Genomic DNA, 51,130 nt, shown 5'->3' on the forward strand with positions numbered 1-51,130 from the left:
CCCTCGGGCTGGCGGTCGCGGCGCTGGCGGCGGCGGCCGGGTGCGCCGGGGGGCTCACCACCGACCATCCCGTCGCCGGAGCTGCCGCGCCGGGCTCGACCGCCCAGTCGGCCGGCTCCGCCCCGGTCTCCGTCCCGACGGCGGCCGTCCCGATGGCCGCCTCGGCACCGGAGCGCCTGGCCATCCCGGCGATCGGCGTGGACACCTCGCTGCTGCGCCTGGGTCTCGCCGCGGACGGCACCGTCCAGGTCCCGCCGATCGCGGCCGATGCGCCGGCCGGCTGGTACGACGGCTCGGTCACTCCGGGCGAGCGCGGTTCCTCGGTGGTCCTCGGGCACGTCACCGTCGGCCGGTACGGCGACGGCGTCTTCCTGCGGCTGGGCCACCTGGCCGCCGGGGACCGCATCGAGGTCACCCGCGCGGACGGCACCACCGCCGACTTCACCGTCACCTCCACGCACCGCTACGCCAAGTCGTCCTTCCCCGACCAGCAGGTCTACGGCCCGAGCCCGCAGCCGGTGCTGAACCTGGTCACCTGCGCGGGGGCCCCGAACACGGCCACCCACACCTATCCGGACAACCTCGTCGTCAGCGCCGTCCTGACCGGCTCCACCGGTCACGGCGGCTGACGCCCGGGAGACCCTGCCATGCGCCACCACCGTCCGCTGCGCCCGTGCGGCGCGTTCGCGTCGCACCGCCTCGCCTTCCAGGCGCGGCCCTGCCGGGGCCTGCCGCGCCGCCCCGCCTGCTGCCCGGTCCTGCACCTGGCGGGGGAGCTCGACTTCGCGGCCGTGCCGGCGCTCCTCCTCGCCGTCGCCCGCGCCCTGGAGCTGCCGCGCGGCGGTCACGCGGGGCGGGGCCTGGTGCTGGACCTGGGTGCGCTCACGTTCTGCGACGCCGCCGGGCTGACCGGCCTGCTGCAGGCCCGGGGCATGGCCGACGCCGTCGGCGTGCCCGTCCTGCTGGCGGCGCCGCCGCGCAAGGTGGCCCGCATCCTCGGGGTCTGCGATCTGCGGCGGTCCCTCCCGCTCCACCCCTCGACGCCGGGACGGCGCCGCCCCTGCTTCGCGCGGTGAGCGTCACCTCCCGGGCGAAGCAGGGGCGGCGGCGCGGGGCCGTCAGGTCTCCAGCACCTCGTCGAGCCCGACGGGGTCGGCCTGCCCGGTGCCCTCGCTGACCACCAGCGGCGGGAGCGCGCTCTCCTCCGTGATGCCGGGGGTGCCCTTCGCGAACCCCAGGTATCCGGCCGAGCGCATCACGGGCTGGCGCAGGACCGCCTCGTAGCGGCCGAGCACCTGGTCCTCCTCGTTGACGAGCAGGAGCGTGGCAGGCATCGCGTGGCCTCCGCTGACCCTGAGCACGGGGATGCCGGCCCGGTAGCTGAGGGAGAGGATGCCGATCTGGTCGAGGGTCACACCGGTGGCCGGGGCCAGGATGGCGCCGCTGTCCGGGACCGCGTGTTCGCTGCTCATGACGCACCTTCCGCTTCGTGCCGGTCCTGTGGGCTCCGGCGCGCTTGCCCCTTCTGCGCGTGCTGACACGCGGCAGGTCCGGCTCCGCCGGTCCGGTGCGTAGCGCGCGGCGCCCGGGGCAGACGCCGTCCATGCCCAGCAACGCACACACCGAGCACGAGATCACCTTCGACGGGGTCCCGGCCGGGGACCTGACGGCCACCCGACCCGCGGCCGTCGCGCGAGCCGAAGCGGGCGACACCGAGATCCTCGACGCGGTCTACTTCGACACCCCCGACCACCGCCTGCTCAGGCGAGGAGTCACCCTGCGCCGCCGCGCCGGCGGCCACGACGCGGGCTGGCACCTCAAGCTCCCCGGCGAGCACGGAGGACGCCGCGAGATCGGGCGTCCGCTGCGCGACGGAGGGACCGAGGAGGAGATCCCCCAGGAGCTGTCGGCCCTGGCCTGCGCCTACGCGCGCGGCGGGCCTCTGGAACCCGTGGCCCATCTGCTGACCCATCGGCGCAGGGTGCTCTGGCTCGACGCGAAGGAACGCCCGTTGGCCGAGCTGGCCGCCGACCACGTGGCCGCCCGCGTCCTGGACGGCGCCGGGACCGGAACCGGGACGCCCGCGCAGCCCGAGCTGAGCACCTGGGACGAGACCGAGGTGGAGCTCGTCGACGGCGACGCGAAGCTCCTGGACGCCGCGGCGCGGAAGCTGACCGAGCGGGGCCTCCATCCCGCCGACCGAGGCGTCAAGCTGGCCCGGGCCCTGCGCGCCGCCGGACTGGACGTCGAGCCGCCGCGGCGCACCGATGTCACGGGGGCGGGCAGGACGGCCGAGGCAGTCGTCGCGGCCCTGAGGCAGCACGCGAGGCGCCTGATCGCCCTGGATCCGGACGTCCGGCTCGACGAGCCCGACGCCGTGCACCAGATGCGCGTCACGGCCCGCACGTTGCGCAGCCTGCTGCGCGCCTGCGCCCCACTCTTCGACACCCGGCGCAGCGATGAACTGGCCGCGGACCTCCGCTGGCTCGGGCACGAGCTCGGCGGCTACCGCGACCCGGAGGCGCTGCGGGAGCGGCTCGTCGGCCAGGCCCGTGAACTGCCCGCCGACTGCGGCCCCCGGGCGGCCGAACGTAAGCTGCGCAAGCTGCTCGACCGCCGCTGCCGCCGCGCCCACCGCCACCTGATGACCGTGATGTCGTCGCCTCGCTACTTCGCACTGCTGGACCGGCTGGAGGAGTTCACCGCCGACCCGCCTCTGCGCCCGGGCAAGCGCGCCGGGCGCGGCCGCGCCAAGAGCTTCCTGCGCCACGAGGCGCGGCGGACCGAGCGGCGGCTGCGCAAGGCGCTGCGACAGCCCGTGGGCGAGGAACAGGACGAGGCGCTGCACCGCGCCCGCAAGGCGGCCAAGCGGACGCGCTACCTCGCCGGAGCCCTGGAGCCGGTCGTCGGCGCGAAGGCGGAGCGTCTGGAGGCCCGGCACAAGAAGATCCACAAGCGGCTCGGAGCCCACCAGGACGCGCGCGGCGCCGAGCAGGCCCTGGGCGAGCTGGCGCGCCTCGACGGAACCCGGCCGGGCGAGGCCTTCGCCTTCGGCGTCCTGCGGGCCCGTCAGCGCGACGCCTCCCCGGCCCACATCGCCGCCGCCCGCCGCGCCGCGGGCCTTTGAGCCACGCTGACGGACGGAGCTACGGCGCCTTGGACTCCACGCGGCCGAACGCGTCCGGGGCGGCTGACAGCGCGTCGCACGCCTTCTGCCAGGCGGGGTCGGCGGGGTCGAGCGCGGTGCGAAGGTAGGCCCAGGTCAGATGCCGGACGGCGGTGACGCGGGCGGGGTTCTCGTCGGTGGTCTCGGCGACGTCGTAGCCGGAGACGCCGCCGAGGCCGTGTTCGGCGCCGAACAGGGTGAGCAGGGTCTTGGGGGCGGGGGAGAGGTGGTAGGGGTCCGTGTGCCAGGAGGGGCCGCGGACCGTCAGGTGGGGCGAGGCGTCGGCGTCTCCGGCGACCACGAGGGCGGGCGTGGTCATCGTCGAGAAGTCGATGGTGGAGAAGAACCCGTAGTGCTCGATCACGAACTCGGTCAGCGCGTCGCCGCCCCGGCCGGGCGCGGCGAGCAGCACGCCCGCCTTGACGCGCGGCTCCTTCAGGTCCACTTCCTCGCCGGTTCGGGGGTCGGTCAGCCGGGCTCCGAGCAGCATGCTCGCGGTGTGGCCGCCCATCGAGTGGCCGGCCACGGCCACCCTGTCACGGTCCAGGCGGCCGCGGAGCTGCGGAACGGTCGCCTCGATCGTGTCGAGCCCGTCGAGCACGCGGGTCATGTCCTCGGCGCGGGAGCGCCAGTACAGCGGCGCCTCCGGGTCGTCGGGGTCCAGCCGCAGCGTGCGCGAGCTGAGGTGGGTGGGCTGGATCACGGCGAAGCCGTGCGCCGCCCAGAAGTCGGCGAGCGGCGCGTAGCCGTCCAGCGAGGAGAGGTGGTTCGACGGGCCGTGTCCGTGTGAGAGGAGCACGATCGGCAGATCGCCGCCGCTCGTCGGCGCGGAGACGCGGACCTGCAGGTCGACGGCCCGGCCGGGGGCGGGCAGGGTCACCGGGGCGACCGAGAGGACGGGGGCGGGCGCGCCGAGGGCGGCGGCCGCGTAGGTCGGTGCGTTGGTCGGTGTCGTGGTCATGGGGAGTGTTTCCCTTCCGGAGGCCCTGCCACGGACCTCGACGGGCGGTGGCGGACGCGAGGGACAGGAACGCCGCGCTCGGCTAGTCTCTAAGCGGAGCGTCGTTCCGAAACTATACGGATCAGCGTTCCGTTTCGTCAACGGCTACGCAGTCAACGGCTACGCAACGGAGAAGGGGAGTGCGGTGTCGGCAGCAGAGCAGCCCGCGTCGGTGGCGGCACGAGGCAAGCGCGCCGACGCGCTGCGCAACCAGCAGACGCTGCTGGCCGCCGCCGCGGAGGTGTTCGTCGCCTCGGGCGTCGACGCGCCCATCCGCCAGATCGCGGCCAAGGCGGGCGTCGGCATCGGCACCATCTACCGGCACTTCCCGACCCGGGCGGACCTCGTGGTCGCCGTCTACCGCCACCAGGTCGAGGCCTGCGCCGAGGCCGGACCGGCGCTGCTGGCCCAGGCCGGCTCGCCGCTGGCGGCGCTTCGCCAGTGGGTGGACCTCTTCGTGGACTTCCTGGTCACCAAGCACGGGCTGGCGAACGCGCTCCAGTCCGACAGCGGCGGCTTCGAGGCCCTGCACGCCTACTTCCTCGACCGCCTCGTCCCTGTCTGCGGCCGGCTCCTCGACGCGGCCGAGCAGGCGGGCGAGATCACGCCGGGCGTCCGGCCCTACGAGCTCATGCGCGGCATCGGCAACCTCTGCGTCGGGCGTGACGGCGACCCCGCCTACGATCCGCGCCGCCTGGTCGGGCTGCTCCTGCGGGGGCTTCAGCAGGAGCAGCCCGACGGGCTCAGCTGAGCGGTCGGCAGAGCAGCGCGTCCGGAACGCCTCCGTCGTTCCAGTTCCAGGTGTACGCGACGCCCGCGACGTACTCGTTGTCGGCGCACTGGCCCTTGTAGTAGCCGGGGGCCCAGTCGCTGGCGGTGGAGCCGCCGCTCGACGGGCGGTTGTCGCCGTGGTCGAACCAGACGTCGTGCCCCGTGGTCGGCAGCGGCGTGGCCGAGGGCGCGCACAGCAGCGCGGCCATGGCGTTGTTGTTGACGCTGTAGCCCGCCGCGAAGGTGTTGTCGGGGCACTGAAGCTTGCTGTAACCCGAGGCCCAGTCCCCCTCGGTGACATAGCGTTCGTCGGTGACCACCGTCCAGGCGCCGGACGCCTTGGCGGGCTCGTTCGCGTCGGTGCACAGGCCGCGGCTGTCGCTGCGGCCGAGCGCGACCAGGCGTTCGGTGTCGGGGCAGTCGCCCTTGCGGTTGCCGTAGGACCAGTCGGGCTGCGCCAGCATGGTCGCGGAGACGTCGTAGTCGGCGTGGTCGAGGTCCAGCATGTTCCAGTGGTTCGCCTGGGGGACCTGGCCGGTGTGGCTCGGCGCGTCGACCAGCGCGTTCCAGTCCGCGGCGCGCCAGTCGCCGCCGTCCTCGATGCCCTGGCGGACGCCGCTCGCGGAGTAGGACAGCAGCGACCAGTTGTCCTGCTGGTCGCCGTTCGCGTCGGTGTAGCCGATCAGCGGCCAGACGGCGAAGTCGGTGTCGTTCTGCTCCAGGATGTTCGTGAAGTTGTCGAACCAGGCCTGTTCCTTGCTGTCGGTCGAGCCGCGCCCGGCGGCGCCGAACTCGCTGACCCACACCGGCGCGGTGAAGTGCTGGCCGGACTGGGTGACGAACAGGGCTTCGGAGTTGACCGCCTGGGCCAGCTGCGCGGGGGTCAGGTCCTCGTAGCGCGGGTCGCTGGTGGCGCCGAGGCCGCTTGCGGCACCGGAGTTGGCGGGACCGGTGTAGGCGTAGAAGTGGGCCGAGTAGACGAGCTTGCCCGAATCGATCAGGGTGTTGGAGAGGTTCGCGACCGGCGTCAGCATCGGACGTCCGTGCGGCAGCCCGTTGAGCGGGATGCCGTACCAGTTGATGCCCTCCATGATGACGAGCATGTCCGGGTCGGCCTGGAGGATCTTGTTGCCGGCGTCCTCGAAGGCGGCGTACTCGTCGTGGTCGTCGTACCAGCCCCAGTTGGGGTCGTCGGTGATGTCACGCCGGACCTCGTTGCGCAGGTCCGCGCCGACCACGCGCTTGTTCGCCTGGTAGCGGTTCACCATGAACAGCCAGTCGGCCTCCCACTGGGCGGTGGTCTGACCGCTGTTCCAGCGCTCGTTGCCGTCCACGCCGCAGCACCAGCGGTAGGTGGTGGTGTGGTTGTTCAGGATCACCGCGAAGCCGTCGGCGGTGAGCGCTGCGACGACCGCGTCGTAGACCTGCAGTGGGGTGTCGCCGCGCAGTTGGGGGTTGGCCGCCACGGCCGCGTCGGGCACGGTGGAGGTGTCGTGGACCAGCGCGTCGGCGAACGGCAGCCGGATCGCGTCCAGGCCGAGGGAGTGGTAGTCCGCGAGGATCTGCGAGAGCGGCGCCCGGTCCAGCCCCAGCGGGACGTCGTAGGACACCTCGCCGTGCTCGTTGTTCGCCGGGTCGGTCGCGTCGCCGCTGCCCAGGTAGTGGCCCTGGGCGCCGTCCCAGTTCCCGGCCTTGAGCTTGAACCGGTTCCCTTTCGCGTCGACGATGTACCGCCCCCTGGTGCTGAGCGGCCCCGTCCAGGAGGCCGCCAACTGCGGCCCGGTCAGCGCGACCGGCGGGGCGGCCGCAGCCGTCGAGGCGAAGGCGGCGGCCTCCGCGTCTGCCGCGGGCGCGGGGACCGCCGCGGCCAACAGGCCTGCTGCGGCCAGCGCGACGGGCGTCACCAGGGCGACGGCCCGGGCGACGACCGACGGGCGACGGGTCGATGTCATGAAGTTGCCCTCCCAGGCTGAGGATTGGGGAGAGGAGGGTGCCGGTGACGGTGGTGTGTGCCGGGCTTGGCGCCCGCTGTCACGGAGGCTCCCCGAGAGGGCATGCGCCCGTCAAGAAGGGCGGCGAACGGTGCGGGTCCTCACCCGCTGAACGCGGAGCGCGATGGTCGACGCAGGGGTCAGTACTCACCCTTGATCACGAAGAAGGAGCCGCGGATCTCGCCCGCGAGCTTCGACTTCTGACGGGCGAACTTGAAGCGCGTCGCGAGCTCCTCGGGGACGTCCATGCCCTGCGAGAGCTTGAACCCCACGGCGCGCTTCTTCCCCTCCTCGACGCCGTACATCACGTTCACCGCCAGGCCGGACTCGTAGAACACGTAGGCCATCCGCAGGCCGTCGACCTCGAAGGAGGACACCTCCAGCGGGCGGGAGGAGAGGACGATGTCGCGCTCCTCGGACAGCACCCGGTTCACGTAGGCGAGCACCTCCGGCGCCTCGTCCGCGGGGCTGACGGTGAACACGTGGTCGTACTTGTTCCTGTAGTAGCGCGCCTCGTTCGCGCGCAGCCCTGCCAGCGCCTCCGCGACCGGGGACGACTCCAGGCCGACGGTGGACACGTTCACGAAGTCGACGGCGTAGGGCATGCGCTCTCCTGACGGCGGTGGCCGGATCGGACGTCATCCCAGCTTGCAGGCACTGCGGCACCCGCGCCAGCGCCGGGGCCACGTAGACGCCGGCGTGGTGCGCGGACGACCTGCCGGCGCCGAAGAAGACCAGGTCACCGGGGACCGGAGATGCGGGTCGAGCGCGGAGAACGGCCGCCCGATCGCCCCGGCTGGTCGGGCGGCCGGAGCGAGAGGCGGTGCCAGGGACACCCCACGCGCCGCAGCGCGCATCTGTCAGCACGACAGCCGGGTTCTGGGAAGGCCGCCGCCGCCCCAGAAGTCTGACCAGCGGGTGGGGACGTCTCCGGTCCCGGGCGTCCGCCGGCTACTCCGAGGCGCGGCCGTGGTCGCCCGCGCCGGTGGAGGATTCGGCGAAGAGCGGCAGGCCGGGAATGCTCTCCAGGTCGGACAGGACGAGTTCGCGGTCCTCGGCCTCGGCGATGTCGTCCGCGGCGGCCAGGGCCTGCTCGGCCCAGGCGCGGGCCTGGGCCTTGTCGCCGCCGACCGCGGCGGCGCGGGCGAGCGCCTCGTAGGCGAAGGCCAGGTCCCAGTCCCCGATCCCGTTCTCCCGGCAGATGTCCAGGCAGCGCCGGGCGTGGTGCAGCGCCGGTTCGGCCCGTCCGAGCACGGCGTAGACGCGGGAGCACTGCCACTCGCCCCGGCCGCGGTGGACGGCCTCACCGACCTGTCCCCAGTGGTGGCGCGAGGCGTGGGCCATGTGGAGCATCCGGTCGTCGTCCTCCACCGATCGGTCCTCCTGCTCCAGCAGCCGCCAGACGCCGTTGAACAGGTCGACGGCGAGCTTCCGCTGGTCCGGGGAGATGGTGCCGCTGTCGGGCTGGTCGCCGCTCATGGTGACGGTGATCCCTTCGTCGATGAGGTGGTCGGTGCGGTGGAGGGCACCGCGGGTCCGGTCCAGTCGGGCCTGGAGCCGTCGGCGGTGCTGCGTCAGGACGCGCTCGGTGACCGTCGCCTGGTCGCCGCCCGCGGCCAGGCAGGCGCGGACCTGTTCCAGCGGGAGGTCTACCGCGCGCAGCGTCTGGATCAGCCGGGCGGCGGCGACCTGTTCGGGCCGGTAGTAGCGGTAGCCGGTCCCGGGGTCGACGGCCGCGGGCTCCAGCAGGCCCACCCGGTCGTAGTGCCGCAGGGCCTTCGTCGTCAGGCCGGTCTGACGGGCCAACCGGCCGATCGTGACCAGCCGGTCCGTTCTCTCGTTCACGGCCCCGAATCTAGAACCTTGCCCCACGGCAAGCTCAAGCCCCGCCGACCGGGCCCCTCTCGCGGGCCGGGCCCCTCTCGCGGGCTGGGCCGTGCCGGGCCGAGCCGGGCCGTGCCGACGCCGCCGTCCGGCCGCCGCGACCCTCGCCCGCGGCGCGCCGGACACCCGTCGCCTCCGGGTCGCTGCGCTCCCCTGCGCCGCAGCACCCGTGCGACGGCGTGCTTGAGCGGCTCCCGCGCCGTCCGGGGGGTTGTGCGCGGGAGCGCTCCCAAGAGGATCCCCTGCCTCCGCCCACCCTGTCCAGACGGCGTCCGCGCCTCCTCGGCGACGGTCACCCCGGCGGGCAGGGTCTCGGACAGGGGTGGACCTGTCCCCGGGTGAGGGCCGATGGTGGGCGGTATGAGTGATCACCGCGTGCCTCCGAGCGATCCCGCCGGCTCCGTCGACGACACCCCGACCTGGCGTGCGGAGGCCGCCGAGGTGCGGCGCTTCTGGGGCCGGCTCGGTCTTCCTGGGCTGGTCGACGTCCACACGCACTTCATGCCCGAGCGCGTCCTGCACAAGGTGTGGGAGTACTTCGACACGCAGGGCCCGCTGATCGGCGGGGTCGCGTGGCCGATCGCCTACCGGGCCGCGGAGGCGGAACGCGCGGCCGTGCTGCGGCAGTTCGGCGTGCGGGCCTTCACCTCGATGTTGTACCCGCACAAGCCCGGCATGGCCCGGTGGCTGAACGCGTGGGCGGCCGACTTCGCCGCCCGGACGCCCGACTGCCTGCACACCGCCACCCTGTACCCCGAGCCGGGCGTGGAGACCTACGTCCGCGAGGCCGTCGAGGCCGGCGCGCGCGTCTTCAAGGCGCACGTCCAGGTGGGGGCCTACGACCCGGCCGACGAACTCCTGCGGCCCGCGTGGGGTCTGCTGGCCCAGGCCGGGATTCCCGTGGTGATCCACTGCGGCTCCGGGCCCGCGCCCGGCAAGCACACCGGCCCCGAGCCGATCGCACGGATGCTGGAGCGCAGTCCGACGCTGCGGCTGGTCATCGCGCACCTCGGCATGCCCGAGTACGAGGACTTCCTCGACCTGGCCGAGCGGTTCGAGGAGGTGCGGCTGGACACGACGATGGCCTTCACCGACTTCGCCGAGCGGCTGATGCCCTTCCCGCGCCGGGCCCTGCCGCGCCTCGCGGCGCTCGGTGACCGCGTGCTGCTCGGCTCCGACTTCCCCAACATCCCCTACCCGTACCTGGACCAGCTGCACGCCCTGGAACGCCTCGGCCTCGGGGACGACTGGCTGCGGGCCGTGTGCCACGACAACGCAGCCCGACTGTTCGGACTGTGACCCGGGCGGCGGGGGCGGGGATCCCGGGCGGCCGGCGGGCTCAGGCGGCGCGTCGCCGCAGCAGACGCCGCAGGAGACCGCGCCGGCGGGCGCTCTCCGCCACCGGCGGGGCCGGCGGTTCCTCCGTCGGGGACGGACGGCGGCTGCGCCAGTCGTCGACGACGTCCTCGACGTCGTAGGGGACCAGGTTGAGCGGGGGACCCTCGGTCGGCCCGCGCAGCGACCTGCGGATCTTCTCGTTGATGTCCAGCACGATCCGCCGCACGTCCGCCTCGGTCGGGGCGGTGGCGGCGGCGGTGAGCTCGTCCTCCGCCTCCTTGCGCAGGGCGAGGGTGGGCGGCAGGAAGGAGAGCCCCTCCCGCGCGAGCTTCTGTCTGACCCACCACAGCTCGTCGTAGGGCTCGTCGAGGTCGGGCAGGGGCTCACCGGACCCCGGCAGGTTCTCGAACTCGCCGCGTTCCTGCGCCTCCCGGATCTGCTGGTCGACCCAGGACTCGAAACTGACGCCCGCCGGCTTGCGTTCGGTCATGCTACGAGCCTCGCATGATCCGCGCGACGGACAGAGGGTCTTCGCCGAGTTCGACCAGGCGTTCCGCGAGCCTGCGGTTCTCGGCGTCCTTGGTGTTGTCCAGCTCCGCGATGTTGGCGAGCGCGGCGTTCGCGCCCTCGTCCGCACCGTGCTGGAACACCCGGCGCAGCAGGTCGTCCGCGGTGGCCCGGGTCAGGCCCGGGGCCAGCCGCAGCAGCTCGTCCGTGTACAGGTCGACGGGATGCGGTTCCATGCCTCCATGGTCCGCTCAGGCGGACGGATCGTGCCAGGCGTCGCCCTCGGGAAGCAGCGCGTCCGCCTGCTTCGGGCCCCAGGTGCCGCGCGCGTACGGGTGGACGGGGGCCACGTTGCCGAGGATCGGGTCCACGACGCGCCAGGCGGCCTCGACGGTGTCCTCGCGGGCGAACAGCCAGCGGTCGCCGTCCAGGGCGGCCCCGATGAGGCGGTCGTAGGGGCGCATGTCGGAGCCGGGGATCTCGCTGAAGGAGAGCTCCTCGTGCTTCGCCTCCCAGGCCCCGCCGGGAGCCTTGCCCGCCAGGGTCAGGCCGACCTGCGTCTCGGGCCAGACCCGGAAGCGGAGGCTGTTGGCGGCGGGGGTGGGCCGCAGCCCGAAGACGTCGTGCGGGGCGGCGCGGAAGTGCAGGGTCACCTCGGTGGCCGTGACGGGCATGCACTTGCCGGCGCGGATGAGGATCGGCACGTCCGCCCAGCGCCAGGAGTCGGCCGCGAGCCGTACGGCGGCGAAGGTCTCGGTGGTCGAGCCCGGCGCGACGCCCTCGACGTCGAGGTAGCCCTCGTACTGGCCGCGCACGATGTGCTCGGGGTCGAGCGGACGCAGCGAGTTGACGACGTTGGACTTCGCGTCCCGCCACGACTCCAGCCCGCGTCCGGCGGGCGGTTCGGCCAGCACGGTGGCGAGGACCTGGAGCATGTGGTTCTGCACGACGTCCCGGACGGCTCCGGTGCGGTCGTAGAACCGGCCGCGGTCGGAGACGTCGAACGCCTCCGCCATGGTGATCTGGACGCTGCGGACGTGGGTGCGGTTCAGCAGCGGCTCGATCACCGAGTTGGCGAACCGGGCGAAGAGCACGTTCTCCACCGGGTCGAGGCCGAGCCAGTGGTCGACCCGGTAGATGGCGTCCTCGGGGAAGTACTGGTGCAGGGTGTCGTTGAGCGCCCGGGCGCTGGCCAGGTCGGTGCCGAACGGCTTCTCGACCATGACGCGGGCGCCCTCCGCGCGGCCCGCGCCGGCGATGCCCTGGGCGATCCGGCCGAACAGCGGCGGAGGCACCTCCAGGTAGTACAGGGCCTGCCGGCCGTCGCCCATCTCCTGCGCCATGGCCGCGTAGGTCGCGTCGTCGTCGAGGTCGCCGTCGACGTAGCGCAGCAGCCCCAGCATCCTGGTCGCCGCCGGAGTGGTCGGGTCCATGCCGTTGAGCTTCAGCGAGGCCTCGGCGTAGTCGCGGAACTGCGGCAGGCCCCAACCGCTCTTGGCCACGCCGATGACGGGCCGGTCGAGCACGCCGCGCTCCACGAGACCGACCAGCGCCGGGAAGGTCTCCAGCTTGGCCAGGTCGCCGGTGGCGCCGAAGATGACCAGCGCGTCCATCTGGTTGCTTGCCATGTCATGACCCTCCTGTTCAGCCGAGGCGCTGGGCGATGTGGTCGCCGACGCGCAGGGCGTTGGCGATGGCCGTCAGCGACGGGTTCACCGCGCCGATGCTGGGGAAGAAACTGGTGTCCACGACGTAGAGGTTGTCCAGGTCGTGGGCCTTGCAGGTGACGTCCAGGGCGGAGGACGCGGGGTCCGTGCCGAACCGCACGGTCCCGGCCTGGTGGGCGGTGGCCCCGATGGGCATCCCCTTGTGCAGGTAGATGCTGTGCGGCAGCAGGTGGTGCTCGTGCATGCCGAGGCGTCCGAGCATGCCCTGGAGCTGGTGGCGCAGTCGGTTCAGCCCGGCGATGTTGTTCTTCTCGTCCAGGGCGAGGTGGATGTTGTCGTCCTTGTCGAGCGTCACGCGGCTGGAGGCGAGCGGCAGGTCCTCCCCGCAGAGCCAGAAGTCGACCGCGTGGTGGGCGAGCACCTCGAACGGCATGTCGGGGGAGACCGCGCCGGCCCAGCGCGGGGCCTCGCCGTGGATCTGGTCGGCGTCGGACTTGCCCAGCATCTGGATGCCGCCCATGGGGAACTCCCAGTCGTCCCCGGCCAGGTACCAGTCGTGCAGGGCGAGCGTCTTCTGGAAGGCGGTCGGGTTGGGCTCCTTCGAGACCGCCATCAGTGCCAGGTTGTTGTGCCGCATGTAGTGGCGGCCCACCGTGTCGGAGCTGTTCGCCAGCCCGGCGGGGTGCGTGTCGCTGGCGGAGCGCAGCAGCAGCACGGCGGAGTTCACCGCGCCGCAGGAGACCACGACGATGTCGCCGGCGAAGGTGCGGCTGTCGCCGCCGTCCATGCGGGCGACCACGCCGGTGACCGTGCGGCCAGACGGGTCCGTCTCCAGCCGGCGCACGTCGGCGCCGGTGACCAGCTCGACGTTGGCGTGCCGCAGGGCCGGGTCGACGCAGCGGACCTGGGCGTCGGACTTCGCGCCCAGCAGGCACGGGAACCCGTCCACGCGGTCGCAGCGGATGCAGGCGCTGTCGTGCGTGGCGGCTCCCCGCTCGTCCTGGGTGAGGTTCACGCCGATAGGCAGGTGGAACGGGTGCAGGCCCTGCTTCTCCAGGTCGTCGCTGAGCTGCTGGATCCGCGGCTCGTGGGCCACCGGGGGATAGGCGTACTGGGCGCCGGCGAAGCCCTCCGTCGGGTCCTCGCCGTGCCGGCCGTGGACGAGGTAGAGGTGCTCGGCCTGGGTGTAGTAGGGCTCCAGGTCCTCGTACCGGATCGGCCAGGCGGGGGAGATCCCGTCGTGGTGGCGCAGTTCGCCGAAGTCCTCGGGGCGCAGCCGGAACAGGGCCGCGCCGTAGAACTTGGTGTTCCCGCCGACGTAGTAGTTGACCTCCGGCGGGAAGGCGTTGCCGTCCTTGTCGTACCAGTACTCCGGGGCCCGGTACTTTCCCTTGACGAAGACCGCGGTCGAGTCCCAGTTGTCCCGTTCACGGGGCAGGTAGCCGCCGCGCTCCAGGATCAGGACCCGTTTTCCGGTGGACGCCAGCCGGTGGGCGAGTGTGCCGCCGCCCGCGCCGCTGCCGATCACGATGACGTCGTAGTGCTCGTTGTCAGCCAAGTGGACTCCTCACACGCACCGGCTGCCACGCTATAGCGAGTGCCGTTCCGGTGCGACCGCACACCACAGGGATCGAATGGGCGTTCGCATGCGGCCGATCGGCTGAGGCCCGGCATGTTGCCCTGCCGCCGCCCGATCCGCGTGATTCACTCGCGGAGAAAAGTGGTCGCGCATGCGCAGAGACATCCAGGCGGCGGGGAGCACGGTGAGTCAACTCGACCTTGCACGGCTCCAGTTCGCCATGACCTCGATCTATCACTTCCTGTTCGTCCCGGTCACCGTGGGCCTCGGCTTCCTCACCGCGCTGCTCCAGACCGCCTGGCACCGCACCGGCCTGGTCGACTACCTGCGGCTCACCCGCTTCTTCGGCATCCTGCTGCTGATCAACGTCGCGGTGGGCGTGGTGACCGGCCTGGTGCAGGAGTTCCAGTTCGGCATGGACTGGTCCGTCTACTCCCGCACCGTGGGGGACGTCTTCGGCGCGCCGCTCGCCATGGAGGGGCTGGCCGCGTTCTTCCTGGAGTCGACCTTCCTCGGGCTGTGGGTGTTCGGGTGGGACCGGCTGTCCCGGCGCGTCCACCTCGCCGCCATCTGGGCCGTGGCTCTCGGCGGAGCGCTCTCGGCGGCGTTCATCATGGCGGCCAACTCCTGGATGCAGCACCCGGTCGGATACGCCGTCAATCCCACGACGGGCCGCCCGCAGCTGAACGACGTGTGGAAGCTGTTCACCAACCCCGTCTTCCTGCGGGGCTACCTGCACGTGCTGCTCGCGTCCGTGGTGACCGGGGCCGTCGTCATGCTCGCGGTCTCCGCCTGGCAGCTGCGCAAGGGGCGGGCGCCGCTGGTGTTCCACGCCTCGGCCCGGCTGTCCCTGGTCGTCCTGGTGCCGACGATCCTGGTGGCGATGCTGGTCGGCAGCGAACTCGGCGTCACCGAGGGCAAGTACCAGCCGATGAAGATCGCCGGCGCCGAGGCCCAGTGGACCACCTGTCAGCCCTGCTCCTTCTCGCTCATCCAGGTCGGCGGCGGGAAGAACGACCAGACGCCGACGAAGATCATCGAGGTGCCGCACCTGCTCTCGCTGCTGGCCACCAACCACTGGAACGGCAAGGTCCTCGGCCTCGACACGGTGAACAGCCAGTACCAGGCGCAGTACGGCCCGGGGGACTACGTCCCGAACATCTTCATCCAGTACTGGTCGATGCGGGTGATGGCCTACCTCGCCGTGGTGGTGCTGCTCGTGGGCCTGTGGGGGCTGTGGCTGCTGCTGCGCAGGAGACTCAGCACGGCGAAGGCCTTCCAGCGGGTGGCGACCTGGCTGGTCGTCCTGCCGTTCCTGATGAACACCGCCGGCTGGCTGCTCACCGAGAGCGGCCGCCAGCCCTGGATCGTGCAGGGCCTCCAGCTCACCCGCAACGGCGTGTCGCCGTCGATCAGCACCACCACCGTGGCGATCAGCATCATCGTCTTCTTCGTCCTGTACGCGGCGCTGGCCGTCGTCGAGATCGTGCTGATGGCCCGCTACGCCCGCCGGGAGCCCGCCGCCGCACCGCCGACCAGCGAGGTCCCGCAGCCGGCCCCCGCCTACTGACACCCCGACACCGCACCCACGAGGTCGCACGATGGCGCTCGCCACCTTCTGGTTCATCCTCACGGCCGTGCTGTGGACCGGCTTCTTCGTCCTGGAGGGCTTCGACCTCGGGGTCGGCCTGCTGCACACCGTGGTGGCCAGGGACGAGCCGGGCCGACGCGCCGCGATCGGCACGATCGGACCGCTGTGGGACGGCAACGAGGTGTGGCTGATCGTCGCCGCCGCGGCCATGTTCGCCGCCTTCCCCGGCTGGTATGCCACCCTGTTCTCCGGCTACTACCTGGTGCTGGTCGTGATCCTGGTCGGGCTCATCCTGCGCGGGGTCTCCTTCGAGTTCCGCGACAAGGTCGAGCGCTCCGGCTGGCGCAGGACCTGGGAGGCCACGCTCACCGTCGGCAGCCTGCTGGTCCCGTTCTTCCTCGGCGTCATGCTGGGCGGCATGCTGCACGGCATCCCGGTCGGCCAGAACCAGGAGTTCTCCGGCTCGTTCGCCGACCTGTTCTCCGGGTACGCCGTCTTCACCGGAGTGACGCTGGTGCTGCTCTGCCTGCTGCACGGCGCGGTCTTCCTCGCGCTGCGGACCACCGGCACCGTCCGCGGCCGGGCCCGGCTGCTGGCCCGGCGCATCGCCCCGGTCACCGCCCTGGCCGTGCTCGCGTTCCTGCCGTGGACCCACTCCACCGCCGGCAAGGGCGTGCTGCCGAGCATCATGCAGCTGATCGCGGTCCTCTTCGTGCTCGCCGCCGCCTGGCTGGTGACGGCCGGTCACGAGGGCTGGGCCTTCACGGCCACCACCTTCACCATCGCCACCTGTGTGCTGTCGGTCTTCGTCGACCTCTACCCGCGCCTCGTCGTGTCCAGTACGAACCCCGCGTACGACATCACCGTCGGCAACGCGGCCTCGGGGAACTACGCGCTCAAGGTCATGTCCGTGGTGGCGATCGTGCTGTTCCCGGTGGTGCTGGCCTACCAGGGCTGGACCTACCGTGTCTTCTGGCGCCGCGTCTCGGCCGATCACTACGGCGGCCGTGTCGCCCGGCCCTCGGAGTGAGCGTCCGCCGTCACAGCACCGCGACGGGATTGACCGGGCAGCCGGTGCCGCCGCGCAGCCGCAGCGGAGCGACCACGCACAGGAACGACCAGCGGCCCTCGGCCGCGCACAGCGGCGCCAACTCCTCGAACTGCAGGTAGTCGAGCAGGGGCAGCCCCAGGTCGTGGATCGCGAGCACGTGGACGGGGAAGCCGACCCCGTCGACCGGGCTCGGGGCGCAGTCGTTGTTGCTGTCGCTCCCGAGGACGGCGATCCGCCGCTCGGCCAGCAGAGTCACCGCCGCCGGGTGAAGACCGGCGCGGCTCTCGGAGGCGTCCCACGGGCCGAGCTCGTGCCGGCGGCGACGGTGCCCGACCCGCACGAACAGCAGGTCCCCCGGGCCGAACCGCACTCCCTGCGCCTCCTCGGCGGCCAGCAGGTCGTCGGCCGTCACGACCTCGCCCGGCTCGAGCCACGGCACGCCCCGCACGGCCGGGATGTCGAGCAGGACCCCCCGGCCCACGATCCCGGCCTCGGCCGCGGTGACCGAGAGCGCGCCGGCCCCCGCGTCCGTCAGCGTGTCCGCCGAGACGCCCCCGTACAGGGTGCCCTCGTAGACCACGTGGCACAGCGCGTCGAAGTGGCTGTCGACGTCGCCGTGCACGTTCATCTCGATCCGGTCGCGGGCGAACTCCAGCCCCTGTCCGCGCATCCGGCCCGCGACCGCGCCGGTCATCGGATGCCGGGCCGGATCCGGGTTCCCCGGGCCCGGCTCCGTCGCCACGGGCGCGCCGAGCCCCACATGACGCCCCGTCCGCACCTCCCTCACGGCGGCGAGCACGCGCTCCGCCGTGAGGTGCTCCAGAGCGCCGCGCGCCGGGCTCCCGGCCGGGGCGAGCCGGTGCACCTGCCGCCGCAGCTCCTCGAAGGCGGCGAGGTCCAGGCGCGGGCCTCCGGCGCCGGGCGCGGATCCGTCCATGATCTGGTCCTTCCCGTGGTGCGGAGGCCCCGCCCTCAGCGCAGGGCGGCGCCGCGCAGGAGCAGCAGGGCGAGGTCGAGGGCGCTGAGGCCGATGGTGAGCAGGAACGGCAGGCGGCTGTCCGCGCGCCGCGCGCGGGGGAGGGCGGCGGCCGCCGTCAGCGCGGCGGCGAGGGCCAAGCCCGTCCACCCCAGCGCGCCCGGCGGGCCGGGCGGCCCGAGGGCCAGCAGGAGGGACGCGCCCAGCAGCGCGAGCGCGGCGAGGGCCCGGCTGCGGGCGGCGCCCAGGCGGTGGGGGAGCCCGCGGATGCCGTCGGCGAGGTCGGCGTCGATGTCCGGCAGCACGTTGGTGAGGTGAGCGCCGACTCCGAGCAGCGCGGCGGCGGCGAGCAGCCAGGCAGGCGGCCACGGGTGGCCCGGCAGACCGAGGGTGACGAAGGCCGGCAGCAGACCGAAGGCGAGCGCGTACGGGAGCCAGGACCAACGAGTCCGCTTGAGGACCGCGTTGTAGGCGAGCGCCGAGGCCACCCCCGTCAGGTGTGCGGCCCCCGCCGTCGGCCCGGAGGCGAGCGAGAGCGGCACACAGGCGACACCCGCCCCGCAGGCCGCGGCGCGCGCCGTGGAGGTGGTCAGCGCCCCGGCGGCCAGCGGCTTGTCGCGGCGTCCCGCCGCGATGTCGCGCCGCACGTCGATGACGTCGTTGCTCCACCCGACGCAGAGCTGACCGGCGAGGACGGCGAGGCCCACCAGCAGGCACCCGGCCGGACCGCGGCCGACGGCGACGGCCAGCGCGGTCGCCATGCCGGTCACCGCGAACGCCGGCGCGGGATGCGCGGCCGACACCAGGCCGCCCGGCACCCCGCCCCCTCGCTCGATCGCTTCCACGGGCACCCCCCGATGCTAGGCCCCTGCCCGCCGGGCCCAGCACCGCCGCGCCGCTCGGCCGGCACGTGGCGGACAGGCGCGCCCTGACACGGCGTCCGACGGGGGTCAGCCACGCGCGGGGAGGCGGGCATGGTGGGATCCGGGCCGGGTGAGGCCTACGATGGCCGAATGACCCGGATTGTCGCGGTTCAGGGGGCCTTGCCGCCGAATTGGTACCCGCAGGGTGAGATCACTCGTATGGTGGGCTCGGCGTGTCGGCTGCCGCGTGGGGACCGGGAGGTCCTGGAGCGGGTCCACGCCTCGTCCGGGGTGACGGGGCGTCACCTCGTGCTGCCGATCGACGAGTACGCCGGCCTGGACGGGTTCGGCGCGCGCAACGACGCGTTCGTGCACGGGGCGCTGGACCTCGGTCGCGACGCGATCCAGGGCGCGCTGGACCAGGCGGGGCTGCACGCCCGGGACGTCGACCTGGTCGTCTCCACCTCGGTGACCGGCATCGCCGCGCCCTCGCTGGAGGCGCGGCTGGCCGCGAGCCTTGGCCTGCGGCCGGACGTGAAGCGGGTACCGGTCTTCGGCCTGGGCTGTGTCGCGGGGGCCGCGGGCCTGGCGCGGCTGCACGACTACCTGACCGGCCATCCCGAGGAGACGGCGCTGCTGCTCTCCGTCGAGCTGTGCTCCCTCACGCTGCAACGGGCCGACGCCTCCATGCAGAACCTGGTCGCGGGCGCGCTGTTCGGCGACGGCGCGGCCGCCGCCCTGGCTGTCGGCTCCCGCCGGGACGGCGTCCCCCCGGACGGGCCCGAGATCGTCGCCACCCGCAGCCACCTCTTCCCCGGCACGGAGGAACTGCTCGGCTGGACCATCGGCGACACCGGCTTCCACATCATGCTCGGCTCCGACCTGCCCGACCTGGTGCGCGGTCAGCTCGGGCCCGTCGTGCACGGCTTCCTCGCCGACCACGAGATCAAGGCGGGCGACGTGACGGCCTGGGTCTGCCACCCTGGCGGCCCGAAGGTGCTCGACGCGGTGCGCGACGCCGTGGATCTGCCCGCGCGGGCCCTGGAGCTGACCTGGCGCTCCCTCGCCGAGGTCGGCAACCTGTCCTCCGCCTCCGTGCTGCACATCCTGCGGGACACCCTCGCGCTGCGGCCGCCGCCCCCGGGCACGCCGGGGCTGCTGCTCGCGATGGGGCCCGGATTCTGCGTCGAACTCGTCCTCCTGCGCTGGTAGCCGCCGATGAACGCCGTGAACGCCGTGACGCCGGGAGCGCCGTGAACACCGTGAGAGCCGTGAACCCGTACACCGTCCTGGTCCTGCTGGTCGCCCTGGAGCGGCTGGCCGAGCTCGTGACCGCCCAGCGGCATGCCCGCTGGAGCCGCGCGCGCGGCGGCGTCGAGCGGGGCGCCGGGCACTACCCCGTGATGGTCGCCCTGCACACGGGCCTGCTGGCCGGCTGCCTGCTGGAGACCGGGCTGCTGCACCGGCCCTTCGTGCCCTGGCTGGGCTGGCCCGCCCTCGCCGTCGCGCTGGCGGCCCAGGCGCTGCGGTGGTGGTGCATCACCACGCTCGGGCCGCGCTGGAACACCCGGGTCATCGTGGTCCCGGGGCTGCCCCTGGTGGACCGCGGGCCCTACCGGTGGCTGCGGCACCCCAACTACCTCGCCGTGGTCCTCGAAGGCCTCGCGCTGCCGCTGGTCCACGGCAACTGGATCACCGCAGCGGTGTTCACCCTGCTCAACTGGCCGCTGCTGGTCACCCGGGTCCGCTGCGAGAACACCGCGCTGGCTCTGGGCCTGGCGACGGCAGGGTGATCGACCTCCTGGTGGCCGGGGGCGGTCCGGCCGGGCTCGCCACCGCCATCCACGCCGCGCTCTCCGGTCTGGACGTGGTCGTGGCCGAGCCCCGCCCGGGCCCGATCGACAAAGCGTGCGGCGAGGGGCTCATGCCCGGCGGCGCGGCCGCCCTCAGCGCGCTCGGCGTCCAGGTCGACGGGCGGCCGCTGCGCGGCATCCGCTACCTCGACGAGGTACGGCGGGCCGAGGCGCGCTTCCACGGCGCGCCGGGCCTGGGCGTGCGGCGCACCGACCTGCACGCCGCGCTCGCGCGACGGGCCGGGCAGCTGGGCGTCCGGGTGCTGCCGCTCCGCGTGGACGGCGTGCGCCAGGAGGGCGACCGCGTGCGCGCCGCCGGGCTCGAGGCCCGCTACCTCGCCGCCGCCGACGGCCTCCACTCGCCGACCAGGCGCGCGCTCGGTCTGGACCGGCCGGTGCTCGGCCCTCGCCGTCACGGGCTGCGCCGCCACTTCGCCGTCGCCCCCTGGTCCGACTGCGTCGAGGTGCACTGGTCCGAGCACGCCGAGGCCTATGTGACGCCGCTGGCGCCCGCGTTGGTCGGTGTCGCCGTGCTGACCGCCGGACGCGGCTCCTTCGAGGAGCACCTCGCGTCCTTTCCGGCGCTCGACGAGCGGCTGCGCGGGGCCGCCGCCGGGCCGGTCCGGGGAGCGGGGCCGATGCGGCAGCGCGCGCGGACGCGGGTAGCCGGCCGGGTGCTGCTGGTGGGCGACGCGGCCGGGTACGTCGACGCGTTGACGGGGGAGGGCCTGTCGCTGGCCTTGTCCGGCGCGGCCGCCCTGGTGGCCTGCGTCCACGCGGGCCGACCCGACGCGTACGAGCGCGCGTGGCGTCGGGTCACCCGTCGCCATCGCGCGCTCACGCAGGCGCTGCTGTGGACCCGTCAGCGGTCGGCGCTCGCACCGTTCGTGGTCCCGGCCGCGGCCCGCCTGCCCTTCGTCTTTACCGGGCTGGTCAACGGGCTCGCCTGAGCTCCGGCTCCGCCGAGACGTCGGCGCGTCAGGCCCAGCGGTAGTCGCTGACCTCGCCGTCGGCGACGGTGACGACGCCGTGCGGGGTGTCGTCCCGCTGCCAGACGGTGTAGCGGCCCACGGGGAGCGGGGTGAGCACGGCCGCGTACACGGTGCGGTCCGGGAGGTGGCGCGGGCGGACGGCCGCGTGGGTGCGCTGCTCCGGCCGGCCCTCGGGGCTGGCGTGGATCTCCAGCCCGTCGTCGGCGTCGGAGGCGTGGATGACCAGGGCTCCCGTCCCCGCGCCGATGTCGAGGAGGACGCTGCCCTCGTGGGACGGCGCGGGCAGGGGAGCGTGCTGGTGGGGCAGTTCGGCGTGGTGCTCGCGGAGGTCGGGGTGGGTCATGACCGGCTCCTTCGGGGGCGGGTCGGCTCCGGTGCCCGGACGGTGGTCGCCCGGGCACCGGAGCGGATGCGGCCGTGGGATCAGGAGGCGGGGTGGTGGTACCCGTCGTACGGCACGCCCAGGTACGGGAAGTGGTCCAGGTAGGGGGTGCCGGGCGAGTGGTTGTCGAGCCCGTCGGTGATCTCACCGGCCGCCGCGTCGGGGTGGTACGAGGGGTCGACGAGCGCGTAGGTCAGGCCCGCGATCGCGCGCAGCTCGACGGTGACGACGTCGTCGAAGACCCGGCGCCCGTTGGGGAATCCGGCCGGGTCGCCGCCGATCAGGCCGAGGATGTTCGGGCGGCGCGTGGGCGGGATCGCGACGTTGAGGCGCAACATGTCGGCCTCGGTGCTGCCGGTGAAGTTCTGGAATCCGGGGACGATGCCCTTGGGGATGCCGGTGAGCAGGATGGCGAGCAGGTCGGTCCGGGGCTTGCCGGACGCGTCCAGCGCCGCCAGGTGCGGGAACACCCCCGGGTAGAGCACCGGCAGCAGCCCCGCGAGCTCGGGCTTGGCCACGTAGGAGGCGAACCGCTTGTCGTCCGACGGGGGCAGGGCGTTCCACTCGTCCTTGCGGGACATCGGGATCAGGACCTCGTTGACCAGCGGGTTGCCGAGGCGCGAGACTTGGACGAAGGGCCCCGACTCGCAGTCCTCGCCGCTGCCCCGCTCGATGATGCGCGAGGCGCGGCGGCTCGCGGTGGTCCACACGCCGATGACCGCGCGCGGGTCCTCGACGTCCCTGCCGTGCCAGCCGTGGCGGGTCAGCTCCTCGACGGGGACCCGCAGAGCGATGCTGTGGACGTTGAGCTCCTTGGTGGTGTTCACCCCGGGCTGGTTCGGCAGGCCCTGCTGCTTGGCGAAGACCTGGAGCGACTGGAAGGGCCGCAGGTCGGCGAGGTCGAAGATGGACCCGAGGTCGACGTAGAAGCCCTCCGCGCGCTGGCCGGCGAAGACCCTGCGGTTGCCGCCCAGGCGGTGCACGGCTTCGCGGGCGAGCTTGGGGTAGTCCGGCGTCGACAGCGGGCCGATGTTGCACGGCGGGCACATCAGGTCCTTGCCCAGCACGGTGCTGCGCCCGCCGGCCTCGACCCGGGTGACCGTGTAGGTCTGGAAGCGGTTCCAGCTCGGCGAGTCCAGGGACGTGATCTGGCCGGTGTTGTAGAGGAAGGTGTTCCGGTCGCGCAGGTGGGTGGTGAAGCGGAACTGGTAGGTGACGTCCGCGCGCGCGTCACCGTCGTTGTCGATGTGGATCTCGTACAGCACGTCGTCGCCGAACTCGTAGAAGTTCGGGCCGCCCGCCGGGTTCTGGAGCGGGATGTAGTTGGCGATCAGCGTCACGGTGTCGCGGTCGTCGGGGCTGACGAACGCGTACAGGTCGGTGCTGTCGGCGACCGGGTCTTTGGCGATCTCGGGTGCTTCGCGGTGGGAGGACAAGCCGTACCTCGCAGACGGGGTGAGGGGACCTCAGGACAGGGGGGTTCCGGGCCGGGGCCCACGGGGGAGGCCCCGGCGCTGGGAGGGTGGAGCCGGAGTCAGTGCGCGGCGCGCAGCAGCTCGGCGACGAGCTTCTGGTCGCGGACCCGGCGGTGCTGGTGGCCGTGGAAGATGTCGATCTCGCCGGTGCGGGCGTCGACGACCCGGACCACGAAGGGCTCGTCACTCCGGGGCGCGCTCGGTGCGTCCGGCGTTCCGCGATGGGGCCGCGCTGCCGGGTACGGCCGTGGCGCCGCCTCGGCGCTGCCGGCCAGGGCGCCGTCCAGGGCCAGTCCCGCCGCGACGGTGGCGGCACCGGCCACGGTGGCGTGCTGGATCAGGCGTCGGCGTGAGAGGGGTGACGGTTCGCCAGGCTGACCGGCATCGAGGGTTTCGGGCATGCGCAGTCCTCCGAAGGGACAGGGAGCGGGAAGCCGCGCTCGCCGGGCTCCGCGCCGACCCGCCGGCATCAGCGAACAGCCGAGCCTCGCGAGGGGGCAGGCCGAGCGGGTGGGAGAGGGATGCCGACGAGACGGCGACGGTCGCTCGCAGTCAAGCCCCGCGGTCACCGAGAGTCAAGCACCGCATACGCACCGAAACCGCGGCCGGGAGTCGGAGAATGCGGCGGAAGGCCAGCTCAGGGACCCTCCGGCGCTGCCGACCGGGTGAATTGACGGACACGCGACGGGTCGGCCGCCGTGTTCACGGCCGGGGGAAGGCCGCCGCGACGAAGTCGTTGCGGAACGCGCCGCGCGGATCGAGCTCCGTCATGAGGCGGCGGAAGTCCTCGCCCCGCTGGTGGAGCGCGCCGACGGCCTCGGGGGCGAGCGCGAAGAGCTTGCCCCAGTGCGGGCGGGCGCCCAGCGGCAGCAACTCCCGCTCGATCAGGGCGATCGCCTGCCGCACCGCCTCGAAGGCCGGGCGCCAGGTGCAGTGGACGGCGACGCAGTCGCGGCCGTGAGCGGGGCTGAGCCACAGCTCGTCCGCCGCCACGGTGCGGATCTCGGAGGTCAGCAGCAGCGGTGTGATCCGCGGCCCGAGCCCGCGCATCGCCGCGACGGCCGCGGGCGCCGCCTCGCGCGGCAGCAGGAGCTCCGACTGGAGCTCCTCTCCGACGCTGGGGGTGAAGTCCGGCCGGAAGTGCGGCAGCCGCTCGTGCCAGGGGCCGGCCAGGCCGAGCTGTGCGGTGCAGTGCACCGGGCAGAGCCCGGGCACCGGGTGCCGGGGACCGTCGGCGAGGCGGCCGTCCATCCAGCGCGCGCCCAGGTGCGCGCCGCCCTCGCGATCGGTGCGGCGCTTGACCCACACGCTCGCGGTGTCCCCGCCCCAGTCGGTGAACGCGCTCACGCTGTAGGCCGCGCCGAAGACCTCGTCGAACCGCGCGGCGATCCGGTCCAGCGGCACGTCGTCGTAGACCCACTGGGCCACCTCGAAGGCTGGCTCGACCGCGAGGGTGAGGCCGACGACGGCGCCCAGCGCGCCCAGGGCGACCACCGATCCCGCGAAGCGGTCCTGGTCCTTCTCGCGGTCGACCGTGAGCGGTTCCCCGTCCGAGGTGACCAACCGCAGTGCCGTCACCGCCGAGGCGAGGCTCTGGAGGCCGTTCCCCGAGCCGTGCGTCCCGGTGGCGCACGAGCCGGCGACTGAGATGTGCGGCAGCGAGGCCAGGTTGGCGAGCGCGAGGCCGCGCGCCTGGAGCTCCCGGGCGAGTTCGGCGTAGCGGATCGAGCCGGTGACGGTGACGGACCGCCGGTCGGCGGAGACCTCCACGCCGCGCGGCAGGTCGTCCAGCACGAGCAGGTCGCCGCGGGTGTCCGCCACGCGGTTGAAGGAGTGGCCGCTGCCCAGCACCTTGACCTGCTCGGCCCCCGCGACGAGCCGGCCGACCTCCTCGACCGTTCGCGGCCGGTGGACGCGGGCCGCCTCGAACTCGACGTTGCCTGCCCAGTTGTGCACGGATGCGCCTTTCTCGGTCAACCCTGCGATACTCGTTCGAAAGTTGCGAAACGCTGCGTCAGTTCCCGGTCAGCCCTCGTCGGTCCTCGTCAGCCCTCGTCAGCCCTCGGCGGAGGGGCCGTGCTGCTGCGCTCGACCAGGGTGGTTGCCAGGTCGACGCGCAGGGTGGCGGGCTGGTGGCCGCGGGAGAGGTCGATCACCATGCGCGCGGCCACCTCGGCCATCTCGGTCAGCGGCTGGCGCACGGTGGTGAGCGGCGGGCCGACCCAGCGGGCGACGGGCAGGTCGTCGAAGCCGACGACGCTGAGATCCTCCGGTATCCGCAGGCCCAACTCCCGTGCGGCCTCGTACAGTCCGAGTGCCTGCAGGTCGTTCCCGGTGAAGATCGCGGTGGGCCGGTCCGGCAGGCGCAGCAGCTCCAGGCCCTCCCGGTAGCCGGACTCGTGGTGGAAGTCGCCCTCGCGGATCAGCGCGGGGACGACCGTGACGCCGGCCGTCTCCAGCGCGGCCCGGTACCCGTCGATCCGGGCGCGGCTGCACATCATCGGCCGCGGTCCGGCGATCATGCCGATCCGGCGGTGGCCGAGGTCGAGCAGGTGGCGGGTGGCGGCGAGGCCGCCGTTCCAGTTGGTCGTGCCGACCGCGGGCACGTCCTGGCCCGGGTCCCCGGCCGGGTCCATCACCACGAAGGGGATGTCGCGGCTGGTCAGCTGCGCCTGCTGGGCCTGGTCCAGCCCGGACAGCACCAGGACCACGCCGATCGGGCGGCGCGAGAGCACGCCGTCCGTCCACGACTGCCCGAGGCTCAACCGCCCGGCGGACTCCGACAGGACGACGTTCATCCCCTCCTCGCGGACGACGTTCTCGACCCCCCGGATGACCTCCATCGCCCAGGCGCTCTCCAGCTCGTGGAAGACGAGCTCGAGCAGCGGGCTTGACGGGGCGCTGCTGCCTCGTCGCCGCTGGTAGCCATGCTGGTGGAGCAGCTCCTCCACCCGCTCGCGGGTGGCCGGCGCCACGTCCGCCCGGCCGTTGAGGACCTTCGAAACAGTCGGTGTGGACACCCCCGCCTCACGCGCGATCTCGGCGAGTGTCGCCGCTCTGGTCACGAGCCCCTCCTGTGCCGCCTGGTGTGCGAAGTCCGCGGTGAAGTCCGGTGTCGTCGGGACCCCACGGACGGATGCTAGCTGGTCGGAAGGCCGAGCGGTACGTCCGAACCCACAGCTTCCAGACCCTTGACGCTGGTCGACGCTCCGCCTAAGTTTCCCACAACATTCGGCAATCTCTTCGAAACAATCGACGGAGTGGCAGGCCATGGGTTCTCTTCGTGTCAGCGTTCGCAACAGAGCGTCCCGTAACAGATTCGCCGCCCTCGCGGCGACGACCGCGCTGGTAGTCGGTCTGACCGCCGCGTGCGGGTCCGGCGGAGGATCCGGCTCCGCGTCCGCCGACTCGGGCACGATCCACGTCCTGGTCTACGGCGACGCCGGCAACACCGTCGAGAAGCAGATCGTCGACACCTTCAACAAGACCTCGAAGGTCAAGGCGGTGCTGGACACCATCCCCGGCGCCGACTACCAGTCCAAGCTCAACACGATCATCAACACCCCGCAGGCCCCGGACATCTTCTTCAACTGGGGCGGCGGCAGCATCGCGCCGTACGTCAAGGACAACCTGCTGCTCCCGCTGGACAGCATGATCGCCAAGGATCCGGGGCTGAAGAACAACTTCCTCCCGTCCGTGTTCAACACCGCGGTGATCGACGGCCACTCCTACGGCGTCCCGATGCGCGGCACTCAGCCCGTGCTGCTCTTCGACAACAAGCAGGTCCTCGCGAGCGCCGGCCTCAGCGCCCCGCAGACCTGGGACGACCTGATCAACGACGTCAAGGTGCTCAAGGCCAAGGGGCTCACGCCGATCGCGCTCGGCGGCGGCGACCAGTGGCCCACCCAGATGTGGTTCGAGTACGTCTACGACCGGGTCGCCGGGCCGGGCCTGTTCGAGAAGGCGCTCGCCGGGGACAAGAGCGCGTGGTCCAGCGCGGACAGCGTCAAGGCCCTCGGCATGCTCAAGCAGCTGATCGACGCCGGAGCCTTCGGCAGCAACTTCGACTCGGTGAAGTTCACCGACGGCGGGTCCCCGGCGCTGTTGGCCAAGGGCAAGTCCGCCTTCGAGCTGATGGGCTCGTGGGAGTACTCCACCCAGCAGTCCGGCAATCCGGACTTCGCCAAGAACGACCTCGGCTACAGCGCCTTCCCGAGCGTCAGCGGCGGCAAGGGCGACCCGAACGACGTCGTCGGCAACACCAACAACTTCTACTCCGTGCTGAAGAAGACCCAGCACCCCGACGCCGTCGCGGCCTTCCTCAAGCTCATGTACTCCGACGAGTTCGTGAAGGCCCAGCTGGGCATCGGCAACCTGCCGACCACCACCAACACGGCGAACTTCCTGGCCACCTCCGCCAGCCCCGCCTACTCGCAGTTCCAGTTCAACCTGGTCAAGGCGGCGCCCTCGTTCCAGCTGTCCTGGGACCAGGCCTACCCGCCGGCGGCGACCACCACCATCCACACCGCCGTCCAGGAGTTCTTCGACGGCAAGATCGACACGAACGGCTTCATCGCGCAGATGCAGTCGCTGAGCAACTCCTGAGCGGCCGGACGATGAGTGCACTCTCCTTCACGACCGAGCTCGGCCGGCGCCGCCTCAAGGCGCGCCGGCCCGGCGTCGGGGCGACCCGCCCAGGCTTCGCCTGGGCGGTGCCCGCCACCGTCTTCTTCCTGCTGTTCGCCATCCTCCCGCTGGTGCTCGTCGCCGTGCTCTCCTTCACCAGCTGGGACGGCATCACCTCGCCGCACTTCAACGGGCTGGCGAACTGGACCAAGCTGTTCGACGACCCGGTGATGACCCAGAGCATCTGGCTCACCCTGGTGCTGACCGTGCTCGGCGTGGTCACCCAGACGCCGATCAGCATCCTGCTGGGCGTCTGGGCCGCCGGGCACCAGCGCAACCGGGCCGTGCTGTCGGCGATCTTCTTCGTTCCGCTGCTGCTCTCCGCGACTGCGGTCTCGGTGCTGTGGCGCGCCCTGCTCGACCCCAACTTCGGCCTCCCGGGCCAGCTGCCCTGGCTGTTCGGCAACGGCAACCTGCTCGGCAGCCAGGCCGGTTCGATCGCGGTGCTGACCTTCGTCGGCATGTGGCAGTTCACGCCGCTGCACGCGCTGCTCTACCAGGGCGGCGCCCGTGCCGTCCCGCAGGTGCTCTATCAGGCCGCAGCGATCGACGGGGCGGGAACGGTCCGGCAGTTCTTCCACATCACCCTGCCGCAGCTGCGCAACACCATGATCACCTCGGTGATCCTCATGGTGGTCGGCGGCCTCACCACCTTCGACACGGTCCTCATCCTCACCCAGGGCGGGCCGGGCACCGACACCACCGTCAGCGCCTACTACATGTACGAGCAGGGCTTCAAGAACTTCGACTTCGGCGCCGGCTCGGCCATCGCCCTGGTCCTGGTCGTCGTCGCCACGCTCATCTCGCTGGCCGTGGTCCGGATCTCCGGCTACGACAAGATGCGCAGCACGGCGGAGGGCATCTGATGCGGCAGCGCCCCAACGCCCAACGCCCCAACTACCTCGCCGGGCTCGGCTCCCTGGTCTGGCTCGCGCTGGTCGGCCTGCCGCTGTACGTGCTGCTGATATCGACCCTGCGCACCACCTCGAACTACTCGACCCAGGGTCCGCTGAGCTTCCCCTCGCAGCTGACGCTGAGCAACTACCTCAGCGCCTTCGACAACGGGTTCGGCCAGGACTTCCTCAACACCCTGATCGTCACCGTCAGCGTCGTCGGCATCGTGCTGCTGGTGGTCCCGCCGCTCGCCTACGCGATCGTGCGCGCCAAGGGACGGACCATCAGCGTCGTCTTCCGGGTGTTCCTGCTCGGACTCGCCGTCCCCGCGCAGGCGGTGATCGTGCCGATGTTCTACGTGATCAGCAAGGCCGGTCTCTACGACCACCTGATCGGCGTCATCCTGCCCACGGCCGCGTTCTCCATGCCCGTGTGCACGCTCGTGCTGACCGGCGCGATGCGCGACATCACCCCCGACCTCTACGAGGCGATGGCCATCGACGGCGCTTCTCCGTGGCGGGTCTTCCGGCAGCTGGTCCTGCCGCTGTCCAAGGGCGGGCTCTCGTCCATCGTCGTCTTCTCGGCCCTCCAGGCCTGGAACGGCTTCCTCTTCCCCCTGATCCTCACCCAGTCGGACTCCACCAAGGTCATCACCCTTGGTCTGTACAACTTCCAGACCGAGCACGGCGTCGACGTCCCCGGCCTGCTCAGCGCCGTGGTGCTGTCGATGCTCCCCATCTTCGTCGTCTACCTGTTCGCCCGTCGCGCCCTCGTCCAGGGGCTCATGGGGGTCGGAGGAAAGTGACCGTCAACATGAACCCCGCCGTCCGGACCGAGCCCGTCGCCCCCGTCTGGCAGGACGTCACCCTCGACCCCGGGGCGAGGGCCGACGCGCTGGTCGCGGCGATGACCCTGCCCGAGAAGACGGCCCAGCTCGTCGGCGTCTGGGTGGGCGCCTCCGACGAGGGCGGCGAGGTCGCCCCGCACCAGCACGAGATGGAGGAGCCGCCCGACCTGGACGAGCTGCTGCCGCACGGCCTGGGCCAGCTGACCCGCCCCTTCGGCACCGCACCCGTGGACGCCGCCCTCGGCGCCCTCTCGCTCGCCCGCTCCCAGCAGCGCATCGCCGCGGCCAACCGCTTCGGCATACCCGCGCTCGCCCACGAGGAGTGCCTGGCCGGCTTCGCGGCCTGGGGCGCCACCGCCTACCCCGTCCCGCTGTCCTGGGGAGCGGCCTTCAATCCCGAGCTGGTGCGCACCATGGCCGCCGCCATCGGCGCCGACATGCGCGCCGTCGGGGTTCACCAGGGCCTGGCCCCGGTGCTCGACGTCGTGCGCGACGCCCGCTGGGGTCGCGTCGAGGAGACCATCGGGGAGGACCCCTACCTCGTCGGCACCCTGGCGACCGCCTACGTGCAGGGCCTGGAGTCGGCCGGGATCGTCGCCACGCTCAAGCACTTCGCCGGGTACTCCGCCTCCCGGGCCGGACGCAACCTCGCACCCGTCACCATGGGCGCGCGCGAGCGCGCCGACGTGATCCTGCCGCCGTTCGAGATGGCCGTGCGCGAGGGCCGCCCGCGCTCGGTCATGCACGCCTACACCGACACCGACGGCATCCCCTCGGCCGCCGACAGGGACCTGCTCACCGGCCTGCTCCGGGACACCTGGGGCTTCGACGGCACCGTCGTCGCCGACTACTTCGGCATCGCCTTCCTCAAGCTGCTGCACGGAGTCGCCGGGAGCTGGGAGGAGGCCGCGGGGCTCGCCCTCGCCAGTGGCGTCGACGTCGAGCTGCCGACCGTCAAGACCTTCGGCCGCCCGCTGCTCGACGCCGTGGAGGCGGGCGTGGTCCCCGAGGAGCTGGTCGACCGCGCGCTGCGCCGGGTCCTGGTCCAGAAGGCCGAGCTCGGGCTGCTCGACCCCGACTGGAACCCCGTTCCCCGGGCGCTCGCCGGAGCCGACCTGGACGCGCCGGAGGCGCTGCGCGGCAGCGTCGACCTGGACCGCCCCGCCAACCGGCGTCTGGCCCGCGAACTGGCGGAGCAGGCCGTCGTGCTGCTGCGCAACGACGGCACACTGCCGCTCGGCCGGCCCGCCCGCATCGCGCTGATCGGGCCCAACGCCGAGGCGCCGACGGCCGTGCTCGGCTGCTACGCCTTCCCCGTGCACGTCGGCGGGCAGCACCCCGAGGTGCCGGTCGGCATCGAACTGCCCACGCTGCGCCAGGCGTTGGCGGCGGAGTTCCCCGATGCGGAGATCACCGCCGCGACCGGCGCGACGGTCGACGGCGACAGCACCGAGGGCTTCGCCGAGGCGGTCGCGGCGGCGCGCGCCGCCGACGTCGTGGTGCTCGCGCTGGGCGACCGGGCCGGTCTGTTCGGGCGCGGCACCAGCGGTGAGGGCTGCGACGCCGAGTCGCTGCAACTCCCCGGCGTGCAGGAGCAGTTGCTCGACGCGCTGCTGGACGCGGGCACCCCTTTGGTGCTCGTCATGCTGGCGGGTCGCCCCTACGCGCTGGGCCGTGCCGAGACGCGGGCGGCCGCGATCGTGCAGTCCTTCTTCCCCGGTGAGGCCGGGACGGAGGCGATCGCGGGCGTGCTCAGCGGGCGGGTGAACCCCTCCGGGCGGCTGCCGGTCAGCGTGCCGCGCCGCAAGGGCGTCCAGCCCTCCACCTACCTGGCCGCCCGCCTCGCACAGGCCAGCGACGTGTCCAGCACCGACACCAGCCCCGCCTACGGATTCGGCCACGGCCTCGGCTACACGCGCTTCGAGTGGTCCGCGCTCGACGTCGCCGTCGCCGAGACCGGCACCGACGGCGCCTTCCGGCTCGCCTTCGAGGTCCGCAACACCGGCGAGCGTGCCGGCTGCGAGGTGGTGCAGTTCTACCTGCATGACCCGGTGGCCTCCGTCGTGCAGCCGGTCCAGCGCCTGGTCGGCTACCGGCGCCTCCCACTGGAGGCGGGGGAGGGCTGCCGCGTCCTGCTGGAGCTGCCCGCGGACCTCGCCGCCTTCACCGGACGCGAGGGCCGCCGCATCGTCGAGCCGGGCGAGCTGGAGCTGCGGATCTCCGCCAGCAGCACCGACCACCGCCTGACGGTCCCGCTGCGGCTGACCGGCCCGGTCCGGCAGGTCGACCACACCCGGCGCCTCCACCCCGTCATCACCGTCGACGCCGTCGACGACGCCGCTGCCGTCGACGGCAACGCCGTCGGGCGCGGCTGAGGTACTGGGAGGTCGCACGTGCACACGGACCTGTCCGAGGCCGAACTGCGGCGCTACCGCAGCGCGCAGACCGAACCGGACGACTTCGACGCCTTCTGGGAGCAGACCCTCGCCGAGGCCCGCTCGTTCGGCGGCGAGGTGCTGCTGACGCCGGTCGGCACCGGACTGAGCACGGTCGACACCTTCGACGTCACCTTCCCCGGCTTCGGCGGGGAGCCGGTCAAAGCCTGGCTGCGCGCGCCGCGCGGGGCGAGGGGACCGCTCCCCGCCGTCGTCCAGTACGTCGGCTACGGCGGCGGCCGCGGGCACGAGCTGGAGAACCTGCTCTGGGCGTCCGCCGGATACGCCCACCTGGTGATGGACACGCGCGGGCAGGGCTCGGGCTGGAGCCGGGGCGCGACCCCCGACTCTGGCCCGGCCGGGCCGCAGGTCCCCGGGGTGATGACCCGGGGCATCGGCACGCCGCGGACCTACTACTACCGGCGTCTGATCACCGACGCGGTCCGGGCCGTGGACGCCGTCCGCCGCCTAAACCCCGTCGATCCCGAGCGGATCGCCCTGGCCGGGCAGAGCCAGGGCGGCGGCCTGGCTCTCGCCGTCGCCGCTCTCGCCCCCGGCATCGCGGCGCTGGTCGCCCACGTGCCGTTCCTGTGCGACTTCCCCCGAGGCGTGGTGGTCACCGACGCCGCCCCGTTCCGCGAGATCGCGGACTACCTCTCGGTCCACCGCGACCAGGAGGAGGCCGTGCTGCGGACGCTCTCCTACGTCGACGGCGTCAACTTCGCGCGCAGGGCGACCGCCCCGGCGCGGTTCTCGGCGGCGCTGATGGACGCGATCGTCCCGCCGTCCACCGTCTTCGGCGCGTACCACGCGTACGCCGGGCCGAAGGAGATCGCCGTCTGGCGCTACAACGGGCACGAGGCGGGCGGCCCTGACGACGACCGGCGCGCCCTCGACCTCCTCGCCGGCCTGTTGCTACGCGCGTAGGGCGGCGCCTCGCGTGTCTTCCCCGTGAACGGTGGGTGCCCGGCTGCTGACGCGGACGCGACGCGGGCGGCGGCTGCTTGTAGAAGTGCCGAACACTACAGGATATCTGACACAGCGAGATGTAGCCTACCTCGTCGGTAACTTGTCACCGACCGTTGGTTTTGAGGACACCTTCGCTCGCGACAGTTCCGGCCGTGACCGCAACGACCACGGCTCGGCCGGCCCTCGCGACCGGCGGCCGCCGCCCCCGCCGCCGGGCTCCCGCCCGAGACTTCCGCACCACCCGTTGGGGCTGGGCCTACTCCGCCCCGGCAGTGCTGATCTTCGCCGCCTTCGTCATCGTGCCGACCGGCTACACCTTCTACGTGTCGCTGTGGAAGTGGAACGCCCTCAACCCGGCCATGTCCGTCTACCGGGGCCTGGGCAACTACCAGCGGCTCTTCGACGCCACGCAGCCGACGTTCCTGTCCAGCCTGTGGCACTCGCTGTACTTCAGCGGGGCGATGGTGGTCGGCGGGACCGCGCTCTCACTGGCGCTGGCGCTGCTGCTGCAACGCGGCGGGGCCCTGCTCAACGCCTCCCGCGTGGCCCTGTTCCTGCCGCACGCCACACCGATGATCGCGACCTCGATGATCTGGGTCTGGATCTTCAACCCGCGCTTCGGCCTGGCCGACTGGATGCTGCACAGCCTGCACCTGCCGACCTCGCAGTGGCTGCAGTCCTCGACCTCCGCGATGCCGGCCGTGATCGTCTACAGCCTCTGGCACGAGGTCGGGTTCACCACGGTGGTGTTCCTGGGCGGACTTGCCGTGCTGCCCAACGAACTCAGCGAGGCGGCCCGCATGGACGGCTGCTCGGCCTGGCAGGAGTTCTGGCACATCACCTGGCACCAGCTGCGGCCGGTCACCGTCTTCGTCGTCGCGATCACCGCGATCACCTCGCTCCAGGCGTTCACGCAGTTCTACCAACTCTCCGACGGCGGACCGGTCTACGCCACGACCACGCTCAGCTACCTGGTCTACCAGGAGGCGTTCGTGCTGAGCGACACCGGCTACGGCGCCGCGCTGGCGGTCGTCCTGTTCGCCGTCACGGTCTTCTTCACCCTCGTCCGGCGCCGCACCGCCACCGGGGCGGACTCCGCGCTCACCTGAGACAGCGTCACCCTCACCGTCCACCGCACACAAGACAAGAACGGAACCACCATGCGTTACCGCATCGCCGCCGTCGCCTCGCTCGCGGCCCTCAGCCTGTCCGCCTGCGCCGGCGGCGGTACGCCCGCCACCACGACCACGGCTCCGGCCGCGTCGGGCCAGGAGCTGGCCGTCCCCACCAAGCCGGTGACCATCACCTTCGAGGAGGCCATGACCATCGGCACCCTCAAGCCGGCCATGGAGAAGCTGGTCTCCGACTTCCAGGCCAAGTACCCGAACATCACGGTCAAGCTCCAGGGCGACCCGGACTACGCGACCATGTACACCAAGGAGAAGGCCGAGGTCCAGGCGGGTAACGCGCCGACCATGGGCCAGGCCTACGAGAGCTGGGCGTCCTACTTCCAGTCCGGCGGCGCGCTCACCCCGATCAGCGAGCTGGCCGGCACCGACACCCCCACGGAGATGTCGACCTTCTACAAGGGCGTCCAGAAGGACCTCGCCCTGGGTGACGGCAAGACCTGGATGTGGCCCTTCAACAAGAGCGTCCTGATCCTGTTCTCCAACGCCGACATGCTCAAGGCCGACGGCCAGGCCGCGCCGAAGACCTGGGACGACTACGCCTCGGTGATGAAGGCGGTCTCCAAGAACGGCGTCACCGGCTCCACCATCGACCCGGGCTCGGCCACCGCCGCCGCCTTCGGGACCCAGTGGTTCGAGATCCTGGACAAGTCCAACGGCGGCACGCTGTACGACGCCGACGGCACCCCGCACCTGAACGACGCCGGCGCGGTCACGGCCCTCACCTACCTGAAGTCGCTCAAGGACGCGGGCGCCCTCGCCACCGGAAAGAACTACCCGGGCGAGACGGCGCTCGGCGCCAAGAAGGGCGCGTTCGACATCTCCTCGGCGGCCGGCTACGGCTTCGAGAAGGCGACCGTCGGCGGCAAGTTCAACCTCGGCATCTCCGCCCTCCCGGCGGGCCCGGCCGGTCCGGTCAACGAGCTGACCGGCACCAACATCGTGGTCTTCAAGAACGCCAGCACCGACCAGAAGGCCGCGGCCTGGGCGTTCCTGAAGTTCATCACCAGCCCCGCCGAGCAGGCCGGCTGGGCCTCCACCTCCGGCTACCTGCCGGTGACCGCGCAGGCCCTGCCGCTGATGCAGGACTTCGTCGCCAAGAACCCCTACGAGACCGCCGCCGTCTCCGAGCTCGACACCGCCTTCGCCCTGCCGCCCCACAGCTGGATCTTCAAGTGCCAGGGCTACGAGGCCACCGCGATCCAGGACGTGCTGGACAACGGGGCGGCGCCCACCGCGGCCCTCGGTACCGCGCAGACCGCCTGCACCGCCGCGAAGGCCCAGGGCTGAAACGATGACCACCGCCTCCTCACGGGGGATCCGGTCCGTCATCAAGACCGGCCGCGCCGGGCGTCTCGCCCGGCGCGCGCTGGCGCTGCTGATCGGTGCCGCGTTCGTCTTCCCCTTCTACTGGACCGTCGTCATCTCGCTGGGCCGCCCCGGGGAGTTCAGCGACTTCCCGCCCGTGCTGCTGCCCCACTGGGACTGGTCCAACTGGGCCCGCGCCTGGCATGCGGCGCCCTGGGTCCGGCTGTTCGGCAACACCGTGCTGATCGCCTCCAGCACCGTCCTGCTCTGCCTGGCCACCTCGCTGCTGGCCGGTTTCGCCTTCGGCGTGCTGCGCTTCCCCGGTCGCAAGTTCCTGACCATGCTGGTGCTGGCGGTGTTGATGATGCCGGGCACCGTGCTGATCATCCCGGACTACGTCCTGGCCAGCGACCTGCACCTGCTGAACACCTACTGGATCCAGATCATCCCCTGGGGCGCCAGCGTCTTCGGCATCTTCCTGGTCCGCCAGTTCTTCCTGGCGATCCCTCAGGAGATCCTCGACGCCGCGGCACTGGACGGGGCGTCCCGACTGCGGGTGCTGTGGTCGATCGGCATCCCGATGGTGCGGCCGGCGCTGGTCATCATCGCCGTCAACGTGTTCCTCGGGTCGTGGAACTCCTTCCTGTGGCCGGTCATCATGACCAGCAGCAGCATGGACTCCTCCAGCACCGTCCAGCCGGTCGAGGTCGGGCTGTCCACCTTCGCCTCCGCCGAGGGCACGGACTTCCCGGGGCTCGCGGCGGCGGTCACCTTCACCACCCTTCCCGTGATGGCGTTCTTCCTGGTGCTGCAGCGGCAGTTCATCCGAGGCGCCCTGTCCGCAGCCGGAGGCGTCCGTGGGTGACCCGAACCTGACCGTGCCCCACACCATGCCCATCCTGGTCAGCGACTTCGACGGCACGGTGTACCGCGGCGACGGCCCCGTGCGCTTCTACGCACGGCGTGTCGCGGCCAACCTGCCGAGCGAGCGCGCCACTTCATTCCTCGACACCTTCGAGCGCTTCCTGGTCGAGGGCGTCGCCGCCGCGGACGCCGCCGCCGATCCGGCCGAGGCGAAGGCGCTGCGGGAGGCGCAGGACGGCTGGGGCCTGGTGCAGGCGCTGGCCGCCGACCTCGGGCTCGGCGACGCGGTGACGCAGCAGGCGTTCCTCGACAGCCGGATCCACATGCTCGACGACGCCTGCGCGCTGGAGGTCGTCGAGCCGTTGGTGGAGCTCTTCGCCGAACTGCGCGGCGACGTGCGGATCGTGCTGGCCACCAACAGCCCGGCGGAGGGCCTGGCGCCGCTGCTCGACCGCATGGGTCTCGCCGACGCCTTCGACGAGGTCGTCGCGGGCGCCGGAAAGCCGGTGGGCCTGCGGGCCTGGATGGCCGCCGCGCTCGACGGCGGGCGCAGCGCCTCGGCGCTGTTCTCGCTCGGCGACCACTACCGCAACGAGATCGAACCGGCGGTCGCCCTCGGCGCCGCCACCGGATACATCGACCGCTTCGGTCGCGCCGACGGCCCCGCCACCGCCGCGGCCGCGCGCGTCGAGGACCTTCTGCCCGCCGTCACGTCCTGGGCCCTGTCCCAGACCGCCGACCGGGCACACGCACCGATCTAGACAGTGAGCACACATCAACTCATGACAACTGTGGAATTCTGGGGCGGCGTAGGCCTCATCGGCTCCAGCAAGATCCTCGTCACCGAGGGCTCGCACCGGGTCCTGCTCGACTTCGGCACGGACATCCCCCGTGAGGCCGACCTGTTCCGCCCCCCGGTCGCGCCGCGCACGGGCCGCGAGCTGGCCCACCGCCTCCGCGTCGGCGCGGCCCCCCGCATCGCGGGCGTGTACGACCCGGCCCAGCTGGACGCCGGCGACGCGCTCGGGGCGGCCGGCCCCGACACCGAGGTCTTCATCTCCCACGGCCACATCGACCACTGCGGCCTGGCCGGCTTCGTGGACCCGCGCATCCCGGTCCACGCGTCCCCGGCGACGATCGCCCTGCTGACCGCGCTGTCGGCGGCCGGCGACGGCCTGCCCGGCGGCGACCCGGCCTGGCAGCCGCTGCCGGACGAGACGCCCGTGCGGGTCGGGCCGATGGCGGTGGAGCGGATCACCGTCGACCACGACACCCCGGGGGCCAGCGGCTACCTGGTCACCACCGGGGACGGCGTCCTCGCCTTCACCGGCGACATCCGCTTCCACGGCCGTAACCCCGAGCGCTCCTGGCACTTCGCCGAGCGTGCCGCGGGCTGCGACATGCTCGTCACCGAGGGCACCGCCCTGGGCCTGGGCCTCCCGCCCGGCCCCCCGCGCACCGAGGACGACGTCCGCGCCGACTTCGCGGCCGCGCTCGCCGCCGCCGACCGCGACCTCGTGCTGCTCGCGCTCTACCCGCGCGACCTCGAGCGCGTCACCGAGTTCCTCGAGGTCGCGGCGGCGGCCGGCCGCCGCATCGTCTGGGGCGACCGCACCGCCGCGTTCCTGCGCGAGGCGGGCGTGCCCGAGGTCCTGCCCTGGTCCTCCGTCGGCCTCGACGCGCTGCGCGCCGAGCCGGGCGCCTTCGTCTACCAGCCGGACCTCGGCGACCTGAGCGCCATCGCCGACCTCGGCGACCTCCCGCTCGGCCCGAAGACGGTCTGGCTCCACGCCAACGGCGAACCCCTCGGGCCCTTCGAGTCCCGCTGGGAGCTCTTCACCGAGTGGCTCACCGCCCTGGACGTCCCCCTGCTGCGCATCGGTTCCTTCGGCCACGCCACCGCCGACGACCTGCATGCCTTCGTCCACCGCGTCGCCCCGAAGGTCCTCGTCCCCATCCACACACAGGCCCCGGACCTCCTCCACCCCCTGCCCCCGACCCACCGGATGATCCCGGACTACGCGGTCCCTTACCGCCTCGACGGCAGCCGGGCCTGACCGGGGCGCCCACCGACGCCGCCACAACCGGGACGCAGAGGGGCCCCCGAGGTCGAGGGGTCCTTCTGCTGTGGGGAGCCGGATCGACGGGCCGAGCCCCTCTGCCGCACGGTCGAACCAGCCGGCAGCCGCGTTCCCCGCTCTCGCGGTGCTCCGTTTCCACGGATTCTCCGTCTCCGACCGCCGGTCGGCGGTCCTCCTCGCCTCGGCGAAGGAGCACTACGAACGCACCGGGGACCCGCGTGAGGCGCTGGTCGGCGCGCTCGCGCACTCCGGCCGGGTGATCTTCGCGGCGGCCGCGGTCATGGTCGCGGTGTTCTTCACCTTCGCCCTGTCGGGCCCGCTGCCGCCCAAGGAGATGGGCGTCGTGCTGGGCGTCGCGGTGCTGCTGGACGCCGCCCTGGTCCGCCTGGTCCTGCTGCCGGTCCTGCTCCGGCTCACCGGCCGGGCCGCGTGGCACACCCCCGCCTGGCTGGACCGCGTCCTGCCCAGGATCAGCTTCTCCCACGGCTGAGCGAGCCGCCGCGAGTCGCCGCAGGTGGGCGCGCGGCCGACAATGGACCGCAGATGTTCCTGCCCCGCCCGGGCGTCGTCGGCCCCTCTCCGGCCGGTTGCCCGGGCTGTCCCCGGACGACGACGAAGGCGACGACGAAGGGGTGCCGTGACGGTCTGGCGCTTGCGTGACTTCCACGACGACGACCTCGACCGGGCCATCCAGCTCTGGGACCAGGGCCGTCAGGCCGACCTGTCCCAGCCGGTGTTCCCGGTGTCGGAGGTCATGGGCGCCGCCCGAGGCAGCCAACCCGCGGTGGTGGCCGTCGTGGGGGAGGAGCTGGTGGGCATCGTGGTGGCGCGGGCGGAGGGCGACCGCGCGTGGATCCTGCTGGTCGCGCTCTCCGGCGCGTGGCGCAACCGCGGGCTGGGCAGCGCCTTGATCGCCGAGGTCGAGCGGCGGCTGCGCGCCTCGGACGTGCGCCGGATCAGCGCGCTGCTGTCGCCGGGCGCCACCGGCACGGCTGCGCTGCAGCACTCGGGGTACCGGCGGATCGAGGGGCTGGAGTACTACGAGAAGGTCGAGCATCTCGCCTCCGGGGACGCCGGGCTGCTCGCCGAGCTGGGCGGCCGGTTCCTGCCCCGCGGCCTGTGGGATCAGCTGGCGGGCATGCGGGAGGCCAAGGAGACGATCGAGAAGCGGATCGTGCTCCCACTGGCCGAGCCCGAGGTCGCCGAGCGCTACGGCGTCCGGCCGCCCAAGGCGGTGATCCTGTTCGGCCCGCCCGGCACCGGCAAGACCAGCTTCGCGAAGGCGGTCGCCTCGCGGCTCGGGTGGCCGTTCGTGGAACTCTTCCCCTCCCGCCTGGCGGCCCGCGTCGACGGCGGCCTGGCGGCCTCCCTGCGCGACGTCTTCGCCGACCTGGCCGAACTGGACAGCGTGCTGTTGTTCATCGACGAGGTCGAGGAGATCGCCGCCGCCCGCTCGGGCCGGGCGGTCGAGGCGGGTCACGGCGTCACCAACGAGCTGCTGAAGCTGATCCCGGCCTTCCGCGACCACGACGACCGGCTGCTGGTCTGCGCGACCAACTCGCTGCGCACCCTGGACCCGGCGTTCCTGCGGCCGGGGCGGTTCGACTACCTGATCCCCGTCGGACCGCCGGACGCCGGCGCGCGGCTGGCCATCTGGCGCCGCTACCTGGGCCCGGCGGCCGAGACCGTCGACCTGGACCGCCTGGTCGAGGCGACCGACATGTTCACCCCGGCCGACATCGAGTACGCCGCCCGCAAGGGCGCCCAGCAGGCCTTCGAACGCGAACTCACTCACCGCGCCGGTGAGCCCGCCGGCACCGCCGACTTCCTCTCCGCGATCGCCGACATCCGGCCCACGCTGACCGACCACGCCCTCACCAGCTTCCGTGAGGACATCGACCACCACGTGCGCATCTGACCGGCGCGGCAGCGGCTCGGGCAACGGACCGCCTCAACGACCGTCGCCGCCGAGGCGGAGCGCGCGTCAGCGCGGCCAGCGGCTCGCGAGTTCGGCCCGGGTTCGCGGACCGCTGCTCGCGGCAGCTGAGCGAGCTCGGCGTGCGCGCGCCCGCCGCCGGAACGGGAGGTGCGCGGGGCGACGAGGACGGCGACGGCGCGACCGTGCGCGTCGCTCCGACCGCTCCCGCCACCCTGACCGACCAGCAGTACCGCATCGCCTGGCTCGCGGCGGAGTGCATGACGAACCAGCAGATCGCGCGTGCCGTCTTCGTGAGCGCCAAGACGGTCGAGTACCACCTGGGAACGTCTTCGCGAAGCTCGGCATCCCGTCACGCCGTCAGCTCCGCGCGGGACTCGACGCCCTGCTGTGAGCTCGCGCCGTCACCGTTTGAGTCGGGGCGCGGCGGGTCAGACGTCCCTTGTCCGGGTGGACGGGTCGCAGAGGGCCCCCGCGCACCGGCTCGTGCACGGGGGCCCTCGCCCGCCTCAGGCCTGGATGTTCTCCAGGTCGTCGAGCAGGCCCGGGTGTGCCGGCTGCCAGCCGAGCGCGGCGCGGGTGCGGGCGCTGGAGGCGGGCTGGTCGGTCGCGAAGATCGGGCCGAGCGCGCCGAAGCTCTCCTGCGGCACCGACTCCACAGGCAGGCCCAGCCGTCGCCCGATCACCGCGGCGATGTCGCGCACCGCGTCGCCCTCGTCGGCGACGGCCTGCCACGAGCTCCCGGCCGGCGCCTGCTCCAGGGCGAGCCGGAACAGCACGGCGGCGTCCCGCGCGTGGACGGCGGGCCAGCGCTGCGCGCCGTCCCCGGGGTAGCCGGCGACGCCGGTGCGCCGGGCGATGTCCGCGAGCAGACCGGCGAACCCGCCCCGGCCCTCGTCGTGGACGGTACGCGGCAACCGCACCGCCGAACTGCGCACGCCCTGGGCGGCGAGCCCGAGGACGTGGTTCACCGACCGGCTGCGGCCGCCGACCGGGCCGTCGGTCGGCAGCGGGTCGTCCTCGGTGGAGGCGCGCCCCGCCACATGGGGCGTGCCCGACACGGTGACGAGCGGGCGGTCGGTCCCGACGAGGGCGTCCCCGAGCGCCGCGAGGGCGGCGCCCTCCTCGGCGATGCCCCGGGCGAGCGCCTCGGGCGAGCTGAAGTCGTTGCTGAAGGCGAGATGGACGACGCCGTCCGCCCGCTCGGCGCCGGCGCGCAGCACGTCGAGGTCGGTGAGGCTGCCGCGGAGCGCCTCCGCCCCGGCGGCCTCGGCCTGCGCCGCAGACGCGTCGGAGCGGGCGAGGGCGGTGACCGAGTGGCCGGCGGAGAGCAGCTCGGCGACGACGGCCGAGCCGATCAGGCCCGTTCCGCCGGTGATGAAGACGCGCATGGCGAGCTCCAAGCAGTGATGCGACTGGTGTCCCATCACCATAGCCCATGATGCGACACATGTCGCATCACCTAGAATGGCGTCATGCCGAGATGGAAGCCGGACGCGCGACAGCGTCTGGTCGTGGCGGCGCTCGGTCTCTTCGCCGAGCAGGGCTACGACGAGACGACGGTCGCCCAGATCGCCGAACGCGCGGAACTGACGCGCAGCACGTTCTTCCGCCACTTCGCGGACAAGCGGGAGATCCTCACCGCGGGCCAGCAGGCCCTGAGCCGCCTGCTGGCCGAGGGCATCGACGCCGCCCCCGCGGACGCGACCCCCATGACCGCCGTGGCGGCCGGACTTGAGCGCGCGTCAGGGGAGATGACCTCCTTCAACCGCTCGCTCGGCCCGCTGCTGCACGCGGCGATCGAGGCCAACGAGGAGCTGCGCGGACGCGAGGCGATGAAGAGCGCCGGTATGGCCGCCGCGATGGTCGAGGCGCTCAGGCGCCGGGACGTCGCCGAGCCCACCGCCCAGGTGGCCGCCGAACTGGGTGTGCTCGCGTTCCGGCTCGGCTACACCCGCTGGGCGGACCCCGCCCGCGACGAGGACCCCGGTGAGCTCGCCGTCCACACCCGCGCCGCCTTCGACGAACTGCGCGCGGCGGTCACGGACCTGCGGTAGGCCTCAGGGCCGGTCGACGAGGGCGACCCGGACGCTTCCGCCGGCGCCCGCCTGTCGGATGATAGGGAGCGCGAGGTGGGACAGCGGACGTGAGGGGCGGCGCAGTGGCAGACAGCGAATCGATCGGGTCGGAACCTCGACGCGACGACCAGGGGGGACGGGAGACCGTGGTGGCGCTCGCCCCGCCCCAGGCCGAGGCCCCGCCCGAGGCCGAGGCCCCGCCCGCGCCGGGCCCCGAGGAGAGCGCGACGCCCCGGCGGTCCATGCGCCGGCGCCTCGCGGTCGTCGTGCTGATCCTGGTGATCCTCTGCCTCCCGACGTGGTGGACCCTCCTCGCCTCCGGAGTCGACTGGCCCTGGCCGGTCCTCGCCGTCGGCACGGCGGCCCTGGCGGCCTGGGCGGTCTCCTTCCCCTTCCTCATGATCGCGGGCCACGGACCACGGCGGGCCGACCGGGCCGCACGCGTCGCGGACACCTCCCTCGGGGTCGTCTGGGTCCTGTTCACCTGGTCGGTGCTGGGCGGGCTGGTGCAGCTCGCGCTGACCGGGCTGGACGTCGGCGGCGTCGACCGGGCCAGGATCGTGGCCGGTGCCGTCGCCACCGTCTCGGCGGGGCTGCTGGGCTGGGGACACTACGAGGCCATGCGTGTGCCCCGGGTGCGGCGGCTGGACGTCCACCTGCCGCGGCTCGGCGCGGGCCTGGACGGGACCCGGGTCGTCGTCCTGGCCGACACCCACTACGGGCCGATCGACCGGGCGGGCTGGTCGGCGCGGGTCGCCGACGCGGTCAACGCGCTCGACGCGGACGTCGTGGTCCATGCCGGCGACATCGCCGACGGCACGCCCGCCCAGCGCCGGGAGCAGTCCGCGCCGCTCGGAACGATCCGGTCCCGTCTGGCCAAGGTCTACGTGACGGGCAACCACGAGTACGGCGGGGAGGCCCAGGGCTGGCTGGACCGCATGGCGGACCTGGGCTGGGAGGCGCTGCACAACCGGCACGTCGTGGTGGAGCGCGACGGGGACGCCCTCGTCCTCGCGGGCGTGGACGACGTGACCGCGGAGTCCTCCGGCGAGGCCGGGCACCGGGCGAACCTGAGCGGCGCGCTCGCGGGGGCGGACCCGGACCGGCCGGTGCTGCTCGTGGCCCACCAGCCGAAGTTCGTCCCCCAGGCCGAGGCAGCCGGCATCGACCTGCAGATCTCCGGGCACACCCACGGCGGCCAGATCTGGCCGTTCAACTTCCTCGTCCGGATCGACCAGCCGGTCGTCCAGGGCCTGAGCCGGCACGGACAGCGGACCCAGCTCTACACCAGTCGGGGCACCGGCTTCTGGGGGCCGCCGTTCCGGGTCTTCGCGCCGAGCGAGATCACGCTGCTGACGCTGCGCTCGGGCGGCGCGCCGGCGACCGCGTAGCGCCGCAGCCGGGCGGTCTGGACCGATGCCGCCGCGTGGGGCACTGTGCTCGGGGCACGTGCCGCCGCGTCTGCGTCTGGAAGGACGTCATGCTCCCCGAGACCACCGACACCACGGACACCACCGACACCACCGACACCACGCACACCCCCACGGCTCTGCTGGCCCGCCTCGTCGCGATCGACTCCGTCAATCCGGACCTCGTCCCCGGCGGGGCGGGCGAGAGCGCGATCGCCGACTACTGCGGCGGGTGGCTGGCCGACCGCGGGTTCGAACTGCACCGGCTGGAGCAGCGCCCCGGTCGGCCCTCCCTGGTGGCGATCGCCCGCGGCACCGGCGGCGGCCGGTCCCTCATGCTCAACGGCCACCTCGACACCGTCAGCCTCGCCGGCTACGACGGCGACCCGCTCGACCCGCGGGTCCGCGACGGGCGGATGCACGGCCGCGGCGCCTTCGACATGAAGGGCGGCCTCGCGGCCATGATGGTGGCCGCCGCGCGCGCCACCGCCGCCGGTCCGCTGCGCGGCGACGTCGTCCTCGCCTGCGTCGCCGACGAGGAACACGCCAGCTTCGGCACCGAGGAGGTGCTGGAGTCCTTCACCGCCGACGCGGCCGTCGTCGTCGAACCGAGCCACCTCGAAGTCACCCTCGCCCACAAGGGCTTCGCCTGGTTCGACGTCGACATCGCCGGGCGCGCGGCCCACGGATCCCGTCCCGAGCTCGGCGTCGACGCCATCGCGAAGGCCGGACACTTCCTGGTCGCGCTGGAGGAACTGGGCCGCCGCCTCGCGAAGGGCCCGGCGCACCGCCTCCTGGGCACCGGGACCGTGCACGCCTCCGTCATCCGCGGCGGCGAGGAGCCCTCCACCTACCCGGCGCACTGCCGCATCACCCTGGAACGCCGCACCGTCCCCGGCGAGGACGCCGACACCGTCGAACGCGAGCTGACCGAGGTCCTCGACGACCTGGCGGCCATCGTCCCCGACTTCGCCTACCGGCTCACCCGCGGCCTGCACCGCGAGCCCTTCGAGGCCGACCCGGAAGCACTCGTCGTCCGCACCCTCACCCGCCACGCCGCCCGCTGCCTCGGCCACCCGCCCACCGTGCGCGCGGAGCCCTTCTGGACCGACTGCGCGCTCCTGGCGCGCGCGGGCATCCCCTGCCTCCTCTTCGGGGTCGACGGCGCCGGCGCGCACGCGTCCACCGAGTACGTCGACCTCGCCTCGCTGGACCGCCTCACCGACATCCTGACCGCCACCATCGAGGACTTCTGCTGCTGAGACCCGGGACCGCCCGGTTGGGGTGACCGCGGCGCCTCCGACTGGCTGGGGCCGACCAGGCGGTATACACCTGAGCCAGGGGCGCCGCTTTCGGGCAGGGCGTCTCGCGGGGTCAGCCTGCCGGCGGCGGAAGGTGGCGGATGTGAGCGGCGGTGAGGCTCTCGACGACGCCGATGGCGCGGCGGAGGCGCTGCTGGACGTCCTGTTCCAGCAGTCGCCCGTCGGGCTGCACCTGCTCGACACCGACCTGCGCGTCCTGCGCGTCAACATCGCCAGCCCGGCCATGCGGGCCGTCCGCGAGGAGGACCTCGTCGGGCGTCCGCTGACGGACGCCTACGGCCTCGCCGACGCGCGCGAGATCGAGGAGCGGGTCAGGGCGGTCCTGGACGGCGGTGAGCCGCTGGTGAACCAGGTCGTGCGGGCCTGGACCGTGGACGAGCCCGAGCGCGAGCGGACGTACTCCCTGTCCGCCTTCCGGCTCCAGGACCGCGGCGGCAACGTCTTCGCCGTCGCGCTCCAGATGGTGGACGTCACCGAGCGGGAGAGGGCTCGGCTGCGGCTGCGGGTCCTGGCCAGGGCCCGGGAGCGGGTAGGGCGGACGCTGGACGTGCTCGCCACCTGCCGTGAGCTCGCGGACGTCCTGGTGCCCGACATCGCGGACACGGTCACCGTGGACGTCGTCGACGCGGTGATCCACGGTGACGAGCCGGCGCCCGCCGATCTCGTGGCGAGCACCCCCCTGCGGCGGGCGGCGTTCCGCACCGTCGCGGAGGGGTACGCACCCCTGTACCCGGTCGGCACGGTCTACGACATTCCGGGGCCGACCCCTTACACCCAGGCCCTGTCGGACCTGCGGCCCCGGACCGTGCCGCTGCTCGACGACCCGGCGTGGATCGCCTCCGACCCGGCCCGGGTGAAGTCCCTCCGGGAGCTCGGGGCCCACTCGATGCTCGTTGCGCCGCTGACCCTGCACGGTTCGGTGCTCGGTCTGGTCACGGTCTACCGCCACGACCCCTCGGACGGTTTCGGCGACGACGACACCGCGCTGCTGCTCGAGGTGGCCGACCACGCCGCCCTGTGCATCGACAACGCCCGCCGCTACTCGCGTGAACACGCCCTGGCGGCCACGCTGCAGCGCTACCTCCTGCCTCCGCGACGCATCTCGCGCACCGCCCTGGACGTCGCCCCGGCCTCCCCGATCCCCCCGGGCGGCGGCCAGTGGACGGACGTCATCGGCCTGCCCGGCGCCCGTACCGCCCTGGTCGTCGGGAACGTCGCCGGGCAGGGCATCGCCGCCACCACGGCGATGGGGCAGCTGCGCACCGTCATCCGCGCCCTCGCGGGCTTCGACCTGGGCCCCGACGAACTGCTGGCGCGCCTGCACGACACCACGCTGGTGCTGGCGGGCGAGGTGGCCGCGCTGCCCGTCACCGACCCGCTGCACGCACAGCCGCTGCGCGCGGACTGCCTGGTCGCCGTCTACGACCCGCTCTCCCGCCGCTGCACCGTGGCCCGGTCCGGCTCCGCCGGACTGGTGATCGCCCACCCGGACGGCACCACGGAAAGCCCCGAGATTCCCGCCGGGCCTCCGCTCGGGGAGCCCGACCAGTCGCCTTTCGGCGCCGTCACCGTGGAGATCCCGGATGACGCGGTGCTGGCCCTGTCCACGCTCGCCAACGACGCCCCCGAGCGCGTCCACGGCCCGCGCGTGATCACCGAGGCGCTGAGCCGACCCCGACGACCGCTGCAGGAACTGTGCGACGAGATCGTCTACACCCTCCCGCCGACCGGCTCGACGGTCGACGTGACCTTCCTCCTCGCCCGCACCAAGCCCTTCCCGGCCGACCAGGTCGCCGGCTGGCGCCTGGACGCCGAACCGGGAGCGGTCGCGGTCGCCCGGCGCCACGTCCGCGACCGGCTCGCCGCCTGGGACGCGGACGAGGAGCGGGCCTTCGCCGCCGAACTGATCGTCAGCGAGCTGGTCACCAACGCCGTCCGCCACGCGCGCGCCCCGATCGAGCTGCGCCTGATCATGGACGGCACGCTCACCTGCGAGGTCCGCGACGCCAGCCTCGCCGCGCCGCATCTGCGCCACGCCCGCACCGTCGACGAGGGCGGCCGGGGGCTGTTCATCGTGGGGCGGCTCTCCCAGGACTGGGGCACCCGCTACACCCGCGACGGCAAGACCATCTGGGCCGAACTGGCCTGACGACCGGCGCGCCGGGGTCAGCCCGCGGTGAGCCGTCGGGCCTCCGCGGCGGCGGTCGACAGGCGCGGCAGCGGATCCGGCCGGTCAAGCCGCCCGTCGCTCCGCAGCAGCGAGAGGTACTGCCGGCGCGGCATCAGCACCGCTCCCAGGGAGCGGACATGGGGGCTGTCGCGCTGGGCGTCCAGGAGCTCGCCGCCCGCCTCGGCGAAGCGCCGGGCCAGGTCGGCGACGGCGACCGCACCGGAGCCCGGGCGGGCGCCGAACATCGAGTCCATGCTGAAGACGCGGCCGACCCGCACGCCGAAGACCCCGCCGACCAGCTGGTCGCCCTCCCAGACCTCCGCGCTGTGGGCCAGGCCCCGCGCGTGCAGCACCAGCAGGCAGTCCATCAGTTCGTCGGTGAGCCAGAGGGGTTGGCGTCCCGTCCGGCAGGCGTGCAGGACCTGCTCGAAGGCCCGGTCGGCGCTGGTGGTCCAGCGCAGTCGATGGTTCAGGCTGCGCGCGAGCCTGCGGCTGAGGTGGACCTCGGAGACGGGGATCACCGGCCGTGGGTCGGGCGACCACCAGGCGACGGCCCAGGGGTCGTCGCCCTGCCCGATCACGGGGATCCGCCCGGCGCGCACCTCGCCGCCGTAGGCGGCCCGCGCCGTCTCGCGGATGCGGTCGTCGGCCGCGGGCATCGGATAGGCGCCCGCGACGTACGCCGCCTGGACCTCGTCGGGGGCGAGGCTGCCCCCGAAGGCGACCGGGGCGTCCGCGGGGGCGTGGGAGAGGTCGAGCGCGGGCCAGGAGGCGCCCCGCCGTGCCGGGCCCGAGGCGTTCCGGGGCGGGCGGGAGAGAAAGCCCTCGCCTTCGAGGGCGTCCACGTAGCGGCCGAGCATCCGCGGGTCCACCGGGGGGATGCTCAGACCGCTGTCGGCCAGGGCGGCCTCCATGTGGTCCCGGCTGAACCGAGGGAAGACGCTCTGCAGGTACATCTCGCTGACGCTCATGTCGGCGTGGTTGCAGCGGTCGACGAAGAGGGGCACGAAGGGGGTCACCGGATGGGCCGGGTGCTCGGCCGCGAAGCGGATCAGCGCGCCCACCCACTCGGGGTAGGGGACGTCGCGGACGGCCCACCCCCGCGTCCGCAGGCTGTCGCGCAGCACGTCCACCAGCGCGGGGCGGGGGTTGGTCAGGTGGTAGACGCCCCCGGGGCGGGGGACGGCGGTGGAGATGTGGTGGACCGCGCGGGCGAAGCAGTCGGCCGGGAGCAGGTCCAGCGGCAGGTCCACGGCGGGGCACAGACCGGAGTCGGCCACGAACCTGACGAGGGCGCAGATCTCCGTCCCGGTGTTGAGCACGCCGGTGCTCAGCGGGCCGGTGACGTCCTGGAGCCGGTAGACGCTGACCGGGACGCCCGCCGCGGCGGCATGCTGCAGCAGCAGCTCCGCCACCCACTTGGACTCGACGTATCCGACCGAGAGGTAGTCGGCGTGGGCCAAGGGGGTGCGCTCGGTGACCGACCTGACGCCCGCGGCTCCGTACCCGGCCATCACCGCCAGGCTGGAGGTGTGGTGGAGCGGGACGGACCGGCGCGCGGCCAGCTCGACCAGCGCCCGCACGGAGCCCACGTTCACGGCCCTCAGGTCCTGGTAGGGGTAGATGAAGTTGACCTGGGCGCCGAAGTGGTAGATGAGGTCGAGGTCGTTTTCCAGCGCGGCGGCGATCTCCGGGGCGAGCCCGAGCCCCGGCGCGGCGAGGTCGCCGACGGTCGGCAGGATCCGGTCCCGGCGCCGGTCGGCGGCGAGGTCCCGGCGCAGGTAGCGCAGGTGGGCCGCGCGCAGCCGCTCGAAGGCCTGGGCCGGGTCGGCGGCGCGCACCAGGCAGTGGATCCGGGCTCCGGTGCGCTGCAGGAGTTCGTCGAGCATGTGCGCGCCGCACAGCCCGGTCGCCCCGGTGAGCAGGATGTCCTTCGGCCGGTGCGGGTTCGGCTCCGGGCCGCGGGTCCCGACGGCGGTGAGGCTCAGCGCCGCCTCGGCGGTGAAGTCGACCGGTGGCTGGTCGGCGCCGGTCAGCCGGCCACGCCGGGCCAGCATCGCCTGCTCGGTGAAGGCGGCGAGGGTGGGACGGCGCAGCAGCGCGCGGGAGAGCTCGCGCACCTCGGTGATGTCGATGCCGAAGATGACGCGGGCCCGCGCCAGCATCTCCATGGCGAGCAGCGAGTTGCCGCCCAGGTGGAAGAAGTCGTCGTCCTGGCGGACGTGTCCGACACCGAGGATCTGCGACCACAGGTGCGCCATGGCGGCGTGCGGGCGAAGCGGCGCCGCCGGAGCGGCCGGGAGCGACCCGGCCGGCGGACGGAGGGCCTGCGGTGCGACCGACTGCGGTGCGGCCGCCTGCGCGTCGTGCGGAACAGCAGCCCCGGCGGGAAGCGCGGCGCGGCCGGACGCGGGGGCGACGTCGGAGCGGGCCGGCGGCCGGCCGCGGGCCAGGGCCCGGCGGTCGATCTTCCCGTGCGGCGTGACGGGCAGGTTCTCCACGGCGGTGAACGAGGCGGGCATCATGTAGCCGGGCAGGGCCCGGGCGAGCGCGCGGCGCAGCTGGTCCGCCGTCTCGCCGTCGGGCGCGGCGTCCGGCGCGGGGCGGTAGAACGCGGCCAGCTGCTGGTCCAGTTGGTCGCGCCGGTCGCGCTGCCGCGCCACGACGACGACGTCGTCGACGGCCGGGTGGGCCCGCAGCACGGCCTCGATCTCCGCGGGGTCGATCCGGTGACCGAGGATCTTGATCTGGTCGTCGACGCGGCCGACCACCGACAGCGTCCCGTCCGGCTCCAGCACCCCGATGTCGCCGGTGCGGTACATCCGGCCCCCAGGGGCGTCGGCGAGCGGGTCCGGCAGGAACTCCTCCGCCGTCCGGTCGGGCTGCCGCCAGATGCCCTCGGCCAGATGGTCGCCGCCGATGTAGACCTGGCCCCGTTCGCCGGGCGGCACCGGTCGCAGCGCCGGGTCGAGCAGGTGGACGCGGGTGCCCCGGAGGGGGCGGCCCACCGGGGCCGGGGCGCTGTCGTCCGCCGAGGCGGCCCATGCGCCGAGGTCGCAGGTGGTTGAGGTGATCGTGGTCTCGGTCAGCCCGTAGGCGTTGACCAGCCTGGCGCCCGGGGCGTGCTCCAGCCAGCCGCGGCAGTCCTTGGCCCGTACGATCTCGCCGCCGACGACCACCAGCCGCAGCGTGTCGAGCGCGTACCGGCCGGCCCCGAGCAGGCTGAGGAGCTGGCGGGAGTAGGCGGGCGTGAGGTCGAGCGTGGAGACGCGGTGCCGGGCGACGGCGTCCAGCACTTCGGTGGGGGCCCAGGGCGGCCCGCCGGTCAGGACGGTGGTGGCCCCGGTGATCAGGGGGCCGAAGATCTGCTCGAGCGAGGTGTCGAAGCTGATCGCGGCCAGGTGCACGGCCCGGTCCCCGGGATGCCAGCCGTACCAGGCGGCGGACGCCGCCAGGGAGCCGGCCAGGGAGCGGTGGGTGACCGCGATGCCCTTGGGCGCGCCGGTGGTGCCGGAGGTGTAGATCAGGTAGGCGATGTCGTCCGGGTCGGGCTCGTCCGGCCGTGGCCGCTCCCACGGTCCCTCGGCCGGGCGGCCCGCGCCGGTCACCTCGTCGACCGGGACGACCGCCGCGGTCGCGGCCCCGCGACCGGAGCCCTCGGGCCCCGCCGTCGCGGCGGCCTCGCACAGCCGCCGGTGGTCCTCCCCGGTGACCACCAGCCGGGCCCGCGCGTCGCCCAGCAGGTGGGCCAGGCGGGCGGGGGGCATCGCTGGATCGAGCGGCAGGAGCGTCGCCCCGGTGCGCAGGATGGCGAGCAGGCAGACCACCAGATCGGCGGTGCGGTCCAGGCAGACCGCC

At 73.2% G+C, this 51,130-nt stretch carries 43 protein-coding genes and 2 pseudogenes; 27 read left to right on the forward strand and 18 right to left on the reverse strand.

From position 1 onward, the window contains the following. Window positions 1–8 precede the first annotated feature (8 nt). Window positions 9–629: a class F sortase gene (locus TR48_RS20195; RefSeq protein WP_052442822.1), complete on the forward strand. Its 621-nt coding sequence runs from the start codon at window positions 9–11 to the stop codon at window positions 627–629. A gap of 18 nt (window positions 630–647) precedes the next feature. After that, on the forward strand, window positions 648–1,076 hold the full coding sequence (locus TR48_RS20200; protein ID WP_052442812.1) for an STAS domain-containing protein: 429 nt from the start codon (window positions 648–650) through the stop codon (window positions 1,074–1,076). A 42-nt stretch (window positions 1,077–1,118) separates the two neighbouring features. Here TR48_RS20200 and TR48_RS20205 read toward each other — a convergent pair whose 3' ends face one another. Further along, window positions 1,119–1,472: a hypothetical protein gene (locus TR48_RS20205; RefSeq protein ID WP_042369376.1), complete on the reverse strand. Its 354-nt coding sequence runs from the start codon at window positions 1,470–1,472 to the stop codon at window positions 1,119–1,121. A gap of 131 nt (window positions 1,473–1,603) precedes the next feature. On the opposite strand from TR48_RS20205, the gene TR48_RS20210 reads away from it, so the two are divergent. Next, window positions 1,604–3,127 carry a CYTH and CHAD domain-containing protein gene (locus TR48_RS20210; protein WP_042369377.1) on the forward strand — a complete coding sequence of 508 codons (1,524 nt, stop codon included), beginning with the start codon at window positions 1,604–1,606 and terminating at the stop codon, window positions 3,125–3,127. Between the two features lie 19 nt (window positions 3,128–3,146). Here TR48_RS20210 and TR48_RS20215 read toward each other — a convergent pair whose 3' ends face one another. Beyond that, complete coding sequence (locus tag TR48_RS20215) at window positions 3,147–4,127, reverse strand: alpha/beta hydrolase family protein (RefSeq protein WP_042369378.1); 981 nt, start codon at window positions 4,125–4,127, stop codon at window positions 3,147–3,149. Window positions 4,128–4,311: 184 nt separating this feature from the next. On the opposite strand from TR48_RS20215, the gene TR48_RS20220 reads away from it, so the two are divergent. Beyond that, window positions 4,312–4,917 (forward strand): TetR/AcrR family transcriptional regulator, encoded by a 606-nt coding sequence (locus TR48_RS20220; protein ID WP_042369379.1) that lies wholly within the window; start codon window positions 4,312–4,314, stop codon window positions 4,915–4,917. Here TR48_RS20220 and TR48_RS20225 read toward each other — a convergent pair. The 3 genes from TR48_RS20225 to TR48_RS44965 form a co-directional block, all read right to left on the reverse strand. Beyond that, a complete protein-coding gene (locus TR48_RS20225) occupies window positions 4,910–6,889 on the reverse strand; it encodes a glycoside hydrolase family 5 protein (RefSeq protein WP_042369380.1) in 1,980 nt (659 codons plus the stop codon). The genes TR48_RS20220 and TR48_RS20225 overlap by 8 nt on opposite strands. A 179-nt stretch (window positions 6,890–7,068) precedes the next feature. Next, window positions 7,069–7,533, reverse strand: a complete 465-nt coding sequence (locus tag TR48_RS20230) for a DUF8821 family protein (RefSeq protein WP_042369381.1) — start codon at window positions 7,531–7,533, stop codon at window positions 7,069–7,071. A 346-nt stretch (window positions 7,534–7,879) separates the two neighbouring features. Further along, a complete protein-coding gene (locus TR48_RS44965; protein WP_063771021.1) occupies window positions 7,880–8,773 on the reverse strand; it encodes a MerR family transcriptional regulator in 894 nt (297 codons plus the stop codon). Window positions 8,774–9,172: 399 nt separating this feature from the next. Here TR48_RS44965 and TR48_RS20240 point away from each other — a divergent pair, with 399 nt between their 5' ends. After that, window positions 9,173–10,111 (forward strand): amidohydrolase family protein, encoded by a 939-nt coding sequence (locus TR48_RS20240; protein WP_084729582.1) that lies wholly within the window; start codon window positions 9,173–9,175, stop codon window positions 10,109–10,111. 40 nt (window positions 10,112–10,151) lie between these two features. Here the strand turns inward: TR48_RS20240 and TR48_RS20245 are convergent, their stop codons facing one another. From TR48_RS20245 to TR48_RS20260, 4 genes are read right to left on the reverse strand one after another with little or no spacing between them, the layout of a single operon-like run. Next, window positions 10,152–10,640, reverse strand: a complete 489-nt coding sequence (locus TR48_RS20245; RefSeq protein ID WP_084729583.1) for a DnaJ family domain-containing protein — start codon at window positions 10,638–10,640, stop codon at window positions 10,152–10,154. Between the two features lies 1 nt (window position 10,641). Then, a complete protein-coding gene (locus TR48_RS20250) occupies window positions 10,642–10,893 on the reverse strand; it encodes a hypothetical protein (RefSeq protein WP_042369382.1) in 252 nt (83 codons plus the stop codon). 15 nt (window positions 10,894–10,908) lie between these two features. Further along, the gene (gene zwf / locus TR48_RS20255) at window positions 10,909–12,285 is read right to left on the reverse strand and encodes a glucose-6-phosphate dehydrogenase (RefSeq protein ID WP_042369383.1); all 1,377 of its coding nucleotides are present in this window, start codon (window positions 12,283–12,285) and stop codon (window positions 10,909–10,911) included. Between the two features lie 16 nt (window positions 12,286–12,301). Then, window positions 12,302–13,882 (reverse strand): GMC family oxidoreductase, encoded by a 1,581-nt coding sequence (locus TR48_RS20260; RefSeq protein ID WP_042369384.1) that lies wholly within the window; start codon window positions 13,880–13,882, stop codon window positions 12,302–12,304. A 172-nt stretch (window positions 13,883–14,054) separates the two neighbouring features. Between TR48_RS20260 and TR48_RS20265 the strand changes: the two genes are divergently transcribed. Continuing rightward, complete coding sequence (locus TR48_RS20265) at window positions 14,055–15,473, forward strand: cytochrome ubiquinol oxidase subunit I (protein ID WP_201777138.1); 1,419 nt, start codon at window positions 14,055–14,057, stop codon at window positions 15,471–15,473. A gap of 31 nt (window positions 15,474–15,504) precedes the next feature. Then, the gene (cydB, locus tag TR48_RS20270) at window positions 15,505–16,524 is read left to right on the forward strand and encodes a cytochrome d ubiquinol oxidase subunit II (RefSeq protein WP_042369385.1); all 1,020 of its coding nucleotides are present in this window, start codon (window positions 15,505–15,507) and stop codon (window positions 16,522–16,524) included. Between the two features lie 10 nt (window positions 16,525–16,534). Here the strand turns inward: cydB and TR48_RS20275 are convergent, their stop codons facing one another. Further along, on the reverse strand, window positions 16,535–17,482 hold the full coding sequence (locus tag TR48_RS20275; RefSeq protein WP_052442813.1) for a cyclase family protein: 948 nt from the start codon (window positions 17,480–17,482) through the stop codon (window positions 16,535–16,537). A 35-nt stretch (window positions 17,483–17,517) separates the two neighbouring features. Further along, the gene (locus tag TR48_RS20280; protein WP_042369386.1) at window positions 17,518–18,372 is read right to left on the reverse strand and encodes a UbiA family prenyltransferase; all 855 of its coding nucleotides are present in this window, start codon (window positions 18,370–18,372) and stop codon (window positions 17,518–17,520) included. Window positions 18,373–18,534: 162 nt separating this feature from the next. Between TR48_RS20280 and TR48_RS20285 the strand changes: the two genes are divergently transcribed. Genes TR48_RS20285 through TR48_RS20295 form a run of 3 tightly spaced genes read left to right on the forward strand, consistent with a single transcriptional unit; the run spans window position 18,535 to window position 21,187 of the window. After that, window positions 18,535–19,596: a type III polyketide synthase gene (locus TR48_RS20285; protein ID WP_042369387.1), complete on the forward strand. Its 1,062-nt coding sequence runs from the start codon at window positions 18,535–18,537 to the stop codon at window positions 19,594–19,596. A 59-nt stretch (window positions 19,597–19,655) separates the two neighbouring features. Continuing rightward, window positions 19,656–20,177, forward strand: coding sequence for an isoprenylcysteine carboxyl methyltransferase family protein (locus TR48_RS20290; RefSeq protein WP_042369459.1), 522 nt, complete (start codon window positions 19,656–19,658; stop codon window positions 20,175–20,177). Next, window positions 20,174–21,187 (forward strand): NAD(P)/FAD-dependent oxidoreductase, encoded by a 1,014-nt coding sequence (locus TR48_RS20295; protein WP_042369388.1) that lies wholly within the window; start codon window positions 20,174–20,176, stop codon window positions 21,185–21,187. Before TR48_RS20290 ends, TR48_RS20295 begins: the two co-directional genes overlap by 4 nt. 28 nt (window positions 21,188–21,215) lie before the next feature. On the opposite strand, the gene TR48_RS20300 is transcribed toward TR48_RS20295, so the two are convergent. From TR48_RS20300 to TR48_RS20320, 5 genes are all read right to left on the reverse strand, one after another. Beyond that, the gene (locus tag TR48_RS20300; protein WP_201777139.1) at window positions 21,216–21,572 is read right to left on the reverse strand and encodes a hypothetical protein; all 357 of its coding nucleotides are present in this window, start codon (window positions 21,570–21,572) and stop codon (window positions 21,216–21,218) included. Window positions 21,573–21,652: 80 nt separating this feature from the next. After that, window positions 21,653–23,047, reverse strand: coding sequence for a DUF4331 domain-containing protein (locus TR48_RS20305; RefSeq protein ID WP_042369389.1), 1,395 nt, complete (start codon window positions 23,045–23,047; stop codon window positions 21,653–21,655). A 98-nt stretch (window positions 23,048–23,145) separates the two neighbouring features. Beyond that, the gene (locus tag TR48_RS20310; RefSeq protein ID WP_042369390.1) at window positions 23,146–23,487 is read right to left on the reverse strand and encodes a hypothetical protein; all 342 of its coding nucleotides are present in this window, start codon (window positions 23,485–23,487) and stop codon (window positions 23,146–23,148) included. A 301-nt stretch (window positions 23,488–23,788) separates the two neighbouring features. Beyond that, a complete protein-coding gene (locus TR48_RS20315) occupies window positions 23,789–25,063 on the reverse strand; it encodes an FAD-binding protein (RefSeq protein WP_042369391.1) in 1,275 nt (424 codons plus the stop codon). Window positions 25,064–25,131: 68 nt separating this feature from the next. Next, window positions 25,132–26,151: a LacI family DNA-binding transcriptional regulator gene (locus TR48_RS20320; RefSeq protein ID WP_042369392.1), complete on the reverse strand. Its 1,020-nt coding sequence runs from the start codon at window positions 26,149–26,151 to the stop codon at window positions 25,132–25,134. Between the two features lie 205 nt (window positions 26,152–26,356). On the opposite strand from TR48_RS20320, the gene TR48_RS20325 reads away from it, so the two are divergent. The 13 genes and pseudogenes from TR48_RS20325 to TR48_RS46825 all read left to right on the forward strand — a co-directional run. Further along, the gene (locus TR48_RS20325) at window positions 26,357–27,691 is read left to right on the forward strand and encodes an extracellular solute-binding protein (RefSeq protein ID WP_042369393.1); all 1,335 of its coding nucleotides are present in this window, start codon (window positions 26,357–26,359) and stop codon (window positions 27,689–27,691) included. Between the two features lie 11 nt (window positions 27,692–27,702). Then, complete coding sequence (locus TR48_RS20330; RefSeq protein ID WP_042369394.1) at window positions 27,703–28,638, forward strand: carbohydrate ABC transporter permease; 936 nt, start codon at window positions 27,703–27,705, stop codon at window positions 28,636–28,638. Further along, window positions 28,638–29,471: a carbohydrate ABC transporter permease gene (locus tag TR48_RS20335; protein WP_042369395.1), complete on the forward strand. Its 834-nt coding sequence runs from the start codon at window positions 28,638–28,640 to the stop codon at window positions 29,469–29,471. Before TR48_RS20330 ends, TR48_RS20335 begins: the two co-directional genes overlap by 1 nt. An 8-nt stretch (window positions 29,472–29,479) precedes the next feature. Next, window positions 29,480–31,888, forward strand: coding sequence for a beta-xylosidase/alpha-l-arabinosidase (locus TR48_RS20340; RefSeq protein WP_042369462.1), 2,409 nt, complete (start codon window positions 29,480–29,482; stop codon window positions 31,886–31,888). Window positions 31,889–31,906: 18 nt separating this feature from the next. Next, window positions 31,907–32,875, forward strand: coding sequence for an acetylxylan esterase (locus tag TR48_RS20345; protein WP_042369396.1), 969 nt, complete (start codon window positions 31,907–31,909; stop codon window positions 32,873–32,875). 194 nt (window positions 32,876–33,069) lie between these two features. After that, the gene (locus tag TR48_RS20350; protein WP_042369397.1) at window positions 33,070–34,026 is read left to right on the forward strand and encodes a carbohydrate ABC transporter permease; all 957 of its coding nucleotides are present in this window, start codon (window positions 33,070–33,072) and stop codon (window positions 34,024–34,026) included. Between the two features lie 51 nt (window positions 34,027–34,077). Next, window positions 34,078–35,394: an extracellular solute-binding protein gene (locus TR48_RS20355; protein ID WP_042369398.1), complete on the forward strand. Its 1,317-nt coding sequence runs from the start codon at window positions 34,078–34,080 to the stop codon at window positions 35,392–35,394. A 4-nt stretch (window positions 35,395–35,398) separates the two neighbouring features. Continuing rightward, entirely contained in the window at window positions 35,399–36,277 is an 879-nt protein-coding gene (locus TR48_RS20360) for a carbohydrate ABC transporter permease (protein WP_042369399.1), read from the forward strand. Further along, complete coding sequence (locus TR48_RS20365; RefSeq protein ID WP_042369400.1) at window positions 36,270–37,037, forward strand: HAD family hydrolase; 768 nt, start codon at window positions 36,270–36,272, stop codon at window positions 37,035–37,037. The genes TR48_RS20360 and TR48_RS20365 overlap by 8 nt, the downstream gene beginning before the upstream one ends. 21 nt (window positions 37,038–37,058) lie before the next feature. Further along, window positions 37,059–38,333: an MBL fold metallo-hydrolase gene (locus tag TR48_RS20370; protein WP_084729585.1), complete on the forward strand. Its 1,275-nt coding sequence runs from the start codon at window positions 37,059–37,061 to the stop codon at window positions 38,331–38,333. Between the two features lie 148 nt (window positions 38,334–38,481). Then, window positions 38,482–38,847, forward strand: coding sequence for an MMPL family transporter (locus TR48_RS20375; protein ID WP_042369402.1), 366 nt, complete (start codon window positions 38,482–38,484; stop codon window positions 38,845–38,847). Window positions 38,848–38,973: 126 nt separating this feature from the next. After that, a pseudogene (locus TR48_RS20380) lies at window positions 38,974–40,275 on the forward strand (ATP-binding protein); the annotation flags it as partial. A gap of 203 nt (window positions 40,276–40,478) precedes the next feature. After that, a pseudogene (locus TR48_RS46825) lies at window positions 40,479–40,607 on the forward strand (LuxR C-terminal-related transcriptional regulator); the annotation flags it as partial. Window positions 40,608–40,802: 195 nt separating this feature from the next. On the opposite strand, the gene TR48_RS20385 reads toward TR48_RS46825, so the two are convergent. Further along, window positions 40,803–41,684, reverse strand: coding sequence for an SDR family oxidoreductase (locus TR48_RS20385; RefSeq protein ID WP_042369404.1), 882 nt, complete (start codon window positions 41,682–41,684; stop codon window positions 40,803–40,805). Window positions 41,685–41,768: 84 nt separating this feature from the next. Here TR48_RS20385 and TR48_RS20390 point away from each other — a divergent pair, with 84 nt between their 5' ends. From TR48_RS20390 to TR48_RS20405, 4 genes are all read left to right on the forward strand, one after another. After that, on the forward strand, window positions 41,769–42,350 hold the full coding sequence (locus TR48_RS20390) for a TetR/AcrR family transcriptional regulator (protein WP_042369408.1): 582 nt from the start codon (window positions 41,769–41,771) through the stop codon (window positions 42,348–42,350). A gap of 263 nt (window positions 42,351–42,613) precedes the next feature. After that, on the forward strand, window positions 42,614–43,762 hold the full coding sequence (locus tag TR48_RS20395) for a metallophosphoesterase (RefSeq protein WP_042369464.1): 1,149 nt from the start codon (window positions 42,614–42,616) through the stop codon (window positions 43,760–43,762). An 89-nt stretch (window positions 43,763–43,851) separates the two neighbouring features. Next, on the forward strand, window positions 43,852–45,042 hold the full coding sequence (locus TR48_RS20400) for an ArgE/DapE family deacylase (protein WP_084729586.1): 1,191 nt from the start codon (window positions 43,852–43,854) through the stop codon (window positions 45,040–45,042). 142 nt (window positions 45,043–45,184) lie between these two features. Beyond that, entirely contained in the window at window positions 45,185–47,251 is a 2,067-nt protein-coding gene (locus tag TR48_RS20405; protein WP_042369410.1) for a SpoIIE family protein phosphatase, read from the forward strand. 17 nt (window positions 47,252–47,268) lie between these two features. Here TR48_RS20405 and TR48_RS20410 read toward each other — a convergent pair. Next, on the reverse strand, window positions 47,269–51,130 hold a 3,862-nt coding region (locus TR48_RS20410), incomplete at its 5' end, for an amino acid adenylation domain-containing protein (RefSeq protein WP_052442815.1).

Source organism: Streptacidiphilus neutrinimicus (genome assembly GCF_000787815.1).
Classification (GTDB): domain Bacteria; phylum Actinomycetota; class Actinomycetes; order Streptomycetales; family Streptomycetaceae; genus Streptacidiphilus; species Streptacidiphilus neutrinimicus.

What these genes read in the sequence shown, in the direction of transcription:
- TR48_RS20310 (WP_042369390.1), bottom strand. Translation starts at nt 23,487, where the DNA reads ATGCCCGAAACCCTCGATGCCGGTCAGCCTGGCGAACCGTCACCCCTC.
- TR48_RS20285 (WP_042369387.1), top strand. Translation starts at nt 18,535, where the DNA reads ATGACCCGGATTGTCGCGGTTCAGGGGGCCTTGCCGCCGAATTGGTAC.
- TR48_RS20265 (WP_201777138.1), top strand. Translation starts at nt 14,055, where the DNA reads ATGCGCAGAGACATCCAGGCGGCGGGGAGCACGGTGAGTCAACTCGAC.
- TR48_RS20325 (WP_042369393.1), top strand. Translation starts at nt 26,357, where the DNA reads ATGGGTTCTCTTCGTGTCAGCGTTCGCAACAGAGCGTCCCGTAACAGA.
- TR48_RS20370 (WP_084729585.1), top strand. Translation starts at nt 37,059, where the DNA reads ATGACAACTGTGGAATTCTGGGGCGGCGTAGGCCTCATCGGCTCCAGC.
- TR48_RS20330 (WP_042369394.1), top strand. Translation starts at nt 27,703, where the DNA reads ATGAGTGCACTCTCCTTCACGACCGAGCTCGGCCGGCGCCGCCTCAAG.
- TR48_RS20210 (WP_042369377.1), top strand. Translation starts at nt 1,604, where the DNA reads ATGCCCAGCAACGCACACACCGAGCACGAGATCACCTTCGACGGGGTC.
- TR48_RS20335 (WP_042369395.1), top strand. Translation starts at nt 28,638, where the DNA reads ATGCGGCAGCGCCCCAACGCCCAACGCCCCAACTACCTCGCCGGGCTC.
- TR48_RS20240 (WP_084729582.1), top strand. Translation starts at nt 9,173, where the DNA reads ATGAGTGATCACCGCGTGCCTCCGAGCGATCCCGCCGGCTCCGTCGAC.
- TR48_RS20225 (WP_042369380.1), bottom strand. Translation starts at nt 6,889, where the DNA reads ATGACATCGACCCGTCGCCCGTCGGTCGTCGCCCGGGCCGTCGCCCTG.
- cydB (WP_042369385.1), top strand. Translation starts at nt 15,505, where the DNA reads ATGGCGCTCGCCACCTTCTGGTTCATCCTCACGGCCGTGCTGTGGACC.
- TR48_RS20200 (WP_052442812.1), top strand. Translation starts at nt 648, where the DNA reads ATGCGCCACCACCGTCCGCTGCGCCCGTGCGGCGCGTTCGCGTCGCAC.
- TR48_RS20355 (WP_042369398.1), top strand. Translation starts at nt 34,078, where the DNA reads ATGCGTTACCGCATCGCCGCCGTCGCCTCGCTCGCGGCCCTCAGCCTG.
- TR48_RS20360 (WP_042369399.1), top strand. Translation starts at nt 35,399, where the DNA reads ATGACCACCGCCTCCTCACGGGGGATCCGGTCCGTCATCAAGACCGGC.
- TR48_RS20250 (WP_042369382.1), bottom strand. Translation starts at nt 10,893, where the DNA reads ATGGAACCGCATCCCGTCGACCTGTACACGGACGAGCTGCTGCGGCTG.
- TR48_RS20400 (WP_084729586.1), top strand. Translation starts at nt 43,852, where the DNA reads ATGCTCCCCGAGACCACCGACACCACGGACACCACCGACACCACCGAC.
- TR48_RS20245 (WP_084729583.1), bottom strand. Translation starts at nt 10,640, where the DNA reads ATGACCGAACGCAAGCCGGCGGGCGTCAGTTTCGAGTCCTGGGTCGAC.
- TR48_RS20275 (WP_052442813.1), bottom strand. Translation starts at nt 17,482, where the DNA reads ATGGACGGATCCGCGCCCGGCGCCGGAGGCCCGCGCCTGGACCTCGCC.
- TR48_RS20300 (WP_201777139.1), bottom strand. Translation starts at nt 21,572, where the DNA reads ATGACCCACCCCGACCTCCGCGAGCACCACGCCGAACTGCCCCACCAG.
- TR48_RS20205 (WP_042369376.1), bottom strand. Translation starts at nt 1,472, where the DNA reads ATGAGCAGCGAACACGCGGTCCCGGACAGCGGCGCCATCCTGGCCCCG.
- TR48_RS20340 (WP_042369462.1), top strand. Translation starts at nt 29,480, where the DNA reads ATGAACCCCGCCGTCCGGACCGAGCCCGTCGCCCCCGTCTGGCAGGAC.
- TR48_RS20385 (WP_042369404.1), bottom strand. Translation starts at nt 41,684, where the DNA reads ATGCGCGTCTTCATCACCGGCGGAACGGGCCTGATCGGCTCGGCCGTC.
- TR48_RS20390 (WP_042369408.1), top strand. Translation starts at nt 41,769, where the DNA reads ATGCCGAGATGGAAGCCGGACGCGCGACAGCGTCTGGTCGTGGCGGCG.
- zwf (WP_042369383.1), bottom strand. Translation starts at nt 12,285, where the DNA reads ATGGCAAGCAACCAGATGGACGCGCTGGTCATCTTCGGCGCCACCGGC.
- TR48_RS20215 (WP_042369378.1), bottom strand. Translation starts at nt 4,127, where the DNA reads ATGACCACGACACCGACCAACGCACCGACCTACGCGGCCGCCGCCCTC.
- TR48_RS20395 (WP_042369464.1), top strand. Translation starts at nt 42,614, where the DNA reads ATGCGCCGGCGCCTCGCGGTCGTCGTGCTGATCCTGGTGATCCTCTGC.
- TR48_RS20230 (WP_042369381.1), bottom strand. Translation starts at nt 7,533, where the DNA reads ATGCCCTACGCCGTCGACTTCGTGAACGTGTCCACCGTCGGCCTGGAG.